This is a genomic window from Mesorhizobium sp. M0815, assembly GCF_040319995.1.
Classification (GTDB): Bacteria; Pseudomonadota; Alphaproteobacteria; order Rhizobiales; family Rhizobiaceae; genus Mesorhizobium.
On the sequence record NZ_JAMYOU010000025.1, the window covers coordinates 1 to 57066 of the forward strand.

Sequence of the window (57066 nt, forward strand, 5' to 3'; positions counted from 1 at the left end):
GTCCAGAAGTTCCTTCTCAATAGCCATGCGATGATTCTCTCCTTTCCATCATCATGGCCTCGCGCACAGAATTCCCGACAGTCCCAAGTGGGCTCCTTATAGTTCGGCTCTATCTTTTGCCGGATACGGCTCACATGCACATCAATGCTGCGCTCGACAGGTCCGGCAGCGCCAGCGTGGGTACGCGCAAGTATGTCGTGCCGGTTCATCACCTGGCGTGGATTCTCGCAGAACACAAGCAGCACATCGAATTCCGCCGTCGTAAGCGGCACATGCACACCGTCAACGTCAGTTAATTCGCGTGTGACAGGGTCGATGCGCCAGCCCGCGAACGTCATCGGGTCTTGGCTTGGCCTGACTTGGCTTGAATAAGACGAACGGCGCAACAGCGCCTTTATTCTCGCCAACAGCTCCCTGGAGCTGAACGGTTTTGTAACATAGTCGTCGGCACCCATTTCAAGCCCAACGACCCTGTCCACCTCTTTCGTCAGAGCGGTGAGCATAAGGATGGGCGTCGTATCGGATGCCCTGATCCTTCTGCAAATGCTAAAACCATCCTCTCCCGGCAGCATTCCGTCCAGCACAATAAGGTTGAACTCTCTCTTTTTTAAGACGCGGTCCATCTCCATCGCCGATCCGACCGTCTCGGCAGCATAACCAGCATCCTTCATCAACTCGATCAGCATGGTGGCTATATCCCGGTCATCCTCGACGACGAGGATTCGGGCTGAAGCTTGAGTTAGGACATTGTATCCGAGGCTATCCATAGGTTTGGCCATTTTCGTTGCCCTTTCCCTTCCGGAATAACACGCTGTACATGATGGCTGTCAGCAACAATTGTGTTTAGTTTTGTTGCTGCGCCCCCCACAGGCCGCCTCCGGGCCCGACAGCCGCTGCATCTACGGCCCATGAATGACGCGCACCGGTGCTTCCGGCGGGCCGCTCAGCCGCTGCGCCTTAGCAACTCTTAACAATACAAAACCCACGGCAATGACAAAACCGGACTAATGCCCCAGGCGCGATTGCGAAGAACATTCGCGAAATGTGCGGTGCTGCCGGTGGAGACTTAGATGTTTCCGCCGGGTGGCGGCCCCGGAACAAGGCGGTAGACATGCATCGACTAGTGGCCATCATCATGATGGCCTTTCTTGCTGGCTGTTTCGCGCCGGGCCGTAATGCCTGCCAATCGAAGGCCGCGATGAAGGCGGCCTATCGCAGGATTGTCGGTATGGGCGGTCTTGGAGCGTGCCTGATCGTGTCAGGCTGCACGACTGTGGCCAGCGTTCAGGAACCTGATTTGAAGATCGCGAATGCCTGGCACGCGACCTTTCCGCATGGCGGCCGGGCCGGCGATCTCGTGTCCTGGTGGTCCACGTTTTCCGATCCATCGCTGACGGCCCTCATTGCATCTGCGCAGGCGGAAAGCCCCAGTCTCGAGTCGGCCGCTGCAGAGATCGAGAGGGGGCGCGCCACGCTGACATCTACGCAGGCGAGCCTTTTTCCGGGGCTTGGCGGCTCGGGATCGCTCGCCCGCTCCGGCACCGGCGGCAACAAAGCCAACCAAGTTGCTGCCGCTACGACGGTGAGCGGCAGCCTCGACGCTTCTTGGGAAATCGATCTGTTCGGCAAGACTCGGCAGAGGAGCGAGGCTGCGCGGCTGCGGGTACACGAGCGCACCGCCGATTGGCACGATGCGCGCGTCTCACTCGCGGCGGAGGTGGCGGACTACTATATGCAGTACCGTGCCTGCCGGCAGCTGGAGCAAGTTTATACCACCGAACTCGCCTCGCAGCGCGAGACGATCCGGGCAATGGAAATGGCCGCAACCTCCGGCCTTACGTCGAGCGCCGACCTCGCGCTAGGGCGGGCGAGTGCTGCTACCTCGGCCTCGACACGGACCGCCCAGCGTGCCGAGTGCGAGGTGCTCGTCAAATCTCTCGCCCGCCTTATCGGCGGTGACGAGCCTCACGTCCGCGATATTCTGGCGATGGGCAAGCACGGGTTACCCACGCCGAGGACCCTCAAGCTATCCGCCGTGCCTGCCGACGCCTTGCGGCAGCGCCCCGACATCGACGCCCTTGAGCTCGAGGTCGCTGCATCGCTCGCCGAGATCGGCGCGGCAAAAGCCGATCTCTATCCGAGTCTCAGCCTCAGCGGCTCGGTCACGATCGACAGTTCATCGCTGATCGGAACCTCTCTGCCCTGGTCCTTCGGCCCGGCCATCTCGATCCCGCTCTTTGACGGTGGTTCGCGCCGGGCGGCAGTGGGCAGCGCGGCAGCCGCATATAAGGTGGCGGTGGCCGCCTACAAATCAGGTGTGCTGGACGCGGTCGCCGAAGTCGAGACCGCACTCGTGCGGATCGACAGTACGCGACGGCAGATCGGCGACGCCAGTGTCGCGGCGCGCAACTATCGCGCCTACTTCAAAGCCGTGGATTCGAACTGGAAGGCCGGTGGCGCAAGCCTGCTCGACCGCGAGGAAGCCCGGCGTTCGGCGCAGTCGGCGGAGGTCTCGCTCATCGAAATCCGTCGTGACTCCGTGCGCTATTGGATCGCCCTCTACAAGGCGCTGGGCGGCGGCTGGGATGCGAGCGCCTCCTCATCCAAGGACCTGCCGCAAACATCGAAAGAAAACCTGCTCTGATGCGATCTTCACCTCTTCTCCTCGCCGCTACCCTGAGCGGGATCCTCGTTTTCGCCGTAGAGCCCGCGCTCGCGCAACAGAACGAGGCGGCAGCGCTTACCGTCGCAGTGGCAAAGCCCGCGGAACGCCAGTGGCCTGAAACGATACCCGCCAGCGGCTGGCTGAAGCCCTGGCACGAGGCGGTCATCGCCGCGGAAATCGGCGGCCTGCGTGTGACCGATGTCCTTGCCGATGTCGGGTCGGTTGTCTCAAAGGATCAGCCCCTGGTTCGGCTGGCCGACGAAACGGTGCGGGCGGAACTGCGCAAGGAAGAGGCTGTCCTGGCAAGTGCCAAGGCGGACCTCGCAAAAGCCAGGGCTAGTGCGGACCGAGCACGCAAGGTGCAGGGAAGCGGTGCGCTTTCTGAGGAGAAGATCACTGAATACCTGATCGCCGAGCAGACTGCGATCGCGAGTGTCGAATCCGCCGAAGCCTCGCTGGAAAGCCAGAGGATCAAGCTTGCTCAGACGACCATTATGGCCCCGGACGACGGGCTGATCACCGCCCGTTCGGTCCAACTCGGCGCTGTCGTCTCCTCCGGCACGGAGCTATTCCGTCTCGTGCGCCAGCAGCGCGTCGAGTGGCAGGCGGAAGTGTCTGCACGTTATTTGCCTCGCATCAAAGAAGGCCTGACCGCCACGATCATCAGCCCGGAGCGGCGGCGCGTCAAAGGGACCGTGCGGCTCGTGGGGCCGACGGTCAGCACCGATACCGGAAGGGTGCTCGCCTATGTGGCGCTGCCGGCGGACGCGCACCCACCCATCGGCCTCTACGTCACCGGCCAGATTGAGCTTGCGACCACGCAGGCCCTCACCGTGCCCGAGACGGGCCTCGTGATGCGTGATGGCATCGCTTACGTCTTCACCGTGGGTACAGACGGGCGTGCGTCACGCGTCCGAGTTGAAACCGGCCGCCGCAATGGCAGCGAAGTGGAGATCCTCTCGGGCCTTGATCCCTGGGCCGACGTGGTGACGGCGGGCGGCGCCTTCCTTTCGGACAGGGCTCTTGTCCGGGTAGAGGAGGACGCACGATGAACTTTTCCGCCTGGTCGATCCGCAATCCGGTTCCCGCAATCCTGCTATTCATCCTGCTCACCGTTAGCGGCCTGCTCGCCTTCGATCGCTTAGCGGTACAGAATTTCCCCGACATGGTGCTGCCGACTGTCCAGATCAACGCCGCGTTCGAAGGTGCCGCACCGGCCCAACTCGAAACCGAAGTCGCGCGCAAGATCGAGGACAAGCTCGCCTCTCTGAGCCTCCTAGAGCATGTCACTACCACGATTACGGACGGCGCGGTCAGCATCAATGTCTCATTTCAGCTGGAGAAGGACGGCGAGGCAGCGCTGAACGAGGTGCGCAATGCCGTCGACAGTATGAGCGGCGACCTGCCTGCCCAGATGCAGACACCAAGCGTGACGAAAACGACGGTGCAAGGCTCACCGATCCTTACTTATGCCGTGCGCTCCGTCCGCCTCAATGAGACGGAACTCTCCTGGTTCGTCGACAACGACATGACAAAGGCCTTACTTGCCGTGCCCGGCGTCGGCCAGGTCAGCCGCATTGGCGGCATCAATCGTGAGGTGCAGATCGATCTCAATCCCCAACTCATGAGTTCGCTCGGCCTCAGCGCCGCAACCGTTTCCGCGCGGCTCAAATCCATGCAGTCGGACGCTTCTGGCGGCCGGGCGGAAATCGGCGGCAGCAAGCAGGTGATCCGCACGCTCGGCGCGGTTTCTTCGATTGAGGCATTAAGGGCGCTCGCAATCCCGCTCCCAAGTGGCGCCCTGGTGCGTCTCGACGAGATCAGCACCGTTACGGACAGCTTCGCTGACCGGGGGTCCATCGCCTATCTCGATGGCGAGCCGGTGATCGCAGTGCAGGTCAAACGCTCGAACGGCTTTTCGGATACGGGCGTCGCGGCAGCCATCCGGACTGGCATGCAGAACTTCGCCGCCGCCAAGCCCGATGTTGAGATCGTCGAGGCCTACAGCACGACCGGGCCGATCATTGAGAACTATGACGGCTCCATGCACATGCTCTACGAGGGCGCCATCCTCGCGATCGTCGTGGTCTGGCTCTTCCTGCGCGACTGGAGGGCGACTGTCCTTTCGGCGGTTGCGCTGCCACTATCGGTCATTCCGACCTTTCTTGTGATGTATCTGGCGGATTTCAGCCTCAACACGGTGACGCTGCTCGCGCTCTCTCTCGTGGTCGGCATCCTGATCGATGATGCGATTGTCGAAATCGAGAACATCGCGCGCCATCTGCAAATGGGCAAACACCCGAAGGAGGCCGCGCTTGAGGCCGCCGACGAGATTGGCCTTGCCGTCATCGCCACGACCTTCACGCTCGTCGCCGTCTTCCTGCCGACTGCCTTCATGAGCGGTATTCCCGGCCTGATCTTCCGTCAGTTCGGGGTGACGGCAGCCGTGGCGGTCCTCGCCTCACTGGTCGTCGCGCGCCTGCTGACGCCGATGATGGCCGCCTACATGATGAAAGCGCATCCCGTCGAGGCAAAGGACGGCTGGATCATGCGCGCCTACATGGCCGTCGTCAGAATCTGCCTGCAGCGCCGCAAACTAACGGTCCTTGGCGTCATGCTGTTTCTCGGCCTTTCCATGTCGACGATCCCGTTCCTCAGTTCCGGCTTTCTGCCCGCTTCGGATGATGCGCAGACGCAAGTCACCTTGACGCTGCAACCTGGCAGCACCATTGGGCAGACGGAGGCGATCACGCGGCGAGCCGCCGAGATCGTTTCCCGACTGCCGGACGTGACGCATGTGTTCTCCTCCGTGGGAAGCGTCTCTTCGAATGACTTGATCGATTCCTCGACGACCGCCGATACGGGGGCCGCTTCCCTCGTGGTCGATCTCAAGAAGATCGGCGATCGCACCCGCACGCAGACCGAGATCGAGAATGATATCCGGCAGGCACTTTCCGTCCTTCCCGGCACCAGGATCGCTGTGGGGACGGGCGGCAACGGCACGACATTGGAGATCACGTTGGCGAGCGACGATTCCGATGCGCTCGGCCAGGCAGCCGGCGCGCTCGAAGAGCAACTGCGCACCCTCAGGAGAGTCGGCGCGGTCACCTCCAGTGCCTCCCTGCAGGCGCCGGAAATCCAGATCGTCACGAACCTCGACAGCGCGGCCGCTCTCGGCGTGACGGCGGAAGCGATTTCCGAGGCGGTTCGCGTGGCAACAAACGGCGACTATTCCTCTTCGCTCGCGAAGCTCAACCTGCCACAGCGCCAGCTTCCTATCCGTGTCCGATTTGACCCCAGCAACCGGACGACGTTTGATGACATTGCCAATCTTCGCGTTGCCGGCGCCAGGGGCAGCGTCGATGTTGGCTCGGTCGCCGAGATCAGCATCGGCGGCAGCCCGTCGGAAATCAGCCGCATCGACCGCTCGCGAAATGTCACGCTATCGCTCGAGTTGAACGGGCGCATCCTCGGCGACGTCTATCGCGAGGCACAGGCATTGCCTGCCCTTCGCAACCTCCCGGAAGGCGTCCGGCTCGTCGAGCAAGGAGAATTAGAGCGCAGCTCCGAGCTCTTTGGCAGTTTCGCCATCGCTATGGGGATCGGAATATTCTGCATCTATGCCGTGCTGGTCCTCCTCTTCCACGACTTCCTTCAACCGGTGACGATCCTTATGGCGCTGCCACTTTCTCTCGGCGGCGCCCTGCTGCCGTTGGTGCTGACCGGCACGAGCTTTTCCATGCCAGTGGTGATCGGGTTGCTCATGCTGATGGGTGTGGTGACGAAGAATTCGATCCTTCTGGTCGAATACGCGATCATCTCACGCCGCGCCGGCCTCTCGCGCTTCGACGCTCTTGTCGACGCCTGCCATAAGCGCGCTCGCCCGATCGTGATGACGACGATCGCGATGGGCGGCGGCATGCTTCCGGTAGCCCTCAGTCTCAGCGGCGGCGACTCCAGTTTCCGTCAACCCATGGCAATTGTTGTCATCGGCGGCCTGATGACTTCCACCGTCTTTAGCCTCGTCGCGATCCCCGTCATCTTCACCTTCGTCGATGACTTTCTCAGGCTTCTCAAACGGCTTGCCGCCCTAGGAGAGCATGAGACCTCGCCGGCTTCCACACCTGAAGACGCAGTGCAGTTCGAGGCACCGCTTCGGCGGGAGCGGTCCTGGGACGCACCTCGACTACGATCCGGCCTTCGTGAAACAGGCGCGGGATCGAACTGGCCTGCCACGCCAGCGGACGGACTTTCTCATCCTCCTGCCGAACGACCCGCGCGTCGGAATTGAGGCCGATGAGCGCTAGCACTTTGGCCGCATTGGCTAGCCGCGCTGTCCGTCTATTCGGCCATGGCGGGTGCAGATCGCGAGCGCCTGCCACGACTGGCCAGCTGTCCGTCAAGTCCATTCTCATCATTCAGACAAAGTATATTGGCGACGTTGTTTTGACGTCAGCTTTGGTGCGCAATCTACGTCTCGCCTACCCGGATGCCACCGTGACCATGCTTTGCGCCCCCGGTCTTCGGCGGTTCATAGTCAGCCAAAACATCGCGGACGAAGCAATCGGGTTCGACCGCCGCGGCAAGGGAAAGAGCCTCTTCCAGCGGCTAAGAGCGTATCTAAGCTTGGTCTCTGATCTCCGCCAACGAAGGTACGATCTCACTATTGATCTGAGTGATTCCAAGACATCCAGGATTCTGCACCGATTGCTCGACGCGCCGCTGCGGGTTGGCTTCGATCCTCCCGAGAGGCCACTGAGATTCTGGGAGGTTCAACCGGCAAACGTTTACGCCGCCACCTGTGGTCACGGCGGCATCCACTATCTGTACCGATATCTTTCTCCTCTAAAGGCTCTCAACATTGACCTCGCTGACTCCACACCAAGGCTTGTGCCCACATGCGCCGCTCAAAGTGAAAGCGCACAAATCCTGGCGCAAAGGAGTTTGGTCAAAAACGCCTATATCGTCGTCCATGCAGGGGCACGATTTGAGGGGCGATGCTGGCAACCGGAGCGGTTTGCAGCGGCAATCGATGAAGTCTATGCCGCCACCGGCCTTCGGTCTTTGCTGATTGGTGGCCGGGACGAGACAACAGCCGAGCAGACAATACTCGCATTGGCTGTGTCACCTGTGGCGAGCGTGGTTGGGAAGGTCTCGCTTGAAACACTGACGGCATTGCTTGGCGACGCCGTTATCTTTCTAGGAAATGAGAGTGGTCCCATGCATCTGGCGGCATCAGTAGGGACTCCTGTCGTCGGCCTTTACGGCTTGACACCGCCGGACATATGGGGGCCGCTCGGAGTTCCGCATCGGATCGTGGCGCCTCGGCTGCCCTGCCAATGCGCTGCTCCCAACTTGTGCAAGCCGAACAATCCCGGTGGCGTCTACTGTGTGCATCGCGTGCGAGTAGAGGAGGTCACCACAGCTACCCTCGACCTGATCGAGTTCGAAACGCTCAAATCAATACCGAATCGTTAAGCTCAGCTCAGCTAGTTCGTTGAAGCGGCGGACCTAACAACTGGCCGGATCGACGGCGAGCGGCCTAGGTCCATCAGATCAAAGCCGGGCCTCGATCCAGAACCGAGATATCGTAAACTACACTCTGCGTCTCATGAACGGCCAAGTCAGCAAAATACCCCTATTCACCCCCGCCGTCGGTTACTGCTCATCGCCTTGAGATAGCCTCTTGCGAGTCGACAATCGCCTCCCGCGCTATGACAATGTCTTTCCGGGTGAGAGCATTGCATTCCCTCGCAAGCGCGATTCGAACCGTTATTGCGCGTTCATTTTCCGCAAGACGGCAGCGCGTTCCCGGATAACGAACATTCGATCCCAGCTAACGGCAATCGCATCCCACATAACGACAACGGATTTCCCTGTTAATTCACCGGCGGCCGCGAATATTCACGCAAATCTGGTCGATATTCCCTGACGCCTCGCGCAGGAAATCTCCCACTAAGTAGCTGACATCGCGACAAGATATTGATGTTCTGCCCGCCCAAAGCGCGCATTTCGCACAAATACCCTGCTTTTTGCCTGTTAGCAGGAAATATCAAACGGAGACTGGTTCGCCACAGACCGGTCGGTTCACCATGCTTTCAATAGGTTACCCGAGGGATGCATCGGTCATCAGCCGTGGACGCGTGCAAGGAAGTCGCGCACCAACGCAAGCGCCTCATCGAAATGGGTTTCCAGTAGCCAGTGGCCGGCGCCATCGAGGAGGTGGAACTCAGCTTGCGGCAAGTCGCGTTTGTAGGCGCGGGCCGATGCGGCCGGCATATAGCCGTCCTCGGGACCCCAGACGATCAGTGTCGGCGGTTGCCGTTTGCGCAGATAAGCTTGGTATTTCGGGAACCAGTTGAGGTTCCCCTCCAGCTTCTCCATCAGGCCGACCGCAAGCCGCCGACGGGCTGGCGTGTCCATCAGAGGCCAATGGAGTTTCCACAGATCCGGTGGCACGCGCTCGGCCACGGCCTCGCCAACTTCACCGATGAACTCGTGCCGGAAGCCCTCCTCGCTGACCGCATCTTCCAGCGGGCGATGCTTCTCGGACGTCTTGTCGTTCCAATACATCTTGATGGCTGCGTATTTCGGGCCGAGCACGTCTTCGTAGATGTCGCCGTTCTGGATGATAAGCGCGGCAACGCGCTCCGGATAGGCGATGGCGTGGCGCAATCCGATCTGCGAGCCATAGTCGTGCAGCCACAGCGCATAGCGGATAGGCCGAGCGCGTCAGCGAAAGCCGCCAGAAACCCGGCATAGGCATCGAAATCGTAGCCGAATGCAGCCATGTCGGGCGTGGCGCTGTAACCGAAGCCAGGAAAATCCGGCGCGAACGTGTGCCAGCGATCTGCCAGTCCAGGCATCAGCCTTCGAAACTGATAGGACGAGCAGGGATAGCCGTGCGGCAGCAGAAGCACCGGAGCGTCGGCCGGGCCGTCCTCGCGAAAGAAAATAGCGTCTCCGTTAACTTTGACTTGGCGGTGTCGCAATTTTGCCTCCTCGATCGAAAGGCTGCAACCTCCCGCATCCCGTTGTTTACGATGCTCTCGCTGGAAGGTTCCGTGGAAAAATAGACGCGGCAACTGACTTCCAAAACACAAATACGGTGACAGTGCACTTTGTCTTGTTCGCGCGATTGTCGCTTTCTGTACTGCTCCGCTCGGCCAGTCCGGGCATGAGTTCGGGCCACGTGGTCCCCGCACCGTCCAAGGCCAATTCGCAAACTTATGACCAGGCGGAGGGTTCCCGGTCGCGCCGTTGAAAGCGCCAAGGAACCTGCCGCCGATCAGATCGTTTCGCGGTATCTGGCCAGATCGACCGCAACGGAGGAGAGACATGCTCGAAATTCTGCATGCTCACAATCGCGCGACACCGAACATCGGCCGGCTCGGCCAGTTCGGGCTTTGGCACGATGCTGCGTGACGTCGACTACGTCCTGCGAAAACTCGACTGGATGCGCGCCGAAGGCATCTGGCCCAACGGCTTGCGATATCTGTGGACCGATGCATTCGGGGTCGTGCTCTACGTCTCGCTTTACACAGAAACTGGCGAACAGCGCTGGCTGGACGCGGCCGAGCGGCTGGTCGCCAATGTCGAGCGTGTGCTCGGCCGCCGGCGCGGACTGAGGATCGGCGAAGCGGCCGATCGCGACGGCCAGTACTTCCACTATCTCGCGATGTGGCTGTTCGCCTTGGCGCGCCTCGGCGATCTGAAGCCGGAATACCGCAAGCGCGGCATTGCGCTGGCGCGTGACATTCACCCGGCATTTGTGGTCCCCGGCCGCGGTGTGATCTGGAAGATGCAGGAGGATCTAAGCAGCCCATATCCTGGCTACGGTCTCGGCAGCATGGATGCCTATGACGGCTACGTCTCTTACCGGACGCTCGATGAGGACGCACTGGCGCCCGAGATCGCGCAAATGCGTGATCTGATGCAGCGCGATTGGCGCACCCTCGACATCGAGCAGGACCTCGGCCTCAGCATGATGCTGTGGCTCGCCCATTTCTTTCCCGACGAGCCGTGGGCCGAGGCCCAGACGAGGCGTTCCCTGCGAAGCCTGGAAACGATGTGGGTCGACCCGCCCGGCTATTTCAGCCGTGCCCCATGGCTGGGCGACACCAAGTTCGCCTTCACCAATTACGGCGTTTCGCTCGGCCTGCAGGCCGCCGGTATCTGGCCGGGGCGTGTCGATAGGCTGAACGCCTTCTTCGAGGACTGGCGCTCCGGCGACGAATACGACCGCGAGGCGATCACGTGGGTGATGGCCTGCACCTCGCATCTTCCTGGTGCTTTTCTGACCCGGGGTGGCGAGACAATGATTGAAAGCGACCAAGCTCGGGAACGTTCCTCTGCCGGCGCGGTTGTCGATGGAAGTGCACCGAGACGCAAGGAACGCGGTTGAAATGGCCATTCTCTTGGGAAAACCGGGAAGCTGTTGGGTGGCGGCAGCCAGATCCACGAACTATCCCCAGCTCGAAGGTTCGATCCATGCGGACGCCGTTGTCGTGGGGGCTGGAATTGTCGGGCTGACGACGGCGCTTCGGCTTTGCGAGGCGGGCCGATCGGTGGTCGTCCTCGAAGGCCTGCGCACGGGCGGCCAGGTGACCGGCCGCTCGACGGCCAAGATCACCACGCAGCATACGCTGATCTATCGTCATCTCATCGACACTGTCGGCCGGGAGTTGGCCCAGGTCTACGCCGATGCGAATTCCGCCGGCGCCCGACAAATCCGCGATTGGGTTAACAACTACGCCATCGCCTGCGATCTCGAGAGCAAGGAAGCCTATACCTACACCTGCGACGATCGCCGGCGCGCGGAGGTCGCGGCCGAGGCGGAGGCCGCGCGCCAGGTCGGGCTAGAGGCCGAGGTTCTCGAACGCGCACCGCTGCCTTTCGAAACGGCCGCGGCATTACGGTTCCCCGACCAGGCGCAGTTCAATCCGGCGATGTATCTGGTTGGTCTGGCGGAAGCGGTGACGGCCCGTGGCGGTCGGATCTTTGAAAACAGCCGCGCCACCTCGATCGACGAGGCAAGCCGCTGGCGCGTCGTCACAGATGGCGGCGCCGTTGATGCCGGGCACGTCGTCGTCTCCACCAACATGACGGTGAAGAGCCCCGTCGGCATGGCGAACCGGACGCAACCGCGCTGCCACACCGTGATGGCCTTTCGGATCGATGATCCCCTCCCTGTCGACGGCATGTTCATCGGCATCGACGAGCCGACGCATTCCATTCGCACAGGCCGTGATGCCGAAGGTCCGCTGCTGGTCACGCTTGGCCCCAAATTCAACACCGGCTGGGATGGCGACTTGGCGAAGCGGTTTGTCGAACTGGAAAAATGGACAAGAAAGAACCTTCCGGTCGGCGACGTCGCGTGGCGCTGGTGCAACGAGGACTATGATACGGCCGACAGGATCCCATACGCCGGCGAACCCGATCCCACCAAGGCCGCCGGCTTCCGCATTGCCACGGGCTTCAACGCCTGGGGCATCACCAACGGGACGGCCGTGGGAACGATGATCGCCGACCTGATTTGCGCCCGCCCGAGCCCATGGCAAAAACTCTACGATCCGGCGCGGCCCTATCCCGAGGACTTCCACAAGAATGGCCGCAGTCAATCGATCGTCTCGAGCACCCACGACATTGCGCCCGGCATGGGTGGCGTGATCGTCAGGGGAGACGAAAAGATTGCGGCCTGGAGAGACACCGAAGGCGCACTCCAGGCGGTTTCGGCGACCTGCACCCACAAAGGCTGCACCGTAACCTGGAACAATGTGGACCACACCTGGGATTGTCCCTGCCACGGCTCGATCTTCGCCGCCGACGGTTCGGTCATCCACGGCCCTGCCCGAAAACCGCTTGCCCAGATTACATTGTGAAGGCGGCCACTGTGAAGGCGGCGATCGGCGCGGCCCGCGTCACGCCGGCCGTTCGTAGGTTCCGACCAACTCCGTCTCCTCCAATGCGTGTTTCTGGGCTTGCTTCCAGACCTGATGCACGCCCGCCTGTCCTGGTACGCTGAGGCTCGGCACATCGAGCGCGGCCAGTAGGAAGTGGTAATGGTGGACGCCGTGCCCTGCAGGCGGCTGCGGACCATCGTAATAGGCATTGCCGAAATCGTTGGTGCCTTGCCTGAGGGCCGATGGGCCGGGCTTGCCGTCTTCGGCCTCGGCGAGTCCGCCGGCATCCGGCGGGATGTTGAAGACCGCCCAGTGCCCGAAAATCCCGCTTGGCGCATCGGGATCCCGCACGACAAGAACAAGGCTCTTGGTACCATCCGGAACACCGGACCACTTCAGCGGCGGCGAGACGTTCTGGCCGTCACGCGCATATTTTTCGGGAATTCTTCCGCCTGCCCGGAACGCCGGGCTGATAAGGGTGAGTGGCATTGCTATTTCCCCAAGGAGGTTGCGACCGAGAAACCCGCGCCGGCGCCGTTCACGCCGCTTGTTGAGCTTCGGCGATGCGTCTGATCTCTCCTGGCAGGGATTCCCAGACCTTGTGCATCTGTCCTTCTCCGACGTTATGGGCGAGCACCTTGGACACGACCCTGAAGGCATCCTTGGAATCGACCGGACGGGTGAATTCCAGCTCCGCCTTGATCTTGGCCAGAAACTCGTCGAGCGACCGCACCTTCTCGGGAGCTTTGGAAGGCTGATATTGGTCATAGAAGGCGCCGCGCACCAGAATCGGCAGCTGCGAGCCGAGGTGAGCTGCAAGGTCCGGTTGCATACGGTCGCGCAGGGCGTGCAGCACCGCTCCGAGAACGTGCCATGCGACCTGCCGATCCGGCCCGATCTCGTCCATGATCTCGTCGAGCCAGATGTTCGTGGTCTGCAGGGTCTTGTCGAATACGTCGAGTCCGGTGGCGTTCATCGAAATCCTCCGATCAAATCCGATTACGGCTGATGTGACCAAACAGCCGTACCGGCCCGTTGTTCCCCGATGGGCATGTCCTGACGCGCATTCATTGTCGGAGGTTCCGTCATGAGGGAATTTGGGCCGGCTTTTTGCCGCTGTTTTTTCGACCGCCTTTCTTGGCCGGCGCTCGGAACATCCTCATGGGCGGACGAGTTTTATTTTGCCGTCGCCGATCACATGGCGACGAATGATGCAGACACGAAAAACAGGAGAAGAACCATGGCACATCACGATTTGGCGCCCAGGACGCCATCGCGCAGCCTCTACCCATCCGCGCGAGACCCGCTCACGTCATTTCACCGGCAGATTGATCGCCTGTTCGACGACTTCTTTGCGCCAATGGCCGAAGCGACTACGGCCGGCGGTCTTTGGCCGAGCGTCGACGTATATTAAACAGACCAAGCCTATAAGGTCACCGCCGAATTGCCGGGGCTCGAGCAGAAGGATGTTGAGCTCGAGCTGCGCGACAACACCCTCTCCATTACGGGCGAGAAGCGTTCGGAGCAGAAGGAAGGCGACGGCGGCCGCACTTACAGCGAACGCAGTTATGGCCGGTTTCAGCGGACCATCCCCCTGGAAACGGAGATCGATGCCGACAAGGTGCAGGCCACTTTCAGGAACGGCGTTTTGGCTGTCGAGCTTCCGAAGAATCCCGCTGCAAAGGACAAAACACGCCGCATAGAAGTGAAAGCGCGATAGTTGCCAAACTGAAGGCTGCCTGAGCAGGCGGCGTTCAGCCCCTGTGGAAGGAGAGCGGCGAGCACGGCGGCAACCGCTCAGGGCGTCTAGCGCCGGGGATCGTCCGTCGCCTCGGAAACGCCTTCGAGAGCGATTTTGGCGGCTTCCTCACCGGTCCGCCCGAGGTCGGCCAAGGCAATGACGCCGACGAGGCGCTTGTCGTGGTTGATCACCGGAAGACGACGCACCTGATGCTTGGCCATGATCTTCGCCGCATCGGTGATATCGGCATCGTCGAAGCACCAATAGACATGCTCGGACATGACCTCGCGAACGGTCGTGTTGCCGGCTGAGCGCTCCTCGGCGACGCCGCGCATCACGATGTCGCGGTCCGTCACCATGCCGACCAGCCTGTCATTCTCGCCGATCGGAAGGGCACCGAGATTGTCGGCCCGCATTTTCCGGGCGGCATCCCTGATTGTCGTGTTCGGGCCGACCAGTTCGGTCCGACGGCTCATGATCTCCTGAACTTGCATGGCATATTTCCTCTCTCTGATTGCTGAGGCAACAAGTCGCCAAACGCGCTGTTGCCGCGCATCGCGAGATTGCCAGCTGGCCGGACGAGGCTTGTGCGACCGCTATCCTCTCGATCCCGCGCCAATGCACGTGCCGGCACCTCGCGATCGAAACTATTCTTGGAACGTCCAGGCAGCGAGCGAGTTCCAAAACGGTACCCGGCGTCGCAGCCATCCCACGGGATGTCGCCGCAGGCTGGTGAAAAACATCCACCGGAAAAACAGATGCACGCGGATTGAAGATCATGGCTATCATCTTTTCAGATCGCCGCGAGGCCGGGCGGCGACTCGCCGGAGAGCTCGTTCGCTTTGCCGGGCGCGACGACGTGACCGTGTTGGCGCTGCCCAGAGGCGGCGTGCCGGTCGGCTACGAGGTCGCGCAGGCGCTCAAGGCACCGCTCGACGTCTTCGTCGTGCGCAAGCTCGGCGTCCCCGGTCACGAGGAGCTGGCCATGGGAGCGATCGCGCCCTTCGGCGTACGCGTCCTCAACGACGAAATCGTCAGCAGTCTCGCGATCCCGCCACATGTCATCGACGCAGTCGCCGCAACGGAGGAAAAAGAGCTTCTGCGCCGCGAGCACCTCTATAGGGACGGGCGGCCCCCACCGCAGTTGAACGGACGAACCATTATCCTCGTGGATGACGGGCTTGCGACCGGATCGACCATGCGGGCCGGGATCAAGGCGCTGCGAAAAAACCACGCCGCCCATATCGTCGCGGCCGTTCCCGTCGGTAGCCCCGACACTTGCGACGCGATGCGGGCGGACGCAGACGAGGTCGTTTGCGCGACGACACCAGAGCCGCTGCTCGGTGTCGGGCGGTGGTACGTGGATTTCTCACAGACGAGCGATGAAGAGGTCCGCGCGCTCCTCGCCAGGTCCGTGCCCAAGCCTGCCGCTTCCGACAAGCCTGCCGCTTCCGAAGAGGAATTGGCTGGGCATGCGAGTGCGGGTCCGGCGCCTGGCATCAGATCGACATAGCGGAGGTGGATATGGACCGGGATAGCGAGCACGTCGTGCATGTTCCCTATCACGCTCGAGGGCAATCTTTCGTTGCCCCGGATGCCCGCGGCCTTGTGCTCTTCGCCCATGGCAGCGCTGGACGAAGTCGCGGATCTCGCGAGCCGATGGTTCTTGCGCCATCTGATTTCGGACAGATCGGCGTCCACGTCCTGACAGCTGGAGGTTGGATCACCAGTCCCGGGATCATTTGCGTCCTCAACGCGTTAAGGTCCTCGTAAAACAGCGCGCAGCTGCAACCCAAATGGCTGTCGCAACCCCTAGTTGGGAGAAAGACAATGCCGGACAAGAAAACCATCGAGAAGGCCCGAAAGGACAAGCGCGAGGGCAAATCGCCGAGCACGCAGGCCGGCGAGTTCGTGCACGAGGAGATCGATAAAATCCGCCGCGGCGAGCACGGCGCGCGCTCGACCCAGCAGGCTATCGCCATCGGGCTTTCCGAGGCGAGACGCGCAGGCGTAGACCTGCCCCCGCCCAAAAAGGGCAAGGTGAAGGAGAGCACGCGCAAAAGCGCCGAATACGCCTATGAGGCCGGCCAGGGCGAACGCACGCCGAAACGCCGCCCGCGGGTCTCGAAAGCCGTCTCCAAGGTGCTCGAGCACGAGCCGAAGAGCACAGCGTCGCACGAGGCGCTGGCGCAGCAGGCAAAGCGTGCGGCCTCGCGCCGGACGGCTGAGGAGCGTTCCGCAGCCGCAAAGAAAGCCGCCGAGACGAAAGGCGCCAGCGGAAGGAAGGCGGCGGCGCAAAAGGCCGCCAGAACGCGGGCACACCACGCATAGTTCAAAGATGGCAGTTCGGCTCTAGGAAACCCGATATGGCCCAAACGACCGGTATCGAGCTCCGCTCCTGCAGCGTGGGACGGTGCCGCTGCCCAAGGCGAATCAGTGACTGCATCTGCGGGACAACATCGACGTCTTCGCTCGAAATGTTCCCTTACGCGTAACACCGACCCAGAGGTACTCGGCGGCAAGGCCCCGGAGGTACTCGGCGGCAAAGCCGACGGGAGACCGGGAGGAAAGCGCAGCCTGTTTCTTGAGCAGATGCCTATTGCCCACAACGCGGAGAACTCTGATCATGTCCTCAGTAGCCAGCACGACAATGCCACGAACCACCCCTCAGGCGAGACATATCGCTTTGCTCGGCGCGCCCTCTAATCTTGGGCTGATGCCGCAGGAGGGTGAGCCGGAGCCCGGCGCATGGAAGGCGCCGGAGGTACTTCAATCGCTTGGTCTCGCCAACCGTTTGGGCGCCGGTCCGTTGCGCACGGTTCGGGCTCCGCCCTATCGGCCTGAGGTGGACCCTGCGACGGGCGTGCGCAATGCCCAGGCGCTGCGCCAGTATTCCGAGACGCTTGCCGAAGCCGTCGGCGAGGAGCTGAACTCGGGAGGGTTCCTGCTCATACTCGGCGGCGATTGCAGCGTGTTGCTTGGCCCCGCGCTAGCGCTACGGCGTCGTGGCCGCTACGGCCTTATCTTCTTCGATGGGCACACGGATTTCAAATTGCCGGATACCTCGCCCTCAAAGGGAGCCGCGGGCATGGATTTGGCCTTCGTGACCGGCCATGGACCGAAGCTCCTGACCGATTTCGGCGAGCACACTCCTTTGGTCCGTGAGGCCGATGTAGTCGCGTTTGGCTATCGCGATGTGCAGGACCCCGCGACTTACACGTCCAAGGCCGTCTTCGACACCGATGTTCACCGGATGGATTTGGCTGAAGTGCGGCGGCGCGGCGTCGCCGATGCTGCACGCGTAGCGCTTGACGCGGTCGCAGGGCAGGACGTCGAGGGTGTATTCGTTCACTTCGATGTCGACGTGCTGGACAGCGAGATCATGTCGGCTGTCGATACGCCGGAAGCCGGCGGTGTCTTGCCCGACGAAGCCGTCGAAGCTCTTCGCACATGGTGCAATGATTCACGCGTGATTGGGATGGAGGTGACGATCTATGATCCCGACCGCGATCCAGATCGTCGCTGCGGCAAGCTGCTGATCGACATTCTGACTGCTGCACTTCGCGACCGGTAGGCCAATGGGCAGTCGTCCTGCACTTGTGCACGAATGCAATCCGCCGGAGCGAATGGCAGTCGGTCTGACGGATCGCCGCGCGCATCCATTCCGTGATGCCACCTCATCGGGAACCGTTCTCAACGAACATGGTTCCGAGTGTGCGACTGAAAGCATTTGGCCCCTTTCATCTCGCTACCGCCAAGGAGATTCGCCATGACCGGCAAAACCCGTCCCACCGTCCTGATCACAGGCAGCAGCGGGTTTCTGGGCCAGGCCATCGCTCGCGGCCTGACGGAGCGCCACGACATCATCGGCCTTGATGTTGCCAGGCGGTCCTTGCCCGGCGTCGAGACGATCGAGATCGACCTTACCTCGGATACGAGCGCGGCGAAGGCGCTGGCCGAGGTGCGCGAACGGAGTGGCGGCCGCATTGCCTCGGTGATCCATCTCGCGGCCTATTACGACACGACCGGCGAGGATAATCCGAAATACGGCGCGGTGACCGTCGAGGGAACGCGCCGGCTGCTGAACGCGCTGAGGGGGCTCGAGACGGAGCAGTTCGTGTTTTCGAGCACGTTGCTGGTGCATGCGCCGAGCCCGGCGAAGGGCGCCAAGATCAACGAGCGATCGCCGATCGATCCGGCCTGGGCCTATCCGAGATCGAAGGCCGAGACCGAGACACTGATCCTGAAGGAGCACGGCGACATCAAGGTTGCGATCCTGCGACTGGCGGGTGTCTATGACGAGGATTGCCACGCCGCCTTCATCGCCCAGCAGATCGCCCGCATTTTCGAGCGCATGCCGACCGCCTATCTTTTCACCGGCGACATCACCACCGGACAGCCTTACCTGCACCTGGACGACCTCGTCGACGCCGTAGTGCGCACCGTCGACCGGCGCAGCGAGCTTCCCGACGAGACCGTACTGCTGATCGGCGAAGAGCAGACGCCGTCCTACGACGAGATGCAGAAGCAGATTGGGCGGCTCCTGCATGGCGAGATCTGGCGGACCTGTCCCTGCCCAAGGAGGTGACGAAGCTCGGCGCCTGGATGCAGGAGAAGGTTTTCGACCAGGAGACCGACATCAAGCCATGGATGATCGAGAACGCCGACGATCACTACGAGATCGACATCTCCCGCGCCAGGCGGCTGCTTGGCTGGAAGCCGCGGCACAGCCTGACCGCTACCTTGCCGGAAATGATCCGGCGGCTGAAGGCGGATCCCACCGACTGGTACAAGAAGAACAAGCTTGAACCGTCGGCGGTCGCCGCTTCCGCGCCCGAGCTCGACCAGGCCGCCGCAAGGCTGCGGCGTCCGCTCGAGCGCTCGGACGACGAGGTCGAGGTGGAAACCGAACGCCACCGGGCCGCAACGCTCTGGGCGCCACTGACCAATGTTGCCATCGGACTGTGGCTCGTGGCGGCGCCCTTCACGCTCGGCCTGTTCGATCCCGCTTCAGCACCGATTCCGCCGGCGCTCGGACATGAGATCGCCTCGCCGGAGACGCGCGACGGAAGGCTCGGCATGAGTGAGATCGTATCCGGCCTCGCCATCCTGTCGCTGGCGCTTGTAGGCACGCGCCGGCGCTGGCACGGACTGCAATGGATCACCGCCTCGATCGGGGTTTGGGTGATGTTCGCGCCGCTCCTGTTCTGGACCACCAGCGCCGGAGCCTACGCGACCGACACGCTGGCCGGCATGCTGATCGTCGCGTTCGCGGTGATGGTCCCGCCAACGCCGGGTATCAGCCGGCGTGCCCTTGCCGCCGATGACGACCGGCCGCTCGGCTGGAGCTATTCGCCCTCGCTCTTCACCCAGCGCATTCCCATAATCGGACTCGCCTTTGTCGGCCTGTTCGTCTCGCGTTATCTCGCTGCCTATCAGCTTGGCCATATCGATGGCCTTTGGGAACCGTTCTTCGGCCCGGGCGAAACGCCGGCCGGCAATGGCAGCGAGGCGGTAGTCACCTCCTGGGTCTCCAAGGGCTTTCCGATCGCCGATGCCGGGCTGGGCGCCTTTGCCTATGCGCTGGACATCCTCGCCGGCGCGATCGGCGACCGCCGCCGCTGGCGCACGATACCGTGGATGGTGCTTTTGTTCGGCTTGCTGGTCGTCCCGCTCGGCGTGGTCAGCGTCAGCTTCATCATCATCCAGCCGCCGCTCATCGGAGCGCTGTGCACGCTCTGCATCGTCCAGGCTGCCGTCACCGTCGTGCTCATCCCCTATTCGGTCGACGAGGTGCTGGCGAGCTGCCAGTATCTTTGGCGTGCGAAACAGGCGGGAGAGCCGTTCTGGCGCACATTCTGGTGCGGAGGCCCGGCACTTTCGGAGGACCAGACGCCGGCGCCGGATCTCGACCGGCCGCTGTCGGAAGTGGCGCGGGACTTCGTTACCGGCGGTGTGAACTTCCCATGGACCCTAGTCGCCAGCACCCTCGCCGGCGCCCAGCTGATGATCACGCCGCTCGCCTTCGGCACAAGCCCGCCGCTCTACTTCAGCGACCATGTCACCGGCTGCCTGGTCATAATGGTCGCCGTTACTGCGATGGCCGAAGTGGCGCGCGCCGTCCGCTTTCTGAACATCGCGCTTGGAGCCTGGATCGCCCTCTCTCCCTTTATCCTCGCCGGCGGTGCGGCGGCGAGCCTAGCCAATCTGGCGATCGGAGCGCTGCTGGTCGGGCTCAGCCTGCCGCGCGGCACGCGCAGCGCCGCGCATTATGGCGGTTGGGACCGGGCCATCGTATAAGGATGTTCAGCAGCGCTGGACGATCCGCCAGGTGACTGCAAAGATTGATCCGCATCAGTCTGTCGAACATGTTGAGCGGGAAGTCGGCGAAAGACGCAAAGGCCGCCGCACCCTTCCAACTTGAATTTTCCGCGTATCTGGGTTTCATAAGTCGGCAAATAACTTAGGGAGGAATTTCAACATGATAAAAAGGGCAATTCTTGGCGCCGGCATCCTCGCCGCCGCGTCGGCATCGGCGTCCGCCGAAAGCCTGACCATGTATTGCGGCGTCGATGAGGTCTGGTGCCAGCAGACGGCACGGGCGTTCGAGGAGAAGACCGGCATCACCGTCAATATGACCCGCAAGAGCGCTGGCGAAATCTATGCGCAATTGCGCGCTGAGGCCGCCAACCCAAAGGGAGACATCTGGTGGGGCGGCACCGGCGACCCGCATCTGCAGGCAGCCGAGGAGGGCCTGACCGAGGAATATGAATCGCCGCTGCTCGACCAGTTGCAGCCATGGGCGATCAAGCAGGCGGAAACATCCGGCCACCGCACTGTCGGCATCTATTCGGGTGCGCTGGGCTTCGGCTACAACAAGGATCTGCTGGCCAAGAGCAATCTTCCCGAACCGAAATGCTGGGCCGATCTGATCAAGCCCGAATACAAGGGGCACATCCAGGTCGCCAACCCCAATTCCTCGGGGACCGCATACAATATGCTGGCGACCATCGTTCAGCTGTTTGGCGAGGACAAGGGTTTCGAATACATGAAAGCCCTGCACAAGAACGTTAACCAGTACACCAAGTCGGGCTCGGCGCCCATCAAGGCCGCCGGTCTCGGCGAGACCACCATCGGCATCGTCTTCATCCACGACGCCGTGTCGCAGGTCGTCGCAGGTTTCCCGATCGTTCCGGTCACTCCCTGCGAGGGAACCGGCTACGAGATCGGCTCGGAATCGATCATCAAGGGGGCGCGGAACCTGGAGGCTGCGAAAAAATTCTATGACTGGGCGCTCGAGGCCGACGTCCAGTCCATGGCGCAAAAGGCGGGGTCGTTCCAGGTTCCGTCGAACAAGGCGGCAAAAACCTCCGACAAGGCGCCCGACCTCTCCACCATCAAGCTGATCGACTATGACTTCAAGAAGTATGGCTCGAGCGAAGAGCGCAAGCGGCTGCTGAAAAAATGGGACGAGGAGGTCGCATCGCTGCCGCAATAGCAGATGCGCTTCCGCGAAACCCGCTGGCCCATTGAACCGGTCGCCCTCCTTTGGATGGCGGTCGGATGGCTGGGGTTTGCCGTGCTGCCTTGGTACGGCATCGAGGACGGGTTCTTCGGCTTTTCCTGGCTGTTCGACGGTTACCCGTCCGACAGCGAGTTCGCGCCGGCCCTGATTCTGGCCCTCAAGGGCGAGAAACTGTGGCTGGCGCCGCTCGGCTTGCTGCTGGCGGTGCCGCTGCTTCTGTGGGGGCGCACCAAATCCGATCCGTTTTTCAGCCGACTGCTGATCATTGTCGGCGCCGCCGGATTTGGCTGGCTGTTGTTCCAGGGCTTCGCCATCGGGCTGCGCGGCTGGCAGTTCGGCTGGCTCACCAGCCTGTTCGGCGAACTTGGCGACCGCCAATTCGGCATGGGCTACGCCGCCTTGCTGGTCAGCGGTGCCTTTCTGTTCCTTTTCACCCTGGGTGTTGCCGCGCGCGGCGCCATCTCTGGTGACGTCTTCGTCGTCGGCTCGATCGGCTTTGTCGTCGCCATGGTTGCCATTTTCATCTTCATGCCGATCCTGATGATGCTGGCCAATGCCATGCAGACCGACGATGGCGGCTACTCGCCTGTCGCGTTCCTGGCCAAACTGTTCAGTTCGCGGCTGTGGAGCCTGGCTTGTCTTGCCGACGGCAGCCGCTGCGGCGTGGCCTGGAATTCGCTGCTGCTGGCCGTGCTCGTCGGCCTGCTGACCATGTTTCTGGGGCTGGTGTTCGCGCTGGTCGTGACCCGTACCGGTTTCCGCTTTAGCAAGCTGCTGCGCGCGCTGACCGTGTTGCCGATCATCACGCCGGCTTTTGTCATCGGTCTCGCCATCATCCTGTTGTTCGGACTGTCGGGCGCGGTGACGCAGAGCGTCGCCGGCGTCTTCGGCATTCAGCCGACACGGTGGGTATATGGACTTCCCGGCCTGCTCATCGCCCAGGTCCTCGCCTTCACGCCGATTGCTTTCCTGGTGCTGATCGGCGTCGTCGAAGGCGTCAGCCCGTCCATGGAAGAGGCCTCGCAGACGCTCCGAGCCAGCCGCTGGCAGACCTTTTGGACCGTATCCCTGCCGCTGATGCGGCCGGGCCTGGCCAACGCCTTTCTGCTCGGCTTCATCGAGAGCATGGCCGATTTCGGCAATCCGCTGGTGCTGAGCGGCAATTACGACGTGCTGTCGACGGAAATCTTCTTCGCCATCGTCGGCGCGCAGAACGATGCGGCACTTGCCGCGATCCTGGCGCTGGTGCTGCTGGCCTTCACGCTCGGCGCGTTTTATGCCCAGCGCTTCTGGATCGGCAGGCGCCCTTACACCACCGTCACTGGCAAGGGCGACGCCGGCGTCCATCCGCGCCTGCCGGGCGGGCTGACATACGCGCTCTATGTCATCGCCGGACTGTGGACGGCCTTCACGGTGCTGGTCTACGCGGTGATCTTCTACGGCAGCTTCGTCAAGCTCTGGGGGGTCGACCAGAGCCTCACATTGGAGCACTACAGGAAGGCGTTTTCCGTCGGCTGGAATGAGTTCGGCATCCACTGGTCGGGCTCGGCATGGAGCTCCTTCTGGACGACCATGGAGATCGCGCTGATATCGGCGCCGCTGACGGCCGGAATAGGGCTTCTGACCGCCTACCTTCTGGTCCGCCAGAATTTCCGCGGCAAGAATGCCTTCGAATTCGCGACCATGCTCTCGTTCGCGATTCCGGGAACCGTAATCGGCGTCAGCTACATCATTGCCTTCAACGTGCCGCCGATCGAACTGACCGGGACCGGCATCATCCTCGTATTGTCGTTCATCTTCCGCAACATGCCGGTGGGCGTGCGCGCCGGCGTCGCCTCGATGTCGCAGATCGACCGCAGCCTGGATGAATCCTCGCTGACGCTTGGCGCCAACTCGTGGCAGACCTTCAGACGCGTCATCCTGCCTTTGCTGAGATCGGCAATGCTGGCGGCGCTCGTCTATTCCTTCGTGCGCGCCATGACCGCGATCAGCGCCGTCATTTTCCTGGTCAGCGCGCGCTACGATCTTTCGACCAGCTACATCGTGGGACGTGTCGAGAACAATGAATACGGCATCGCCATCGCCTATTCGACGGTGCTTATCGTCGTCATGTTGATGGTGATCGGCCTGATGCAGCTGGTTGTCGGCAGCCGCAATATCGGCCGGCGCGGCATCCAGCCGGGCGACGGCTGGAGCGTGCGCACCAATGTCAGCCTGCCCGGAACGGCAGGCGGCCCGACGACGATAGCAGGAGCTGGGTGATGGCCGAAATTCGCGGCAACGCCGCCTCGGTGACCTTCGACCATGTCACCAAGACATATCCGGGCGCCAGCACGGCGGCGGTCGACGACATCTCGCTTGCGATCGAAGCCGGCAAGCTGGTGACGCTTCTCGGGCCGTCCGGCTGCGGCAAGACGACGACGTTGCGCATGATCGCCGGACTCGAAATGCCTTCCAGCGGCCGCATTCTGATCGGCGGCAAAGACGTCACGCGCCTGCCCGCTACCGACCGCGACGTGTCCATGGTTTTCCAATCCTATGCGCTGTTCCCGCATATGACGGTGATGGAGAACGTCTCCTATGGCTTGCGCTTCTCCGGCCATGACAAGAAGGAGGCTGCGTCGCGTGCCCGTGCCGGGCTGGAAATGGTCGGCCTGACCGGTTTCGAGGCGCGCCTGCCCAGCGAATTGTCTGGCGGCCAGCAGCAGCGCGTGGCGGTGGCGCGGGCGCTGGTGCTCGAACCGCAAGTGCTGCTGTTCGACGAGCCGCTCTCAAATCTCGACGCCAAGCTACGTCGACACGTGCGCGAGGAAATCAGGGAAATCCAGACCAAGCTCGGGCTGACGGTGGTCTATGTCACGCATGACCAGGAAGAGGCGCTGGCGGTTTCGGACCGTATCATCGTCATGAACAAAGCCGTGATCGCACAGGACGGTACGCCGCGCGAACTCTATGACGCGCCGGCCAACGCTTTCGTCGCCGATTTCATCGGCGAAGCCAATATCCTGGATTGCGAGGTGGTTTCGGTAGAAGGCGATGAAGCCACCGTCCGGCTGGGTTCGCTGGCCTTGAAACTGCCGGCGCGTGGCCACCGGGCCGGCCCGGCGAAGCTGGCGGTCCGGCCGAGCCGGATCGGGATCGGGGCTGCCGGCACGCCGCGGACGATCGCCGGCAGTCTCGAAAAGGTCACCTATGTCGGTAGCCATCTCGAACTGATCATCGGCACACCGCACGGCCAGGTGTTTGCAATATCGCCCAATATCGATGCGCCATTTCAGGCAGGCGACAGCGTCGGGATCGGCTTTCCGGAGCGCGGACCGGTTCTGATCAAAGCTTGAAGGATTGCACGCAGAGTTGGCGGATCTGGGCGAACACGCCGCTGCCGCCGCAAATCACCAGCGCGCCTCCTTCCAGCACCGTCTTTGGGTCGGGCTTGACGATCGTGCCGCCGGCTTCTTCCACCAGGAGCATGCCTGCCAGGCAGTCCCACGCGTTCATATGCTCTTCGACATAGCCGAGCAGCCTGCCAGCGGCCACATAGGCGAGCATCAGCGCACCGGATGCGTTACGGAAAAACACGCCGCCTTTGGAAAACAGCAAGCCGATGAGCGTGGCGACGTTTTGCATATCGGCGCGGTTGGAAAACCCGGTGCCCAACGAACCGTCGGTCAGGCTGGTGGCCGCGCTTGCCCTGATCGGCTTGCCGTCGAGAAAGGCGCCGCCGCCCTTACGGCAATGAAAAGTCTCGCCCGTGGAGGGTTCGTGGATGACGCCCACGACAGTGTCGCCGTCCTTGGCGCAAGCGATGACCACACACCAGGCCGGAATGCCCCGCACGAAGTTCGCGGTGCCGTCGATCGGATCTATCACCCAGACATGCCCGCTCGATCCGGTGACCGAGGCATGCTCCTCGCCGACAATTCCATCGGTCGGGTAGGCGGCTTTCATTGCCGCGCGGATGAACAGCTCGACCTCGCGGTCGGCCTGCGAAACCATATCCTGATGACCTTTGCTCTCGATGGCGAGGCTGTCGAGATCGCGAAAATATTTCAGGCCGAGCGCGCCAGCGCGCCGCGCGAGATCGATGGCGAACTGTTCGCGCGCTGCTGTGTCGGGTGTCATGGGGTCCTTGGGATGGCGAATGTGATCTGAGGAAAATACCCCAGCCGGAGAAGCTTAGCGGTCAAGGTAAGAGTGTGCAAATGACGGCTCTGCCTTTTGCAGGGCGGCTCGAGGTCGACCGATCTCCCACGCACTGACAGCGATAACCGCGCTCACACCGAGCCGGTCATGCCGCCGTCGACATAGATGATCTGGCCCGTCATGAAGCTCGATGCGTCGGAAGCCAGGAAGATCGCGGCGCCGCCCAGTTCGTCGACTTCGCCCCACCTTGCCAGCGGTGTGCGCCCGACCAGCCAGCGCGAGAATTCGGCGTCTTGCACCAGCGCCTCGTTCAGTTCTGTCCGGAAGTAGCCTGGGCCGATACCATTGACTCTGATGCCGTGTGGGCCAAGCTCGGTGGCAAGCCCCTTGGTCAGCATTTTCATCGCACCCTTCGATGCCGTGTATGGCACGATCGAGGAACGCCCCAGTTCGCTTTGCACCGAACATATGTTGATTATGGACCCGGTCTTGCGGGCCATCATCGAGCGGACCACCGGCCGGGTGACATAGAATGCACTGTAAAGGTTTGTCCGCATCAATCTGTCGAACATGTCGAGCGGGAAATCGGCGAATGGCGCGCGGTGCTGCATGCCGGCATTGTTGACGAGAATATCGATCGGGCCGCGCTCTGCTTCCAGCCTGCCGATTTCACGCTCGACGTCTTCAGCCACGGTCACGTCGAAGGTGGAGCCGATCGCCTGGATACCGGATTCGGCCAACGATCCGAGTGCCTTTTGAACGTGGTCTTCGTCCCGCCCATTGATGATCACCGTCGCGCCGGCGCTCGCCAGCGCCTTCGCCATGGCAAAGCCGATTCCGCGGCTCGATCCGGAGATGAAAGCGGTTTTGCCGGCGAGGCCGAACAGGTCCGATAGGTCGGTCAATGTTTGTTTCCCAGAGATGCGGCCAGATGCAGGCGATCGAGGCCCTGCCGTACATCGTAAGCGCGAACGACCGCTGTCAGCAATGGCGAGATTGCCGGCGATAAACGCTTATCCCCGCCAGACGCCTTCCCGGCGCAGATCGTCCATCGTGCGCGAAATGCCTTCGCGCAGGATCGACACCATGTCGTCGATCTGCTCGCGCGTGATGATCAATGGCGGCGACATCACGCACATGTTAATCAGCGGCCGGACCAACAGGCCGAGCTCGTGGCAATGCGCGTCGATGCGTTTGCCGACATCCTTGTCGAGCTGCAGTGGATCCTTGCTGTCGCGGTCGGCGACGCATTCGACGCAGCCCATCAGCCCCATGCCGCGCACCTCACCGACCACCGGCAATTCCTCCAGCGTCTTCAGTTGCGCCTGGAAGTAGGGCGCGACCTCGCGCGTATGGGCCAGCACGCTTTCGTCCAGAATATCGAGGTTCTTCAGCGCCACCGCGCAGCCGACCGGATGGCTGGTGTAGGTCAGGCCATGGCCGAACATGGCGTCCGGATGGTTCGAGCGGCGCAGCTCCTCCAGCAGCCGTTCCGAAAGGATGACGCCGCCGAGCGGGAAATAGCCTGAGGTCACCCCTTTCGCAAAGGTGATCATGTCGGGCTCGATGCCGAACACCTCGCCGGAGGCAAAGACATGGCCAAGCCGGCCGAAGGCGGTCACCACCTCGTCGGAAATATAGAGGATGTCGTTGTCGCGGCAGATCGTCCGGATGCGCTGGAGATAGCCCTCCGGCGGCACGATGACGCCGCCCGACGCCTGCACCGGCTCGCCGACGAAAGCACCGATCCTGTCGGCGCCGACACGGGCGACCATATCGCGGAATTCAGCGACCAGCGCATCGGTGAAAGCGGCAACGCTCATGCCCTTCGGACGGCGGAACGGATCGGGTGAGGACAATTTGACGACCAGCTCGTCTGCGCCATCCATCCAGTCACGGTCGCGCGGACGCCCGTTAAGCGAGGCCGACAGATAGGTCGAGCCGTGATACGCGCCGCCCCGGCTCAGGATCAGCTTCTTTTCCGGGCGGCCGCGCACATTGTTGTAAAATTGCATAAAGCGCAGCGCCGTCTCGACCGCCGAGGAGCCGCCCGTGGTGAAGAAAACATGGCTGAGATCGCCCGGCGCGTGGCCGGCGATTCGCATGGCCAGTTCCGCCGACGGCGCATTCATCGTGTACCACGGCGTGTTGTAGGACAGCGCCATCGCCTGGTCGTACATTACCTTGGCGAGCTCTTCGCGACGGTGGCCGACATTGATGCACCACATGCCCGCCGGTCCGTCGATCAGCCGCTTGCCGGTGGCATCGGTGATGTAGATGCCCTCGCCCGCGCCGATCAGGGCGCGTGCCTCCGCGCCGACCGAGCCGGCGAACGGCCAGGGCTGGACAAGATGGCGCTTGGCCAGTTCGACGGCATCCTGAGCGCCGGCTCCAGCCATTTCGGTCGAAGTGATGTCTCTTGCCGCCGCCATCTTCGCCTCGCATTGTATGCCGCAATTTCACCGGACACGAAGCTGGTTCACGCTCCAGGAAAGCTCGGCTTTCTTCGTTCATTTTGAATGGCCGTTCAATCAATATTGCAGAAATAGCGCTTGATTTCAATCCGCCGATGCGCGCATGATGAAAGAAAGCCGGCAAGCTCGGAGCACGATTGCGCCCTGGGCATAAAGTGGGAACAGATAGCCGGTTTCAGCAATGGGATGCCGCATGGCAGGACAGTCCGCGCCAGCAACCGAAATCACGCCGGAGACCCTGCCCGAGGGCCTGCAATGATGGTGGCCGCGGAAGGGTCGCCCGCTTTCGGCATGACGCGGGCGAGGCGAAACGCCCTTCTGCAATCAGAACCCGTTCAGGGTCTTGCCCTGATCAGCCCGACCTTCGTCTATGCGCTGATACTTCTGGTGCTGCCGATCCTGGCGGTCATCGCGCACTCCTTCTGGACGCAGAATTACCTCACTGTCGACCATACCTTCACGCTTGAAAACTACCGCCTTGCGCTGACCGAGCCGATCTATCGCGACCTGCTGTGGCGCTCGCTCTACATCTCGCTGACGGTGAGCTTCTTCACGGTCGTGCTCGCCTATCCGATCGCCTATTTCATCTCGTTCCACGGCGGCCGCCACAAGGGCCTGTGGCTGTTCCTGATCACCATCCCGTTCTGGACCAGCTATCTGCTGCGGGTAATGTCGTGGAAGGTCATCCTCGGCTATAATGGCGTGCTCAATTCCGGCCTGATGGGCCTTGGCATCATCGACGAGCCGTCGACCGCGCTGCTTTACAATTCGACTGCCGTCATCATCACGCTGACCCACGCCTGGGCAGCCTTCGCCATCCTGCCGATCTTCGTCTTGCTGGAAAAAATCGACCGCACGCTGGTCGAGGCGGCCACGGACCTCGGCGATGGCCCTGTCCGTTCCTTCCTGCGCGTGACGCTGCCGCTTTCGGCGCCCGGTATCATTTCGGCAGCGCTGATCGTCATGATCCCGACGGTCGGCGATTACGTCACGCCGAAGCTTGTCGGCGGCAAGGACGGCGTCATGATCGCCAATGCCATCCAGGCGCAATTCGGCAAGGCCTCCAATTGGCCGCTGGGTGCTGCACTCTCCGTCACCACGATGCTGGTTGTGACGCTGATCGCAGGCGCCACGGTTCTGATCATCCGTGCCGCCCAGCGGCTGGCACGATGAGGCTGGCGCGATGAGGCCGGCGCGATGACGGCGATGCGCCGCTTGCTGCCGGGCCGATTGCTGCCGGCCTATGCGTTCCTCTACGTCGTGTTTCTCTATCTGCCGGTTATCTTCCTGCCGATCTTCTCCATCAACACCGCCGCGACGCCGAAATTCCCGCTCTCCGGCTTCACCTTGAAATGGTACCACGACCTGCCGCGCACGCCGGCGCTGCTCGACGCCACCTGGAACAGCCTGGTCGTCGGGGTATCGGCCTCCATCCTGTCGACCGTTCTTGGCATCCTCGCCGCGCGCTCGATCACCCGCTACCGCTATCCCGGCCGCCGCGCCATCAACGGCCTGATCATGGCGCCGCTGGTACTGCCCGAAATCATCGTTGCCATCTCCTTGCTACTGGTGATCCTGCAACTCGGTTTGAGCCTGTCGCTGTTCACCGTCGTGCTTGGCCACGTCCTGGTCTGCGTTCCCTATTCGATGACGGTGCTGACCGCCGGCTTCGAGGGCTTCGACCGCAGCCTGGAGGAAGCCTCCGCCGATCTCGGCGAGAGCGCCTTCGGCACGTTTCGGCGGGTGACGCTGCCGATGGTGGCGCCGGCGATCATTTCAAGCCTGCTCGTCTGCTTCACCATTTCGCTCGATGAGTTCCTCATCGCCTTCTTCCTGACCGGCACCGAGGCTACACTGCCGATCTATATCTGGGGCCAGTTGCGTTTCGCCGCGAAACTGCCCGGCGTGCTGGCGCTGGGCACGCTGTTGCTGGTTGCCTCGTTTCTTTTGATGACCATCGCCGAAATCCTGCGCCGCCGCGCGGCCAGACGCACCCAGAACGAGGGAGGCCTCCATGCCTGAGCGGCCCCAAATCGAGCGCTCTATGATCGAGATCCGCAACGTCACGCGCAGCTATGGTTCGTTCAAGGCGCTGGACGACGCCTCGCTGACCATCAGGGAGGGCGAATTCTTTTCGCTGCTTGGCCCGTCCGGCTGCGGCAAGACCACGCTGTTGCGTATGATTGCCGGTTTCGACAACCCGACCAGCGGCTCGATCTCCGTCGATGGCCAACCGATGGAAGGCATCCCCGCCAACGGCCGGCCGACCAACATGGTGTTCCAGAACTACGCCATCTTCCCGCACCTCAATGTCGAGCAGAACGTCGCCTATGGCTTGAAGCGGCTGAAGCTGGCCGGCACGGAGGAAAGGCGCCGCGTCGAGGAAGCCCTCGCCCAGGTGTCGCTGACCGGCCTCGGCAAGCGGCTCGCCACCGAGCTTTCCGGCGGCCAGCGCCAGCGCGTGGCGCTGGCTCGCGCGCTGGTGATGCGCCCAAAAGTGCTTTTGCTCGACGAGCCGCTGTCGGCGCTGGACAAGAAGCTGCGCGAGCAGATGCAGGTCGAACTGCGCCGCCTGCAGCAGGCGGTCGGCATCACCTTTGTCCTGGTAACCCACGACCAATATGAGGCACTGGCGATGTCGGATCGCATCGCAGTGATGTTCGGCGGCATGATTGCGCAGGTCGCATCGCCGAAGGAGATCTACCAGCGGCCGGTCAATCGCCAGGTGGCCGACTTCCTCGGCGGCATGAATTTCGTCAAAGCGGAGATCGTCGAGGAGAACGGCGCCTCGCTGGTGCTCGACACGCTGGGCTTCGGCCGCGTCAAGACCGACAAGCCGAAAGCTTTTGTGCGCAATGGCACCGCCGCGACGCTTGGCATCCGGCCCGAGCGCCTGCGCGTTCTGTGGGACGATGCGACGGCAAAATTCGAGGTCGCCGGCAAGGTGGTCGAGCGCCATTATTTTGGCGAGATCACCCATTTGATCGTCGAGATACCAGGGCTGGAAAAGCCGTTGTCGGTGACCGAGACCAACGACTTCGGCGCCGACGACATTCCGGTCGGCACCACGATCCGCCTCGCCTACGACCCAGAGGCCTTGGTGGCGATGGCAGATTGACGCTATCTCACCTCCAATTCGGCGGACAGATAGTCACTTAATCGATTGTCGCCTGCCTTCTTTGAATCCTCCAGCAGCATTTTAAGATCATCAATGTCGACCAATCCATGGTTCTGCAAATAGACGACTGTAAGCTCCGGGTCGAACCCGCACTTGAGATTACCCAATTGGCTAAGCACGTGATAATGCGCACGGTCGCCGGACTTCCAAACAGCAAATGAGTTGATCGGCCAGCCGCCCTGAAGGTCAGCTTTAAGTGAGCTTGCCGAGTATTCGCAGACCTTCTTTAAAGGTATTGTCGAGTTCACCAATCTCGATTGGGTGGGGCGCCGAATAATAGCCAGCCGCAAATCCTGTAACTGCCATGACCGCACCGGTGAGTACGATCTTCGAGACCGTTTTCATACCGCTCAGATCTCCTCGATCAACCGCCGCGCCATTTTTCGCCCGGCGACGATTGCACCCTCGACATAGCCTGGGAATGACGGCGACAGCTCCGACGAGGCGAAATGGACCGGCGGCGCGCCGGCGCGGATGATGCGTTCGGCATTGGTTGCCGTCGCATCGACGATAAGGTCGCTGTAGCCGCCACCGCTCCAGCGATCGTCCGTCCAGTCACGGTAGCTGAGATCGGAGAAGCCGGCCGCCTCGGCGCCGAGCGCTTGCTCCAGTTTTGACGTCACCTTAGCGCGCAGTTCCGCCTCGCCCAGTTCGCGCCAGCGCCGGGCCAGCGGCCCGCCGATGAAGACGACAAGTGCTGGATGACCGTCGTCATTGCCGGCGTCGCAGGCAAAAAGCCCGTGCGGATCGCGCCACATCACCATGCCGCTCAAGCCCCTGTCGCGCCAGAAGGCCGTGGGATAACGCGCCAGCATCTTGATTACCGCGCCGCTTTGCCAGACGCCGAGCGCTGCTTCCAGCGCAGCCGGCAGCAGCGGTACGAAATCCAGTCTCGACGCCATCATCGGCGGGACTGCGACCAGCACCGCTCGCGCCTCGATTGAGCCTGCGGCCGAGACGACGCGAACCCCTTCCGCTCGACGCTCGATGGTCTTGACCGGCGTGTTCAGCCGCAGGCGACCACCGAGGTCGCGGGCCAGGTCGTCTGCCAGCGAATGCATGGTTTCGCGCACGAAATACTGCAGTTCCGACACCTCGTTGGTGATGCGGCGGTCGTTGTCGATCAGGTACCACAGCGGCAGCCTTTCCATTGCCAGGCACCAAAGGCCCTCGATCAGCGAATGAAAGACCGCCTTGGCTTCATCGGGATCATTCTGGCGATCGAGCCATGCCGCGACGGTCAAACCGGCAATGGCCGGATCGTCCGGTGCAATCGCGTTCATCCGCTCGCGTATTCGCATGGCGGTGCCATAAGTGCGCTCGGCTTGCGCCTCGCTCATCCGCGGCTGGGTGATGAATTCGCCGGCGAAATGCGTCCCGACCAGCGTCTTGCCGCGTGCCCGCACCAGCGCCATCAGTTCGGGCATGTCCTCGCACAGGAACTGGCCGCCGCTGTCGATGCGCTCGCCGAGCCCGTTCGGCATGGCTTCGACGCGTCCGCCGACGCGGTCGCGGGCTTCGAGCAGCACGAAATCGACGCCAGCGTTGTTCAGCTCATGCGCCGCCGACAGGCCGGTGAAGCCGGCGCCGACGACGACCACCTCGGCTCGTTCGATCTCGGACGTCAATAGCCGGCCTTGATCTTCTCGAATTCGGCGATCATCCGCTGCTTGAGCTCCGGCGCCACCGGCTGCTGGAACAGCGTCTTGTCGAGGAACTTGTCGAGATCGTCGAAGCCGCGCTCGGCCAGGATCTTGGGATCGATCGCCGCCATGGCAGCGGCGTTGCCATGGCCATAGCCGAACGTCTTGACCAGATAGTCGGATACAGCAGGCGCATTGACAGCGTTCAGGAAATCATAGGCCTGGTCGAGATCACCCGGTGCGTCCTTCATCAGCACATAGCCGCACACCCATGTCGACAGGCCTTCCTTGGTATCGCGGTTCATGGCGATCGGCACGCCTTGGCCCTTGAGGGTGACGAAAGTCTCGTTCCAGCCCCAGGCGAGATCGACCTCGTTGCCGGAGAAGGCCTGATTGATATCGGTGTCGTCGGTCCAGTAGAAGCGGATGTTCTTGTGCACGTCACGCAGAAATGCCGAGGCGTCCTTGAACTGCGCGTCGGTCATCTTGTTCCAGTCCTTGAGGCCGATGACCAGGCTGGCCAGCGCGTAGGCGTCGTCGACATTGTCGCCAATGGTAACGCGCCCCTTGAACTTCGGATCGGCAAAGATCCTGAGCGACTGCGCCTGATCCGGCGTCACATTGTCGGTGCGGTAAAGCAGGGCCGTATTGCCCCAGTCGAAAGGCATGAACCAGGCCTTGCCGTCAGCGGTGGTGGCGAGATCCTTCATCGCCATGATGCCGGGATTGAGATCCTTCCAGCCGGCGATACGGCTGGTGTCGAGCGGCTGCAGCATGCCGGCCTCGCGCCATTTCACCACGCTTTGCGAGCAGGGATGCGCAATGTCCGCCTTGAAGCCGGCCCGCATTTTCTGAAAGGCCTCTTCCTCGTCGCCGAAGAAGGCGAAGGTCGGCTCGGCGCCTTGTTCGGCGGTGTAGGCCGGATGCAGCAGCGGGTCCTCATAGCCCGACCAGTCGAACACGACGAGGTCGCCGCCGCCTGCCGCAAGTGCCGCGACTGTGCCTGCGCCGATTGCGCAGGCCGCGGCGATGGCCAGGCGGCGAAGCACGGAATTCATGGCGCAAAGCTCCTCATCGCGGGAAACACCGCGGCGACGTTAGGAGAATTCGGGAGCTTTGGCGAGCCCGTCCGCCCGCTATGTCCGTGGGCAGACGGGCCAAGCGAGGAGAGCTCAATAGCCGGCTTTGATCTTCTCGAACTCGGCGATCATCTTGAGCTTGAGATCGGATGGAACCGGCGACTGGAACAGCGTCTTGTCGACGAACTTCTGCACGTCGTCATAGCCTTTCTCCTTTAGCACCACCTGGTCGACGCCGGCCATGCCATTGGCATTGGCCTGGCCGTAGCCCCAGTCCTTGACCAGGACCTTGGCGACTTCCGGATCGTTGACGGCGTTGAGATAATCATAGGCCTTGTCGGCATTGCCGGGCGCATCCTTGAACAGCACATAGCCGCAGACCCAGGTCGAAATGCCCTCGTCGGTGTCCTTCTTGGCCTTGATCGGCACGCCGGCGGCGACAGACTGCACCGTCGCGTCGTTCCAGGCCCATGCGAGATCGACCTCGCCGCCGCTCAACAGCTGCACGATATCGGTTGAGTCGGTCCAGTAGGAGCGGACGTTTTTGTGCACCTGGCGCAGGAAGCCTGATGCCTGTTTGAACTGGTCATCCGTCATCTTGGTCCAGTCCTTCAGGCCGATGGCGAGACTGGCCAGCGCGTAGGCGTCGTCGACATTGTCACCGACGGAAACCCGGCCCTTGAACTTCGGATCGGCGAAGGCCTTCAACGACTGCACGTCCTTCGCATCGATCTTGTCGGAATTGTAGGTCAGCTGCGTGTTGCCCCAGTCCCAAGGCATGAACCAGGCCTTGCCGTCGGCGGTGGTGGCGAGATCCTTCATCGCCATTATGCCGGGATTGAGGTCTTTCCAGCCTGATATCTTCGAGGTGTCGAGCGGCTGCAGCAGGCCGGCCTCGCGCCATTTCACCACGCTTTGCGAGCAGGGATGGCCAAGATCGGCCTTGAAACCGGAGCGGACCTTTTCGAACGCCTCGTCCTCGTCGCCGAAGAAGGTGAAAGTCGGCGAATCGCCGTTCTTTTCGACATATTTCGGATGGAAGCCGGGCTCCTCGTAGCCAGACCAGTCGAACACGACGAGATCCCTGTCCGCAGCCAGCGCCGCCGCCGAAGCGGCGAGCGCTCCGGCCAATGCCAATGTCAGCGTCAATGTCAGCGTCGGGCGTCGCGTCATTGTCTTCATTGCTGTTCCATCCTCTTTTGATTGTTTCACGCCGGCTTGGCACCGCCGGCTGTCGGCCACGGATAATGCTTGGGAAATGCCGCGGACAGGAACGCGTTCGCGGCCTGCAGCGCAGTCTCGCGCGTGGTGTCTTCGGTGCCCATCATCAGCCGCAGCCACAGTCCCTCCAGCATGGCGCTGAGCGCCAGCGCTATCACCTGCGGCTCATAAGAATAGCCGCCGCTCTGCTTGAGCGTCGCGCAAAGGTCGATAAAGATGTTCTGATAGACGGCGTCGCGTGCGCTGCTCAGCGCCTGATAGGTCGGCCGCGATTTGGCTTCGCCCCAGAACGCACACCAGGCCGCCAGCTTGCGCTTGTTGCAGATCGAGCGATCGAAATCGGCCGCGACCAATGCCTGCAACTGGCGGGCGGGATCATCGCCGGCCTTCTGCAAGGCGCTGCGCCAATGCGCCGAATACTCGTCATACATGTATTGCAAAGTCGCGACGAGCAGCTTCTCCTTGCTTTCGAAATGGAAATTGACGATGCCGCGCGACAGGCCGGCACCGTCGGCAACGTCGGCCATCGTCGTATCCGAATAGCCGCGCTTGGCCAGTGAATCGATCGTCGCTTCGATCAGTTGAAGCTGCCTGGTCTCTTTCGACGCCTTGCGGCCACGCTTTTCGGTGTCGCTCTTTCGCGTCGCCTCGAGGAGGGCTTCGCGCGCCTCTGTTGTCTTCATGGGATTGATGGTCTCCAGCATCGCCGGCTAGCCAACCGGCTTTCGGCCGCGAAGATGAGTGGGACGGTGCTCGCCTGTGTCAAGCACCTTCTGCATGGCTTCCCAGGTTCGTATATTCTTGTCGACATAGGCCGCGCCGACGGCAGCCGCGACCACCGGGTAGAGCGGCCCCTTCAAGCGGTTCAGCTCCTCCCCCGCGATCTCGCGATACCAGGGATTGCGGTCGCGCACGGTGATGTCGGCAAAGCCGGCCTGGCGCATCGCCTGCACATAGCGGGCCGGCGATGCCATGGCGAAGGACAGGCCTTCAGCGGCGACATAGGCCTTCATCTCGGGCGACGGCTCGCCATCATGCGAGATCATCCAGTTCGACGCGGCAAAGACGCCGCCAGGCTTCAGGACGCGGAATATCTCGGCGAACAATGCATCCTTGTTCGCCACGTGCAGCAGCGCGTCCTTGGAAAATACGACGTCGAAGGCACCGTCGGCAAAAGGCAGCGGTCCTGGCGCCGCCTGGAAATCGGCGCGACGCGCGAGCCCGCGCGCAGCGGCCCGCTTCCTGGCCGTCTCGATCACGGGCCGTTCGACGTCGAAGCCTGTGAGGTGGGCCGCGCGGTGACGCTCGATGAGATGCAGCGTGATGCCGCCGGAACCGCAGCCCATGTCCAGGACTGTCTTGCCCGCAAGCGACAGCCCTTCGACGACCCGGTCGACCTCTTCTGGCCCACCCGGCGACAAATAGCCGTCGCCCCACAGCGCCTCGAGGAAGCGGATGGCGGTGTCGTCATACTCCGGTTCGGCCTCTGCCGTTTCGATCATCAAACCCTGGTCCCAAGGCTATCCTCGAATGAGCCAAAGCCTAGCGCATAAACACGAAAACGCAACATCATTTGTTGAACATTCATTCAATATGGCTGGACAGGATGACCGTCTTCGTGCGAAATTCGGCTTATTGGGGGCGCATCACACGAAAAGAAGGTCGGGCACGATGAAGGCTGGGCCAAAGTGAAGAGCTGGGACGCGATCGTCATCGGCGGCGGGCATAACGGGCTGGTCAATGCCTGCTACCTGCAGCGTGCCGGGCTCGACGTGCTGGTCGTCGAGAAGAACGACTGGGTCGGTGGTGCCGCCACCAGCCGCGAGCTGACGCCCGGCTTCCTCTATTCCAACTGCTCCTATGTCTGCTCGCTGTTCCGCCCGGAGATCATGCGCGACCTCGAGCTGCCGCGCTTCGGCCTGCAGGTGATCTCCTATGAGGGCGGCGCGGTGTTCACCCGCGATGGCGACTATCTCGCCAACTACCGCGACCACGATGCCCACCGGCGCGAATTCGCGCGGTTCTCCAAACGCGATGCCGAGGCCTATGATCGTTATGCCCGCGACGTGACGCGGCAGTGCCGCTTCATCCAGCCGCTGCTGATGCGCACGGCGCCCGACCCGACCAGCCTGCGGCCGCGCGACCTTGGCGAACTGCTCTATCTCGGCAAGAAGTTCACGGGGCTCACTGCGGAGGAAATGGCGCTGACGCTGCGCTTCTGGACCATGTCGATCTCCGACTTTCTCGACGAATATTTCGAGACCGACGTGATCAAGGCGAATTTCGCTTTGTCCGGCATCATCGGCACCGCGCTCGGGCCGATGTCGCCCGGCACCGCCTATGTCCTGCTGCATCATTATATGGGCGAGGTCGACGGCTCGGTCGGCGCCTGGGGCTATGCGCGCGGCGGCATGGGCGCGGTCACCGAGGCGCTCGCCGCATCCTTCCAGGCACCATCCGTACCGGCGCCGAGGTCGACCATGTGCTGATCCGGCGCGGCAAGGCCAATGGCGTGGTGCTGGCCGGCGGCGAGGAAATATACGGCAAGCTCGTGGTTTCCAACGCCGACGTGAAGCGCACCTTCCTCAAGCTGGTCGAGGAAAAGGAATTGCCCGAGATTTTCCTGCGCCGGGTCAGGAATTTCAAGATCCGCGGCTCGTCAGGCAAGGTCAACATCGCGCTCGATTCACTGCCGGAATTCCCGGCGCTGCCGAAGGATTCGCCCGTCTATTGTGGCGACATGCATTTCACCGATTCGATCGAGCGCATGGAGCGTGCCTATGACGACTGGAAGGCCGGGCGCTGGTCGGCCGATCCTTTCCTCGACATGGTGATCCCGACGACGCTCGACCCGACCATGGCTCCACCCGGCAAGCATTTCATGAGCTGCTTCGTGCAATATGCGCCACCGAAGGTGGACGGCCGCGGCTGGACCGACGCCGACCGCGACGGCTTTGCCGAAAGCGTGATCGCGCAGATATCGGACTATTCGCCGGGCTTCCGCGACCGCATCGTCCACATGGAAGTGCGCACGCCGCGCGAGATCGAGGCCGAGGTCGGCCTCACCGAAGGCAATATCTTCCAGGGTGAATTGACCTTCGACCAGTTGTTGTTCAACCGCCCCGTGCCGGGCTACGCACAATACCGCTCGCCGGTCGATGGACTCTACATTTGCGGCTCCTCGACCCATCCCGGTGGCGGCGTCATGGGCGCGCCGGGCCGCAATGCCGCCGCCGAGATCCTGCGTGATCTCGCCAAGCCAAATCAGCATATGAGCCCGGCCCATGACGTCATCTGACAAATGGGATGTTGTCGTCATCGGCGGCGGCCATAATGGCCTCGTCGCCGCCGCCGTTCTGGCGAAGAGCGGCCGCAAGGTGCTGGTGCTGGAAGCCGCCGGCGAGGTCGGCGGCGCCGCGCGCACGGAGGAATTCGCGCCCGGATTTCGTGTTTCGTCGATCGCCCATCTGCTGAACCGGCTGCACCCCGATGTGGTGAAGGTATTGGAGCTGGAGAAGCACGGGCTGCAGGTCGCACGCGGCGACTTCGCGCCGTCGGTGGTGCTGGCGAAAAGCGGTCCGCCGCTTTTCCTGCATGGCGCCTATGGCGAGGTGCTGACCGGCACCAGTCCTGCCGAGCAGTCCGCCTGGAAGGAGTTGCGGGCACAGCTGCTGCGCTACGCCGGCATCCTGAAGCTGTTCTTGTCACGCCGGCCGCCCGATCTCGGCGCCATGTCGCTCGCCAACACGGCAGCGCTCGGCCAAACCGGACTGGCGCTGAAGAAGCTTGGCAAGGAGGACATGCGCGATTTCCTGCGCGTGCTGTTGATGAACGTTGCCGACCTGCTCGACGAGCAGCTTGCCGACGACCGGCTGAAGGGCCTGCTTGCCTTCGACGCTACGCTCGGCAGCCATCTTGGCCCGCGCTCGCCGACCTCGCTGCTCGGTCTCTATTACCGCCTGGCCGGCGAGACCGGCGGTTCCGCCGGCGCGCAGATGCTGCCGAAGGGCGGCATGGGCGCCGTCATAGCCGCCATTCGCGCATCGGCGCAACAGGCCGGCGTGACCATCCGCACCGCGACGCCGGTGGCAAAGATTATCGTCGAGAAGGGCCGCGCCGTCGGCGTGCTGCTCGACAGCGGCGAGGAAATCCGCGCGACAACGGTCGTGTCCGCCATCAACCCGGCGACGACCATGGTCGACCTTGTCGGCCCGCGTGAAGTCGACACCGGCTTCGTTCGCAAGGTCGGCAATATCCGCATGAAGGGCGATGCTGCGAAGCTCAATCTGGCGCTCGACCAGCCACCGCAATTCGTCGGCGTCGATGCCGCCGGCCACCGTGGCCGTCTCGTCATCGCGCCCTCGACCGATCATGTCGATCGCGCCTTCAACCCGTCGAAATATGGCGAGTTCTCACCCGAACCGGTGATGGAGATCACGCTGCCCTCGCTGTCGGACGCCTCGCTCGCGCCCGAGGGGGCCTGCGTGCTGTCCGCGGTGGTGCAATACGCCCCCTATGCCTTGAAAGAGGGCTGGAGCGTCGGCAAGCCGAAATTCCTCAAAGTCTTGATGGCTGAACTCGAGGCTTATGCGCCGGGAATCGGCGGCAGCGTGCTCCATGCCGACCTGCTGACGCCGGCCGACATCGAGGCGCGCTACCGGATGCCGGGTGGGCACTGGCACCACGGCGAACTGCAGGCCGACCAGATGCTGATGTCACGGCCGATCTCCGGCTGGTCCGGCTACGACACGCCGGTGGACGGGCTGTTCCTTGCAGGCGCCGGCTCGCATCCGGGCGGCGGGGTCTCCGGCGTGCCGGGCCTGAATGCCGCAAGGCGCATCATTACGGTGAGGGGGTAGCTGTCATGGTGCAACGAGCCAAGACCGTGCTCCACGGCGAAAGAACGCCGTGATGAACCATCAGCCCATTGGCCCATCCGATGCCCGCATCGCGGCACAATCCCATTTCCGCAGTTTGCGCCTCGACACGCCGTTCCAGGCGCGCATTGATGCGCTGGCGAAGACGAACGACTGGTACAATTGGGCCGGCTATCGCGCCCCACATTCCCTATGGGACGAGGATCTCGAATATTTCGCCATCCGCAGCCAGGCCGCTCTGTTCGACATCTCGCCGATGACGAAGTACCGCATCGAGGGACCGGATGCCGAGACCTTCCTCGACCGCCTGACATTGCGCGACGTGACTAGGCTGAAGCCCGGCCGCGTCAACTACACCGCCTGGTGCGACGATCAGGGCTTTGTCCTCGACGACGGCACGTTGTTTCGGCTATCGCCGACACGGTTCCGGCTGTGCTCGCAGGAGCGGCATCTGCCGTGGCTTCTGGACAGCGCCATTGGCTTCGACGTGGCGGTTGAAGAAGAGACCGAAACCGTCGCCGGCCTCGCCTTGCAAGGCCCGACCTCCTTTGCCGTGCTGCGCGATGCAGGTTTTGCAGGTATAGAAAAACTGAAAATATTCGACCTCGCCGAGTTTCCGCATGACGGCGTCACCATCACCATCTCGCGCACCGGCTTCACCGGCGATCTCGGCTACGAGTTGTTCGTGCAAACGGATAAGGCGCTCAGCCTCTGGGATCGGCTGATGACGGCCGGCGAGCTGCGCGGCATCCGCGCCATCGGCTACGCCGCATTGAACCGCGCCCGGCTCGAAGCCGGGCTGATCGTCGCCAATGCAGATTTCGTCACCGCCGAGCATGCCATCCGCGCCGATCGCCTGCGCATGCCGGACGAGATCGGCCTCGGCTTCATGGTCTCCTTGGAAAAGGGTCATTTCAACGGCCGCCGCGCAATACTTCACGCACGGGCGAAGAAGCGTCTTCGCCATGTCCTGGTCGGGTTGCAGATCGAGGGCAATATCCCGGCCGAGCACGCGATCGTCTACCACAGGAAAAGCCAGGAGGTCGGGCTGGTCAGCGCCGCCATGTGGTCGCCAATGGCCAAGCGCAACATCGCCATCGCCTCGCTGACGCGGCCGTTCGGCGAGACCATCGTCGACGACCTCTGGGTCGAGATCTACGCCATGCGCGAGCTGCAGTACCAGAAGCTGATGAAGCGGGCCAAAATCGTGGCGCGGCCGTTCGTCAGGCTCGACCGCCGCACCGCCAATCCGCCCGCGGATTTCTGAGCATGTCCGACGAAGCCGAACGTCATGAGGATGACGCCGAAGCCGCCGAACAGTGGCAGCTGGTCAACACGCCGCTCGGCGAAAAATGGTCGGGCCGCACCCGCTATGCCGCGGCCATGTTCTTCTACAAACGCGGCGAGATGAGCGCTGAAACGCTGGAGGTCTACCGCATTTGTGCGAGGCTGGACTCGACCGATCCGCTGCCGATCATCCGCGATCGCGGCATTGGCCAGGACTGGCTTAAACGCATAGGTTTTGAATAACTCGCCCTGGGGCGTGTTGAGATTCAGGTCAGGCCGAGTCGAAAATTGTGGGTTCCGAGAACCGGAGCGGAGCGTACTTTTGGGTGCCCTAGCCGATGGTCTTTTCCAGCATACTGAGCCAATTGCGATAGGCGATCTTCTCGATCAACGCGCGCCCGAAGCCGCGTGCTGCGAGCGCGTCGAGCAGCTTCGGCAGGCCGGCAACGTCGCCGATCACGGCAGGAATCATGGCGCCGTCGAAATCCGAGCCGAGGCCAACGCCGTCTTCGCCCAGCGCCTGCAGCAGCGAATCGACATGGCGCACCATGATGTCGAGGCTGGTGTCGGCGTTCATCCTGCCGTCCTCACGCAGGAACCCGGTGGCGAAGTTCAGCCCGACCATGCCGCCCGAGTCGCGGATTGCGCCGAGCTGCCATTCGGTGAGGTTGCGCGAATGGCCGCAAATCGCGTGCACGTTGGAGTGGGTCGCGACCAGCGGTGCATCGCTGATTTCGACGACGTCGCGAAAACCTTTTTCGTTGAGATGCGAAAGATCGATCATGATCTTCAGCTGGTTGCAGGCTTTCACCAGCGCCTTGCCGGCATCGGTCAGCCCTGGCCCTGTATCGGGCGACGACGGAAAACGGAACGGCACGCCGTGGCCGAAGGCATTGGGACGGCTCCAGACGATACCGAGCGAACGCAGGCCGGCTGCGTGGAGGACGTCAAGCAGGGTGAGCTCAGGATCGATCGCCTCGACCCCTTCGATATGGAACACCGCCGCGATCGAGCCTTGCGCCATCGCCTTCCTCACGTCGCCGGCGCTGCGGCAAACGGTGAGCGCCGAAGCCCGCTCCAGCCTGAACAGGATCGAGGCCATCGCCATGGTGGAGTTGAGCGCATCGGCGCGCGGAACCTCGGGCGGCAAGGGCTCGCTGTCACTCGGCGCCAGCGGCACCGAGCCGCGTTTGGATTTCTCGACAGGCGGCGGGAAGATCGCGAACATGCCGCCGGCAAATCCGCCTTTCTTCGCGCGCGGCAGGTCGATATGGCCACCCGGCGTCCCCTCGACGAACAGCTTTTCGACGTCCGCATCCTTCGACTGGTAGAGCCTGAGCAGCGTATCGTTGTGGCCGTCGAAGACGGGAACGAGATCGGATTCGGTCATGGAGGGCCATTCGGTTGAAGTGGTCGGGCCGCAGACGGCGAGCCGGTTTGTTGGCAATACTTAGGCAAGACGGGCGCTCTTCGCAAATCCCGCATGTTGCCGCTGTGTTTGTACGCCTCCAATGGCCGAAGAGGCCCGCGGTAAAGCCGCGCACCCTTTCTCCTGTCATTCATCGATGGCTGTCTCTTACCGCTTCAGCACGTCCGCCCATTCCGGATGGCGACGGAACTGGGCATTGGCGAACGGGCAAAGCGGGATGATCGTTTTGCCCGCCGCACGCGCATCCTCGACGGCACGGGTGACCAGGCGAAGCCCCGCGCCCTGGCCGCGAAATGCATCCGGCACTTCGGTATGGTCGATGATGATCTGGTGCTCGCCGATCTTGGTGAAAGTCATCTCCGCCTCGGCGCCGCCCGGCCCACGCAGGAGATAGCGGCCCTTCGAGCCGCGGTCCTCCAGTTCGATCTCCGGCAATAGGTCAGACATGGCTTGCGGTCCTTTCGTCCGGCGCCACGGCGAACAACCGCCGCGCCGCCTCGATCTCGCTCGGCCGCACCTCATGGCCGCCGTCATGCCACTCGACTGTGACATCGGCGCCATCGGCGCGCAAATAGGCTTCGAGCCGCACCGTCAAATTAGGCGGACAGATCGGGTCCCGCCTGCCGGCGGTGACCAGGATGTGACTGCCGCCAAGGCTGCCCTTGACCTCCGGCTCGAACGGGATCAGCGGATGCATCAGCACCGTTGCGTCGAACAGCGACGGCTCGGCAAACAGCACCGAGGCCAGGATGTTGGCGCCGTTGGAGTAACCGAGGCCGAGCACCGAAGATGGCTTTGCCGCCTCGACATGTGCCTTGACGAAGCCGGCCATCTTCTCTGTCGCTCGCGTGAGGTCGCCCATGTCGTAGACGCCCTCGCCGGCGCGGCGAAAGAAGCGTGCAGCGTCTTGTTCCGAAACATCGCCGCGCGGAGCGACGATCGTCGCTTGCGGCACAAGATCGCGTCCAAGCGACAGAAGCTGGGCCTCGTCGCCGCCGGTGCCATGGAAGACGAAGAGCAGCGGTCCATCAGGCGAACCGGGCAGCACCTTGTGAATATACGAATCCTTACTCACGACGTTGCCCTCAGTCTTCCAGTTTCTGCAGATGCTGCTCGAGATAGGGCCGCAAATGCTGGTGTTGTGACGGCAGCTTCAGCGCCTCACCAAGATGGGCGGTGTCCTCGTCGCGGTCGAAGCCGGGCTCGTTGGTAGCGACTTCGAACAGCACGCCGCCCGGTGTGCGGAAGTAGATCGCCCAGAAATAGTCGCGGTCGATTACCGGCGTCACCTGATAACCGGTATCGAGCAGCGCCTTGCGCACTTCGAGCTGCTTGGCGCGGTTCTCGACGGCGAAGGCGACATGGTGGACCGAGCCGGCGCCGAGATTGGCGAAGCCGGCCCCTGGCAGCGATTCGATATCGACGACATCGGCGCCGTTGCCGTTCTTCACCGTTAGCCGCCTGACATTGCCGGACTTGTCGACCTCCTCATAACCCATGAATTTCAGCAGCTCTTCGGTGGCGCCACTATCTTTCAGCCTGAGCGACACTGAGTGAAAGCCGCGGATCGCCTCGTCAGTGGGAATGCCACCCTTGGCCCAGGGCGCTCGGCTGTCCGCTCTGTCCTCGACCAGCGCAAAACCGTCGCCGTCGGGACCGGCGAAGGCAAGACGCTTCTCGCCGAACGTCTCCTCGCGAGAAAGCCCTGTGACACCTTGCTCGGCAAACCGTTTCTCCCAATAGCCGAGCGTGCCCTCGGGCACCGAGTAAGTGGTTGTGCCGACTTCGCCGACTCCATGGCGGCCCTTGCCGATGTTGGGGAAGGGGAAATAGGTCATCACCGAGCCGGGCATGCCGACCTCGTCGCCGTAATAGAGGTGGTAGACGTCGGGCGCGTCGAAATTGACGGTTTTCTTGACCCGCCGCAGGCCGAGCGTCCCGGTGAAGAATTCATTGTTCTGGCGCGCGTCGCTGGCCATCGAGGTGACATGATGCAGGCCCTCGACCTGGTCGAGCATGTTTCTGCTCCTTCCCTTGTACTGGTGCGGCCCTTGCCGCTGTCCACGCAAATATGAGGATCCGGCTCCTGGCTGCAAAGATGGCAAACACAGAATGGACTGTGCTGTTAAAGTGAACGATCAAACAGGTTTTGTTCACCATTCGGCAAACTGGACCGGCTTGCATATTCGCCGAAATTGCGCTCCATGAGCGACGTAGCCGGCATGAGGATATAGCGGTTGATTGGAAAACGCCCCAACATTCTCCTGATCACCTGCGACCAGTGGCGCGGCGACTGCCTATCGGCTGCTGGCCACAAGGTGGTAAGAACGCCGAATGCCGACGCGTTGGCTGCAGAGGGCATTCTTTTCAAGAAGCACTATGGCGGCGCCGCGCCTTGCTCGCCGGCTCGCGCCTGCCTCTACACCGGCCTCTACCAGATGAACAATCGTGTCTGCCGCAATGGCACACCGCTCGACGCCCGCCACGGCAACATAGCGCTCCGGGCGCGTGCCCTCGGCTATGAACCGACGCTGTTCGGCTATACTGATATGGCACGCGATCCGCGTACGCTGGCGCCTGGCGACCCGCAGCTGAAGAGCTATGAAGGCGTGCTGCCCGGCTTCACCGTACGTCAGCTTCTGCCCGAGCACCAGAAGCCTTGGCTGTCATGGCTCAAGGCGCGCGGCGTCGATGCCGGCGCCGGCTCCCCCGACATCCACCGCCCGACGGGCGAAATCCGGGAAAACGACGGCGGGGTCAGCAACGCCCCGCCAATCTATTCGAAAGACGAGACGCCGTCGGCCTTCCTGGCCGGCGAATTTATCCGCTGGCTCGGCGAACAGGAGCGCGATGCGCCGTGGTTCGCGCACCTTTCCTTCATCAGTCCTCACCCACCCTTCATCGTGCCGGCGCCTTACAACGCCATGTACGATCTGGCCATCGGTCCAGCTTTTGACCGCGCCGAAAGCTGGCAGGCCGAAGCAGCAAGCCACCCTTATCTCGCCTATGAACTTGACCGGCAGGAACGGTCGAAATTCCGGCCCGGCTCGGAGGGCAAGGTGCGCGACTGGGGCGACGATAATTTTCGCCGCATCCGGGCGCTTTATTACGGCATGATCTCGGAGAGCGATGCGCAGCTTGGCCGGGTCTGGCAAGCAGTCAAGGCGGCCGATGCATGGGACGACACCGTCATCGTGCTGACCTCCGACCACGCCGAGATGATGGGCGACCATTTCATGCTGGGCAAGGGCGGCTTCTTCGACGGCAGCTTCCATATTCCGCTGATCATTCGCGATCCGCGCCGCCGCAAGGCTGTCGGCAGCAGCGTCGACCGCTTCACCGAGGCGGTGGATTTGGCGCCGACCTTGCTCGAGCTCACTGGCGGCGAAGTGCTGCCGCATCTCGACGGCCGCTCGCTGGCGCCTTTCCTGGACGCGACGGAGCCGGACGCCTGGCGCGACGCGGCCCATTGGGAGTTCGATTTCCGCTCGATCGCGGATGGTGATGCCGAACGGTATTTTGGCATCGGTCAACGCCAGTGCAATCTCGCCGTCATCCGTACGGAAAAGTACAAATATGTGCATTTCGGCGGTGGCCTGCCGCCCTTGCTCTTCGACCTCGAGAAAGACGCCGGCGAGGTGACCAGCGTCGCGGACGACCCAGCCTATCTGCCGGCGCGGCTGGAACTTGCCGAAAAGCTCCTTGCCTGGCGGGCCGAGCATCTCGACCAGTCGCTGGCGCTCGCCGAATTGACGCATGACGGCGTTACCGGCCATGTCGCGGGCCTGCCTTTTGCGTCGACATGAGAAAGCCCGCGCCGTTGCCGGCGCGGGCTTACCTGTCGACTGAGATGCAGCTTACCGCATGATCATGCGCTGTTTGTCGCGGTTTTGCGCATAGCTGCCCTTGTCATAGGCGGCCTGCGCCTCGAGCTGCTCCTTGGTGAAGTTCGTGTAGAGATAGCGCTTGCCGTTCTTGTCGGTCATGAATTTCAGGTTGTCCATACCGACTGCCACCTCCTTCTCGCCGACGCCGAGGAAGCCGCCGACGTCGATGATGACTGCGTCGACCTTCTTGTCGCCGCTCAGCACGACGTCGCCGATCTCGCCGACATTGGCATCATTGGCGCCGTAAACGGTTGTTCCAACCAGATCCTCGGCCCGGATTTCGCCTATCGGCATTTCAGTCAGCGTCGACTTGTCGATCGAGCCGGTCTTGGTCTGGTCGGCCGCGGAATTAGCCGTGGGCGCCGGCGCCGGGGCATTTTGAGCCGTTTTACTGGCTTGGTCAGTGTTGCTGGTCGTCGCGGTGTTGCTGGCCGTCACGGTAGGCGTGACGGTGGCAGGCGCAGTAGCCGCGGCATCGTTCGACGCAGTGGTTGCCGGGGCCGGATCATAGGCCTTGCGGTTGAAGTCCGGCTGTGCCTGCAGCTCTTCCTTGGTCGTTTGCGCGACCAGCCAGCGATCGCCGTTCCTCTCGGCCCACTGCGCCTTGTCGAAATCATAGGCGACGTTCTTTTCGCCGATGCCGAGGAAGCCGCCGACACCGATGATCAGCGATTGCGCCTTGGCTTCCTTGTTGATGACGATGTCGTTCACGTCACCGATGTTTTGGGCGTCGTCGCCGGTGCCGTTATAGACGGTCTCGCCGATGATATTGGTGGCGAGATTGCCCTCGGCGCGCTTCACTGGCTCAGCCGGCGCGGCAGGCGCCGGGGTTGTATTTTGCGCGCTGGTGGAAGGGGCGGCAGGCGCCGCATTATCCGCCGAAGCTGGTGGCGGAGGCGGATCGTAAGGCCTCCGGTCGAAATCCGGCTGAGCCGTCAACTCATCCTTCGTCGTTTGCGCTATCAGCCAACGGTCGCCATTTCTTTCGGCCCATTGCATCTTTTTGTAGTCGAAAGCGACGTTCTTGGTTCCTATGCCAAGAAAACCGCCGACGCCGATGACGACGGATTTTACCTCGCCGCGCTCGTCGAAGACGACGTCGCTGATGTTGCCGATATTCTGGGCATCGTCGCCGGTGCCATTATAGACGGATTCGCCGATGATGTTGGTGGCAAGGCTGCCCTCGGCACGTATCGCCGGAGCGGTATCCTGGGCGGCGGGTGGTTGCGCCGGCGCCGGGGTCGTCGCCGATTGCGCAAATGCACCCGTCGCAATCAATGTTGCGACTGCTGTCGTGGTTAAAAGGGTGCGGATCATCTTAGTGTCTCCTCGTCGGTGATTTCGTGCACGCCCTGCCCGCCTGGCGTCACTGCGGGCGCAGCGTCTTCTGCATGTTCACAACGTTGTGACCACACTGTTGTTCCGAAAAAAGCCGCGGTGCACCCTGTGCGATGTCAATGGTTCTCGGATTCGCCGCGCTGGTCGAACGGAACATTTTCTCGGCCGCCCCGTTCCACTCCCGGCTGGGGCCCCGCCCCGGCCCGATAGGTGCTGGAAAATGGAACGGCCATGCGGTTTGCAGCGGTGCTGAACAAGGACGGGGGCACCCTGCGCACCATCGATCTTGAGGCCTTCGCCAGCCGGATGCGCGGCACGCTTGAGACTGCCGGCCACTCGATCGATATCGAAATCGTCGCCGGCAAGGATATCGTCGCCACGCTGGACGGCGTAGCTTCCAGGCGCGGCATCGACGTCGTGCTGGCGGGCGGCGGCGACGGCACCATTTCGGCCGCGGCAGCCCGTTTGATGAACGGGGAGAAGGCGCTGGCAATTCTGCCGGCTGGCACAATGAACCTTTTTGCGCGCGGCCTCGGTATTCCGCAGACCCTCGATGCGGCACTGAAATCGTTTGCGGACGGCGAGGTGATGGCGATTGACATTGCAACAGCCAACGGCCGGCCTTTCGTGCATCAATTCTCGATCGGCATGCACGCCAGGATGGTGCAACTGCGCCAGAAGATGGAATTCGGCTCGCGGCTGGGGAAGATGCGTGCCTCGGTGCGAGCCGCTTGGGCAACGATCAACAATCCACCGGCGATGAACGTAACGCTGACGGTCGGTGAGGCCGAGATTAGAACCCGGATCACCGGTATCGGCATCACCAACAATCTGTTCGGCGAGGGCCACCTGCCCTATGCCGACGATCCGGCAGGCGGCGTGCTGGGCATCTATGTCACCGTGGCACGGCGGCGCGGCGAATTGATCAGGTTCCTCTTTGACGTCGCCCGTGGGAAATGGCGCGGCAACGAGCATGTCGAAATCCATCAGGCAAACCGCGCCGTTTTGAAAATCCATTCGACGAACAGGAAAGTTCAGGCCGTCATGGACGGCGAACTGGTAAAGCTCGATCGCGAGACGACCGTCGAAATCCATCCGCGCGCGTTGAATGTTCTCGTCCCGGCGCGCGCCGCCGAGGCAAAGGTTGCCTGACGTGAGGTAGCGTGATGTGGGGTTGCGTGATGCGGGTTGGCACGAGAGATGGAGAGAGTCTAGCCGCTGGGTGTGTTGCCCTGCTCGGTCTTAGGCGTCTCGATCATCCAGCCGTAGATTTCGGCGACGCCCCAGGCGATAAAAGCCAGCAACAGCGCGGCGATCAGGATACGAAGGACATGCTGACCCCGCCGCCCTTGACGGGCTTTGTTTTCAGGAACGATTTTTGGCATGGTCTGGCTCCATATTTGGCGCCGGCAGGCGTAGCTAGCAGGGCATTGGCTGGTAACGGCTCCCCGCTGCGAAAGTTCCGGCTCGACAAGGCGGCAAACGGGCCGGTTGGCCTGATCAATCAGCGGGGCCGGCCACTGGGGGCGTAGTGGACGACAATAGCCAGACAAAGCCGGGCCTGCCGGTCGATATTCGCCGTGTGGTGGGCGCCGCGGACCGCCTTGCCGTGCTGCACGGCCTCGACGCGCTGGATACGGCTGCCGACCCTGATTTCGACCGTATCAGCGGTCTTGCCGCTTCGGCGATGCAAATGCCTGTCGCACTGATCACGCTGATCGATGCCGAGCGGCAGTGGTTCAAGTCCTGTATCGGCCTCAACGAGACCGAAACCGCAACCGAGACATCGTTCTGCGCCTATACCATCGCAGCCGGCGACGTGCCGATGGTGGTGGCCGACGCGGCGACGGATCCGCGGTTCAAAGCCAATCCGCTAGTCACCGGCGAACATCATATCCGCTTTTACGCCGGCGTGCCGATCGTAGTCGACGGCGCACTGATCGGCACGCTCTGCGTGCTCGACCGGAAGCCGCACGCACGTCCCTCTTCTGTCCAGCTCGACCAACTGTCGGCGCTAGCTGGCCTCGCCGCGAGCCTGTTCACGCTGAAGGATGCAACCCGCAGCGCAGCGATTGCCGAGGCCGCACTGGCTCGAGAGGAAAAGCGGCGCGCTATTGCGCTCGATGCAGCTTCGCTCGCCAGTTGGGCATGGGATATCCGCAGCGACATGATCGACTGCGATGTCCTGCTGTCCGAATTGTTCAACTTGCCCAAGTCGAACAGGCTGAGGGCGCGCGACATCCTGACCGGCATCGACCCGCGCGACGTTCATCAGACCGAAACACGCTTTCGCGACGCGCTGACCGGCAGCGACGATTATTTTGGCGAATACCGGGTCAAAGGCCTCGATCCGCCGCGATGGATCGCAACGCGCGGCCGCGTCATAGAGCGCGACGGCGAGGGCAAGCCGACGCTGATCTTCGGCGTCAACTACGACATCACCGAACGCAAGCTTGGCGACGAACGTCAACGGCTGTTGCTGCGCGAGCTCAATCACCGCGTCAAGAACACTTTGGCAACCGTACAGGCGCTGGCGACGCAGACCGTTCGCCATGCCCGTCAGCCAAGCGAATTCCTTGAAGCTTTCAGCGCCAGGCTGCAGGCGCTGGGCGTTGCGCACAGCCTGCTGTCGGACCGCGAGTGGCGCGGCATCGGCATCCGGGAGCTGGTGGAGATCGAAGTAAAGCCGTTTCAAACCGCTGGACAATCGCGCATGGCGATCTCCGGCACCGATGTCCTGCTCTCACCCGACCAGGCAGTCGGACTCGGCCTGATCCTGCATGAACTGGCAAGTAACGCACTACAACATGGGGCGCTCTCGGTTTCTTCCGGAAAGGTCGATCTCGATTGGAAGGTGCAAGGCAGGAAGGGTGCACGACGTCTGTTGCTGGCTTGGCGTGAAAGCGGCGGCCCGCGGGTTGCGCCGCCCGAACGCCATGGCTTCGGCTCGATCCTGATTCGCCGCAGCCTGGCCAAGGTCATTTCCAGCGAGGTGACCCATGAATTCCGGCCCGACGGCGTAATCGCCGAAATATCGATGCCGCTCGACGATTTTTGACGCGAGGATTTTACGACCGGGCGCCAGAATCGTTTGCGCCGAACTATCCGCTTCCGAACTACTTCCCTTTGCCGGTATCCGGATCGTCGGAGTCGGGCTTCACGTTCTCGCGGTAGATGGCGTAGGCTGCGAGTGCTATCGCCGGGCCGAGAATGGCGCCCAATCCGCCCTTCGCCACGCCACCTTTGCCCTTGAGCAGCGCCGGCAGCACGGCGAGTGCAGCGGCGATGCCGACCGCCTTCATGTCAGCGTTGCGTCGCTTCGCCCGGCGTCTGGCGCGCGAGCCGGCCGACATCCGGTAGACGAGCAGGATGAGACCGGCGATTGCCAGAAAGCCGATCCCGAAGCTCAGCGACGCTGCCACCGGCCCATAGCGGGCCGCCGTCCAGATATAGGCCGCCCCGACCAGGAAGCCGAGGCCGCACAGCGCCGCGAGTGCTGCGACCGAATAGACCATCGCAGCGACGCGCGCGCGTTGTATCGCCGCAATGGTTTCGCCCGAGGCGAGGCCCGAGATCAGCGATGCAAGCATTCCCATGCGTGCAGAACTAGCGGCGCGCGAGGAGCGCGAAGAGGAACCCGACGCCTGCGGCGATCGCCAGCGAAGTCACAGGCTTTTCGCGCATATGGGCTATCAGCTGCGCCTCGATGTCCTTGGCGTTGCTGCGCAGGCTGTCGAAGGCTGCTTCGCCCTGGGTTCGCAACTGCTCGACGCCCTCGGCGGCGGCGCGGCGCGCAGCCCCGTAGCCATGTTCGCCAGTTTTGGCCAACAGCTTGGTAAGTTGGTCGATGTCGGCCTTCAGTTGTGCGATGTCGGCCTCAATATCGGAATTCGTGCGGGCTTCGTTCGCGGCCTTTCCTGCGGCAGTCGCCATTGCTTCACTCTCCTTGCTTTTGCTCGGTCGAAAACGCCCAACAGACCCCAAGGTTCCGGCACGAACCTCTTCTAACCCTATCTCCGGCAGCGCTCGTTGCAAATGCCTTGCAAGGGCCGAGGCCGACGCATCCGCCGGCATGTCTTTTTTAAATGACAGCATGCCAAATAGCGATCATGACTTCCCCGGTTTCAAGATAGAGACGCATTTAAGGAGATATTGCTGCGTGGGCCCATCGCTTGACGGTTTGCGGATTCTTATCCTGGAAGATGAGTTCCTGATTGCCATGGATATCGAGCAGCTTTGTCGCGACTACGGCGCGCTCGATGTGGTCATCGCCCGTGATCTGACTGAGATCGAACAGCAAGACGTTGCCGCGCAGTTCGACGTGGCCATCGTCGACCTCATGCTGAGCGGCGTTTCGACGCTTCAATTTGCTTCACGGCTGCGTGAAGCTGGCATCCCGTTCGTCTTCGCCTCGGGCCAGTCGGATATGGACGAGATCAAGAAATCCTTTCCCGGCGTCAGACTGGTCACCAAGCCCTATTCGGGAGACGATCTCGTCGAGGCAGTGGCAGCGGCCTGCAGGCGCTGAGGCGCGGAGCGGCTCGAACACGCCCACGCTTCACGCTGCCGTCGACCCCGTTACCTGAGCCGAAATTGCGTCCGGGCCATACTCGTCTTCACCGGAGATCTTCAAGATTTCCTGCAGCCGCGTGCGGGCGCGGCTGACGCGGCTCTTGATCGTTCCGACGGCGCAGCCGCAGATCTCGGCCGCTTCCTCGTAGGAAAAGCCCGATGCGCCGATGAGGATAATGGCTTCGCGCTGGTCTTCGGGCAGCAACTCGAGCGCGCCGCGAAAGTCTTCGAGGTCAAGCTGGCCGTGCTGGGCCGGATGAACGGCAAGTCTGGCCGTCATGACGCCATCGCTGTCCTGCACCTCGCGGCCGCGCTTGCGCATCTGCGAATAGAATTCGTTGCGCAAGATCGTGAACAGCCATGCCTTCAGATTGGTGCCGGGCTGGAAGCTTTCATGCTTGTCCCAGGCCTTGACTAATGTTTCCTGCACCAGGTCGTCGGCCTTGTCGGCATTTTGCGTCAGCGACACGGCAAAAGCCCGCAGGCTCGGGATCGAGCCGAGCAAGTCGGTCTTGAAGCCCTGGGAGACGGCCGCCATGCCTCAGTCCTTCTTCTGTACAGGTTCGGCCTTTTCCAACTGGCTGAGCAGTTGTGCGAAGCGATCCGGCACATTGTCGGAGACCAGCTCGTCGTAATATTGTTTGAGTTTGCGGCCGATTTCCGAGTTCGGCCCAAGCGGGTCGCGGGAAGCAGCCCGGCGCCCGTTGCCAACGCCAGCCGTGGTAGCTTTCGTCATGTTCTTCATTTCGCCCTTTGTCCCAGCCTTAAGCCGCCCTTCAACACATAACGCAAGGCAAGCGGCAGCCTCGTCTGGTTGCCCAACCCCGCCCTAAACGCCAGCCCGCATACTTAGTTCCGCATGACCGGAACTTTTTCGCACAACCCGCGTTTTTAACTTTGGGCTTGCGAACCGTTTTTAGCTGTAACATGTAATCACGTCATATGAGGGAGACGTCCGATATGAGCCTATCAGCAACCATCGCTCCGCACCTGCCGTTCCTGCGCCGCTTCTCGCGCGCGGTATCCGGATCGCAGGAGAGCGGCGACGCGTTGGTCGCCGCAATGCTCGAGGCCATCATTGCCGATGTCGATATCTTTCCGGACGCATCGAACGACCGCATCGCACTCTACAAGGTCTTTGCCAAGCTCTTCACCTCGGTGGCCATTCGCGTTCCGCAGGAGCATGCCCAATCGGCATGGGAGCAGCGCGCCGCGGCCAATCTGAATGCAATCGCGCCTCGTCCCCGCCAGGCCTTTCTGCTGGTCGCCGTCGAAGGCTTCAGCGAAGACGAGGCGGCGGAGATTCTCGACGTCGACGAACAGGAATTCTCAGAACTTCTCGCTCAGGCGAGCAACGAGATCTCCCGTCAGGTGGCAACCGACGTGCTGATCATCGAGGATGAGCCGCTGATCGCCATGGATATCGAGGAAATGGTCGAAAGCCTCGGCCACCGCGTCGTCGGAACAGCGCGCACCCACGCGGAGGCGGTGGCGATGTTCGGCAAGGCGCGGCCAAAGATGGTGCTTGCCGATATTCAGCTCGCCGACGGCAGTTCGGGCATCGCGGCCGTCAATGAAATCCTGTCGTCCACCTCGGTGCCGGTGATCTTCATCACCGCCTTTCCCGAGCGGTTGCTCACCGGCGAGCGGCCGGAACCGGCTTTCCTCGTCACCAAGCCATTCAACCCGGATATGGTCAAGGCTCTTATCAGCCAGGCCCTGTTCTTTGACCGGCACGCGAAGGCCGCGGCATAAAACAGCTGGCGACCGAGTTGCGGCCGCCAGGGTGTGGGATAGCCACTCCCCTTGGACCGGATGGGGGCGTGACGCCGACTTAACACACGACAGCCAACTGCTGCCGAACCTGACGAGAACCTTTTCGCACACACCGCAGCAATTCGGGCCGTAACGATTTTCAGCATCGTCTTTTTCGGGAAATGGTGGAACAAACGGAGGCGAATCACGTTTTCACCGCAGCATTGGAAGGAGATGGATCATGCTTTACTGGGCGCTCGTATTTCTCGTCGTGGCGATCATCGCCGGTGCGCTTGGTTTCGGCGGCATCGCTGGCACTTCGGCCGGCATAGCGCAGATATTGTTCTTCATCTTTCTCGCCTTCCTGATCATATCGCTTATTGCCGGCCTGATCAGACGGGCGTGAATGCCAAGCGGCCATTCAAGCGAACACTGGAAGCCGCACCCCTCAAACGGTTTCCAGCCACCGCCGGGCAGTGTCCTCCAACGGGATGCCGCTCGGCGGACCGCTTTTTAGGGCTCGATCCGAAGCTCCTCCTTTTGGAACCCATTTTTCCGTGAGCCGTTCAGCCCGACGTGGGTTGAGCAAATTACCGATGCGTTCCAGAGTCGGAAAAATGAAAGACCGCGGCCAGAGGGATGAGATCATCGCTCTGCATCCCGCCGAAAGCGGAATGCAGCTTGGCCGAGCCCTTCTCCACGCCTTGCACAATGCCGGGATTTCCGTTCTATACCAGGATCGCGAGATGAAGACGGTGTGGGCGCGCAACATGCGCGCACCATGGACCTCTGATGCCTCCGACAACAACGGCATCTTGCCGCCGGCGCAGGCAGAGCGTATCGGCGCCGCCAAGCACGACGTCATCGTCTCCGGCAATCCTCAACATCTCGAACTCAGCGTGCCGGCCGATGATGGCGCCCGCTGGTTTCAGGTATGGATCGACGCCGACCGCAGCGAGACCGGCGCGGTGCAGGGCGTCGTGACCACCATGGTCGAAACAACCGAGCAGAAACGCCGGGAGCAGACGCTGAAGGCGCTGCTGCGCGAGGTCAGTCACCGCTCCAAGAACCTTTTGGCCATCATCCAGAGCATCGCCACCCAGACGGGGCGTTATTCCGGCAGCATTGACGATTTCCTGACGCGTTTCCGGGGCCGATTGCAGTCGCTGGCCTCCTCGCAGGACCTAGTTACGTCATCCAACTGGCGGGGAGCGGCGCTGCGCGAGCTGGTTTCCGGTCAGGTCGGAAGGTACGGCGCGGACCCCATGCACAGCCTGCGTTTCCGCGGCGCAAATCCATATCTCAATCCCAATGCTGCCTTGCACATCGGCTTGGCCATGCATGAGCTCGCCGTCAATTCGGTCAGCTATGGCGCGCTGTCGCGCAGCGATGGTTTCGTCGAGGTGACGGCCGATCTGACGGCCGCTTCCGCTGGCGAGCCTGCGCTGTCGCTGACATGGGCCGAAGTGATCGGAGCCAACGACAATCAACGCAGCGAGAAGCGTTTTGGCAGCGTCGCACTTGAACGCGTCGTGCCCACTTCGTTGAATGGAACGGCGACACTTGAGATCACCGGGAACCGCCTCGAATACCGTCTTGTCGTTCCTCACGGCAATTTCGAGACGGATTGAACGAACGGCGGCCGCAGGAAGAAGGCTGGCTGCATCACCCCGCCTTAACCGACTGTTCACCATAAAGTCCGATCCTGTCCGAACGTGCCGATTCAGCGGACATTGATTGAGTTTGGCACAATATGAAAGGAATGGGCCTTGACGGCTGCCGACTTGAACAGACTGGAACAGGCCGCTCGCGTCTCGATGAGCGGTTTTCAGGATCCCGACGTGTCCGCAGCGCCCGCGCCTCGTGCTTTGCCCCTTCGCTTCGCCGCCTTTGCGCTTATGGCCGCGATCGTCCTGACCGCCGCGTCCCAGTTGATCTGATCGAGCTCGCCTCTGCTTGATTCCTTTGAAACCGCGGCCGAGTGCACGGCGGCGCGCCCCCGTTCGCGGTCATCGACCGGCAGGGCCAAGCCCAACATGTCGGCGCCAAATGTCTTGCCGTCGATCCTGCGCTCGAGGACGGCTATGACAGGATTGTCTGGAATGTGCATCCCGACGCCACGCTCGATGCGTCCTTGGAGATTTCCGAGTTCGTGGTAGCATCGAACGGCGCACGTCCGAAAAGACTATCTTAATCAACAATGAAATCGTGCGCGCAGAGGCCGCACTTTCATGCTAGATGGCGGCTGGAGCTTGTTAAAGTGAGGACAAAGTGAGGATGACTCCATGCGGAAGATGATTATTGCCATGGTTGCCGTGGTTGCGGTCAGCGGCTGCACCACCACGGAAGA

The 57066-nt window shown here is 62.3% G+C and carries 51 protein-coding genes and 4 pseudogenes (1 of these 55 only partly in view); 31 read left to right on the forward strand and 24 right to left on the reverse strand.

Annotated features, from left to right (window positions below; genetic code table 11):
- The coding region (locus tag NKI01_RS23470) for a response regulator (protein WP_352964794.1) at positions 1 to 779 on the reverse strand (779 nt) is incomplete at its 3' end.
- 344 nt (positions 780 to 1123) lie between these two features.
- On the opposite strand from NKI01_RS23470, the gene NKI01_RS23475 reads away from it, so the two are divergent.
- The 4 genes from NKI01_RS23475 to NKI01_RS23490 are packed head-to-tail and all read left to right on the forward strand — an operon-like array spanning position 1124 to position 8143.
- A complete protein-coding gene (locus tag NKI01_RS23475; protein WP_352855488.1) occupies positions 1124 to 2644 on the forward strand; it encodes an efflux transporter outer membrane subunit in 1521 nt (506 codons plus the stop codon).
- Positions 2644 to 3717, forward strand: coding sequence for an efflux RND transporter periplasmic adaptor subunit (locus NKI01_RS23480; protein ID WP_352494210.1), 1074 nt, complete (start codon positions 2644 to 2646; stop codon positions 3715 to 3717). Before NKI01_RS23475 ends, NKI01_RS23480 begins: the two co-directional genes overlap by 1 nt.
- The gene (locus NKI01_RS23485; RefSeq protein WP_352964798.1) at positions 3714 to 6956 is read left to right on the forward strand and encodes an efflux RND transporter permease subunit; all 3243 of its coding nucleotides are present in this window, start codon (positions 3714 to 3716) and stop codon (positions 6954 to 6956) included. The genes NKI01_RS23480 and NKI01_RS23485 overlap by 4 nt, the downstream gene beginning before the upstream one ends.
- A gap of 5 nt (positions 6957 to 6961) precedes the next feature.
- Positions 6962 to 8143, forward strand: a complete 1182-nt coding sequence (locus NKI01_RS23490) for a glycosyltransferase family 9 protein (RefSeq protein ID WP_352964801.1) — start codon at positions 6962 to 6964, stop codon at positions 8141 to 8143.
- Between the two features lie 651 nt (positions 8144 to 8794).
- Here the strand turns inward: NKI01_RS23490 and NKI01_RS23495 are convergent.
- Positions 8795 to 9672 (reverse strand): annotated as a pseudogene (locus tag NKI01_RS23495) (alpha/beta fold hydrolase).
- Between the two features lie 347 nt (positions 9673 to 10019).
- Between NKI01_RS23495 and NKI01_RS23500 the strand changes: the two are divergent.
- Complete coding sequence (locus NKI01_RS23500) at positions 10020 to 11069, forward strand: hypothetical protein (protein ID WP_352964803.1); 1050 nt, start codon at positions 10020 to 10022, stop codon at positions 11067 to 11069.
- Position 11070: 1 nt separating this feature from the next.
- Positions 11071 to 12546 (forward strand): FAD-dependent oxidoreductase, encoded by a 1476-nt coding sequence (locus NKI01_RS23505; protein ID WP_352494207.1) that lies wholly within the window; start codon positions 11071 to 11073, stop codon positions 12544 to 12546.
- 39 nt (positions 12547 to 12585) lie between these two features.
- Here NKI01_RS23505 and NKI01_RS23510 read toward each other — a convergent pair whose 3' ends face one another.
- Together NKI01_RS23510 and NKI01_RS23515 are read right to left on the reverse strand one after the other, a co-directional pair.
- The gene (locus NKI01_RS23510; RefSeq protein WP_352471470.1) at positions 12586 to 13056 is read right to left on the reverse strand and encodes a YbhB/YbcL family Raf kinase inhibitor-like protein; all 471 of its coding nucleotides are present in this window, start codon (positions 13054 to 13056) and stop codon (positions 12586 to 12588) included.
- A 49-nt stretch (positions 13057 to 13105) separates the two neighbouring features.
- Positions 13106 to 13543, reverse strand: a complete 438-nt coding sequence (locus tag NKI01_RS23515) for a DUF2267 domain-containing protein (RefSeq protein ID WP_352964806.1) — start codon at positions 13541 to 13543, stop codon at positions 13106 to 13108.
- Positions 13544 to 13654: 111 nt separating this feature from the next.
- Between NKI01_RS23515 and NKI01_RS23520 the strand changes: the two genes are divergently transcribed.
- Positions 13655 to 13981 carry a hypothetical protein gene (locus NKI01_RS23520; protein WP_352964809.1) on the forward strand — a complete coding sequence of 109 codons (327 nt, stop codon included), beginning with the start codon at positions 13655 to 13657 and terminating at the stop codon, positions 13979 to 13981.
- A gap of 15 nt (positions 13982 to 13996) precedes the next feature.
- Positions 13997 to 14287, forward strand: a pseudogene (locus tag NKI01_RS23525) (Hsp20/alpha crystallin family protein); the annotation flags it as partial.
- Positions 14288 to 14373: 86 nt separating this feature from the next.
- Here the strand turns inward: NKI01_RS23525 and NKI01_RS23530 are convergent.
- The gene (locus NKI01_RS23530) at positions 14374 to 14802 is read right to left on the reverse strand and encodes a CBS domain-containing protein (protein ID WP_352964812.1); all 429 of its coding nucleotides are present in this window, start codon (positions 14800 to 14802) and stop codon (positions 14374 to 14376) included.
- Between the two features lie 284 nt (positions 14803 to 15086).
- On the opposite strand from NKI01_RS23530, the gene NKI01_RS23535 reads away from it, so the two are divergent.
- The 7 genes and pseudogenes from NKI01_RS23535 (at position 15087) to NKI01_RS23565 (ending at position 25171) form a co-directional block, all read left to right on the forward strand.
- Positions 15087 to 15821 (forward strand): phosphoribosyltransferase, encoded by a 735-nt coding sequence (locus tag NKI01_RS23535; protein ID WP_352855474.1) that lies wholly within the window; start codon positions 15087 to 15089, stop codon positions 15819 to 15821.
- Positions 15822 to 16138: 317 nt separating this feature from the next.
- Positions 16139 to 16639, forward strand: a complete 501-nt coding sequence (locus NKI01_RS23540) for a DUF6496 domain-containing protein (protein ID WP_023678569.1) — start codon at positions 16139 to 16141, stop codon at positions 16637 to 16639.
- Positions 16640 to 16934: 295 nt separating this feature from the next.
- Positions 16935 to 17882: an arginase family protein gene (locus tag NKI01_RS23545; RefSeq protein WP_352964815.1), complete on the forward strand. Its 948-nt coding sequence runs from the start codon at positions 16935 to 16937 to the stop codon at positions 17880 to 17882.
- A 195-nt stretch (positions 17883 to 18077) separates the two neighbouring features.
- A pseudogene (locus NKI01_RS23550) lies at positions 18078 to 20608 on the forward strand (NAD-dependent epimerase/dehydratase family protein).
- A gap of 181 nt (positions 20609 to 20789) precedes the next feature.
- Positions 20790 to 21806 carry an ABC transporter substrate-binding protein gene (locus NKI01_RS23555; RefSeq protein ID WP_352588384.1) on the forward strand — a complete coding sequence of 339 codons (1017 nt, stop codon included), beginning with the start codon at positions 20790 to 20792 and terminating at the stop codon, positions 21804 to 21806.
- Between the two features lie 3 nt (positions 21807 to 21809).
- Positions 21810 to 24095, forward strand: coding sequence for an ABC transporter permease (locus NKI01_RS23560; RefSeq protein ID WP_352588381.1), 2286 nt, complete (start codon positions 21810 to 21812; stop codon positions 24093 to 24095).
- Positions 24095 to 25171, forward strand: coding sequence for an ABC transporter ATP-binding protein (locus NKI01_RS23565; protein WP_352480834.1), 1077 nt, complete (start codon positions 24095 to 24097; stop codon positions 25169 to 25171). Before NKI01_RS23560 ends, NKI01_RS23565 begins: the two co-directional genes overlap by 1 nt.
- Here the strand turns inward: NKI01_RS23565 and NKI01_RS23570 are convergent.
- The 3 genes from NKI01_RS23570 to NKI01_RS23580 all read right to left on the reverse strand — a co-directional run bounded on the left by NKI01_RS23570 (position 25161) and on the right by NKI01_RS23580 (position 28408).
- On the reverse strand, positions 25161 to 25955 hold the full coding sequence (locus NKI01_RS23570) for an inositol monophosphatase family protein (protein WP_352480835.1): 795 nt from the start codon (positions 25953 to 25955) through the stop codon (positions 25161 to 25163). The genes NKI01_RS23565 and NKI01_RS23570 overlap by 11 nt on opposite strands.
- A gap of 152 nt (positions 25956 to 26107) precedes the next feature.
- Complete coding sequence (locus tag NKI01_RS23575) at positions 26108 to 26881, reverse strand: glucose 1-dehydrogenase (RefSeq protein ID WP_031194526.1); 774 nt, start codon at positions 26879 to 26881, stop codon at positions 26108 to 26110.
- Positions 26882 to 26989: 108 nt separating this feature from the next.
- On the reverse strand, positions 26990 to 28408 hold the full coding sequence (locus tag NKI01_RS23580; protein ID WP_352480837.1) for an aminotransferase: 1419 nt from the start codon (positions 28406 to 28408) through the stop codon (positions 26990 to 26992).
- A 297-nt stretch (positions 28409 to 28705) separates the two neighbouring features.
- Here NKI01_RS23580 and NKI01_RS23585 point away from each other — a divergent pair, with 297 nt between their 5' ends.
- From NKI01_RS23585 to NKI01_RS23595, 3 genes are read left to right on the forward strand one after another with little or no spacing between them, the layout of a single operon-like run.
- Complete coding sequence (locus NKI01_RS23585; RefSeq protein WP_352964820.1) at positions 28706 to 29623, forward strand: ABC transporter permease; 918 nt, start codon at positions 28706 to 28708, stop codon at positions 29621 to 29623.
- A 24-nt stretch (positions 29624 to 29647) separates the two neighbouring features.
- On the forward strand, positions 29648 to 30472 hold the full coding sequence (locus NKI01_RS23590; protein WP_023720898.1) for an ABC transporter permease: 825 nt from the start codon (positions 29648 to 29650) through the stop codon (positions 30470 to 30472).
- 22 nt (positions 30473 to 30494) lie between these two features.
- A complete protein-coding gene (locus tag NKI01_RS23595) occupies positions 30495 to 31568 on the forward strand; it encodes an ABC transporter ATP-binding protein (protein ID WP_352481109.1) in 1074 nt (357 codons plus the stop codon).
- A gap of 2 nt (positions 31569 to 31570) precedes the next feature.
- On the opposite strand, the gene NKI01_RS23600 is transcribed toward NKI01_RS23595, so the two are convergent.
- The 6 genes from NKI01_RS23600 to NKI01_RS23625 all read right to left on the reverse strand — a co-directional run bounded on the left by NKI01_RS23600 (position 31571) and on the right by NKI01_RS23625 (position 37073).
- A complete protein-coding gene (locus NKI01_RS23600; protein ID WP_352964823.1) occupies positions 31571 to 31876 on the reverse strand; it encodes a hypothetical protein in 306 nt (101 codons plus the stop codon).
- A gap of 102 nt (positions 31877 to 31978) precedes the next feature.
- Entirely contained in the window at positions 31979 to 33256 is a 1278-nt protein-coding gene (locus NKI01_RS23605; protein WP_352480840.1) for a flavin monoamine oxidase family protein, read from the reverse strand.
- Positions 33253 to 34329 (reverse strand): extracellular solute-binding protein, encoded by a 1077-nt coding sequence (locus NKI01_RS23610; protein ID WP_352480841.1) that lies wholly within the window; start codon positions 34327 to 34329, stop codon positions 33253 to 33255. Before NKI01_RS23610 ends, NKI01_RS23605 begins: the two co-directional genes overlap by 4 nt.
- 114 nt (positions 34330 to 34443) lie before the next feature.
- A complete protein-coding gene (locus tag NKI01_RS23615; protein WP_352480842.1) occupies positions 34444 to 35532 on the reverse strand; it encodes an ABC transporter substrate-binding protein in 1089 nt (362 codons plus the stop codon).
- Between the two features lie 26 nt (positions 35533 to 35558).
- Complete coding sequence (gene betI / locus NKI01_RS23620) at positions 35559 to 36275, reverse strand: transcriptional regulator BetI (RefSeq protein WP_502896875.1); 717 nt, start codon at positions 36273 to 36275, stop codon at positions 35559 to 35561.
- A 6-nt stretch (positions 36276 to 36281) separates the two neighbouring features.
- Complete coding sequence (locus NKI01_RS23625; protein ID WP_352964825.1) at positions 36282 to 37073, reverse strand: methyltransferase domain-containing protein; 792 nt, start codon at positions 37071 to 37073, stop codon at positions 36282 to 36284.
- 186 nt (positions 37074 to 37259) lie between these two features.
- Between NKI01_RS23625 and NKI01_RS23630 the strand changes: the two are divergent.
- The 4 genes and pseudogenes from NKI01_RS23630 to NKI01_RS23645 all read left to right on the forward strand — a co-directional run bounded on the left by NKI01_RS23630 (position 37260) and on the right by NKI01_RS23645 (position 41978).
- Positions 37260 to 38869: pseudogene (locus tag NKI01_RS23630) on the forward strand (phytoene desaturase family protein).
- Entirely contained in the window at positions 38856 to 40430 is a 1575-nt protein-coding gene (locus NKI01_RS23635; RefSeq protein WP_352964828.1) for a phytoene desaturase family protein, read from the forward strand. The pseudogene NKI01_RS23630 and the gene NKI01_RS23635 overlap by 14 nt, the downstream one beginning before the upstream one ends.
- A 52-nt stretch (positions 40431 to 40482) precedes the next feature.
- The gene (locus tag NKI01_RS23640) at positions 40483 to 41715 is read left to right on the forward strand and encodes an aminomethyl transferase family protein (RefSeq protein WP_352917706.1); all 1233 of its coding nucleotides are present in this window, start codon (positions 40483 to 40485) and stop codon (positions 41713 to 41715) included.
- A 2-nt stretch (positions 41716 to 41717) separates the two neighbouring features.
- Entirely contained in the window at positions 41718 to 41978 is a 261-nt protein-coding gene (locus NKI01_RS23645; protein WP_023720906.1) for a hypothetical protein, read from the forward strand.
- A gap of 88 nt (positions 41979 to 42066) precedes the next feature.
- Here NKI01_RS23645 and NKI01_RS23650 read toward each other — a convergent pair whose 3' ends face one another.
- The 4 genes from NKI01_RS23650 to NKI01_RS23665 form a co-directional block, all read right to left on the reverse strand.
- Entirely contained in the window at positions 42067 to 43125 is a 1059-nt protein-coding gene (locus tag NKI01_RS23650; RefSeq protein WP_352964831.1) for a dipeptidase, read from the reverse strand.
- Positions 43126 to 43311: 186 nt separating this feature from the next.
- On the reverse strand, positions 43312 to 43611 hold the full coding sequence (locus NKI01_RS23655) for a GNAT family N-acetyltransferase (protein WP_352476216.1): 300 nt from the start codon (positions 43609 to 43611) through the stop codon (positions 43312 to 43314).
- Positions 43604 to 44239: an alpha/beta hydrolase gene (locus NKI01_RS23660; RefSeq protein WP_023720909.1), complete on the reverse strand. Its 636-nt coding sequence runs from the start codon at positions 44237 to 44239 to the stop codon at positions 43604 to 43606. The genes NKI01_RS23655 and NKI01_RS23660 overlap by 8 nt, the downstream gene beginning before the upstream one ends.
- A gap of 10 nt (positions 44240 to 44249) precedes the next feature.
- Positions 44250 to 45182 carry a VOC family protein gene (locus NKI01_RS23665; RefSeq protein ID WP_352964834.1) on the reverse strand — a complete coding sequence of 311 codons (933 nt, stop codon included), beginning with the start codon at positions 45180 to 45182 and terminating at the stop codon, positions 44250 to 44252.
- A 219-nt stretch (positions 45183 to 45401) separates the two neighbouring features.
- Here NKI01_RS23665 and NKI01_RS23670 point away from each other — a divergent pair, with 219 nt between their 5' ends.
- Positions 45402 to 46970 (forward strand): alkaline phosphatase family protein, encoded by a 1569-nt coding sequence (locus NKI01_RS23670; RefSeq protein WP_352964837.1) that lies wholly within the window; start codon positions 45402 to 45404, stop codon positions 46968 to 46970.
- Between the two features lie 51 nt (positions 46971 to 47021).
- Here NKI01_RS23670 and NKI01_RS23675 read toward each other — a convergent pair whose 3' ends face one another.
- A complete protein-coding gene (locus NKI01_RS23675; RefSeq protein WP_352480849.1) occupies positions 47022 to 48368 on the reverse strand; it encodes a PRC-barrel domain-containing protein in 1347 nt (448 codons plus the stop codon).
- Positions 48369 to 48620: 252 nt separating this feature from the next.
- On the opposite strand from NKI01_RS23675, the gene NKI01_RS23680 reads away from it, so the two are divergent.
- On the forward strand, positions 48621 to 49541 hold the full coding sequence (locus NKI01_RS23680; protein ID WP_352480850.1) for a diacylglycerol/lipid kinase family protein: 921 nt from the start codon (positions 48621 to 48623) through the stop codon (positions 49539 to 49541).
- Between the two features lie 59 nt (positions 49542 to 49600).
- Here the strand turns inward: NKI01_RS23680 and NKI01_RS23685 are convergent, their stop codons facing one another.
- Positions 49601 to 49774 (reverse strand): hypothetical protein, encoded by a 174-nt coding sequence (locus NKI01_RS23685; RefSeq protein ID WP_023720914.1) that lies wholly within the window; start codon positions 49772 to 49774, stop codon positions 49601 to 49603.
- A 146-nt stretch (positions 49775 to 49920) separates the two neighbouring features.
- Here NKI01_RS23685 and NKI01_RS23690 point away from each other — a divergent pair, with 146 nt between their 5' ends.
- Positions 49921 to 51447 (forward strand): sensor histidine kinase, encoded by a 1527-nt coding sequence (locus NKI01_RS23690; RefSeq protein ID WP_352964840.1) that lies wholly within the window; start codon positions 49921 to 49923, stop codon positions 51445 to 51447.
- Positions 51448 to 51505: 58 nt separating this feature from the next.
- Here the strand turns inward: NKI01_RS23690 and NKI01_RS23695 are convergent, their stop codons facing one another.
- The gene (locus NKI01_RS23695; RefSeq protein ID WP_352480852.1) at positions 51506 to 51985 is read right to left on the reverse strand and encodes a hypothetical protein; all 480 of its coding nucleotides are present in this window, start codon (positions 51983 to 51985) and stop codon (positions 51506 to 51508) included.
- A 10-nt stretch (positions 51986 to 51995) separates the two neighbouring features.
- On the reverse strand, positions 51996 to 52322 hold the full coding sequence (locus tag NKI01_RS23700) for an ElaB/YgaM/YqjD family protein (RefSeq protein ID WP_023720917.1): 327 nt from the start codon (positions 52320 to 52322) through the stop codon (positions 51996 to 51998).
- A 226-nt stretch (positions 52323 to 52548) separates the two neighbouring features.
- Here NKI01_RS23700 and NKI01_RS23705 point away from each other — a divergent pair, with 226 nt between their 5' ends.
- Positions 52549 to 52917: a response regulator gene (locus tag NKI01_RS23705; protein ID WP_352480853.1), complete on the forward strand. Its 369-nt coding sequence runs from the start codon at positions 52549 to 52551 to the stop codon at positions 52915 to 52917.
- 30 nt (positions 52918 to 52947) lie between these two features.
- Here NKI01_RS23705 and NKI01_RS23710 read toward each other — a convergent pair whose 3' ends face one another.
- Together NKI01_RS23710 and NKI01_RS23715 are read right to left on the reverse strand one after the other, a co-directional pair.
- Positions 52948 to 53499, reverse strand: a complete 552-nt coding sequence (locus NKI01_RS23710; RefSeq protein ID WP_023678544.1) for a sigma-70 family RNA polymerase sigma factor — start codon at positions 53497 to 53499, stop codon at positions 52948 to 52950.
- A 3-nt stretch (positions 53500 to 53502) separates the two neighbouring features.
- Positions 53503 to 53706 (reverse strand): NepR family anti-sigma factor, encoded by a 204-nt coding sequence (locus NKI01_RS23715; RefSeq protein ID WP_023720919.1) that lies wholly within the window; start codon positions 53704 to 53706, stop codon positions 53503 to 53505.
- Between the two features lie 215 nt (positions 53707 to 53921).
- On the opposite strand from NKI01_RS23715, the gene NKI01_RS23720 reads away from it, so the two are divergent.
- The 5 genes from NKI01_RS23720 to NKI01_RS23740 form a co-directional block, all read left to right on the forward strand.
- Positions 53922 to 54716 (forward strand): response regulator, encoded by a 795-nt coding sequence (locus tag NKI01_RS23720; RefSeq protein WP_023678542.1) that lies wholly within the window; start codon positions 53922 to 53924, stop codon positions 54714 to 54716.
- Between the two features lie 241 nt (positions 54717 to 54957).
- Positions 54958 to 55122 carry a DUF1328 domain-containing protein gene (locus tag NKI01_RS23725; RefSeq protein WP_023678541.1) on the forward strand — a complete coding sequence of 55 codons (165 nt, stop codon included), beginning with the start codon at positions 54958 to 54960 and terminating at the stop codon, positions 55120 to 55122.
- Between the two features lie 190 nt (positions 55123 to 55312).
- Positions 55313 to 56347: a sensor histidine kinase gene (locus tag NKI01_RS23730; protein ID WP_352515608.1), complete on the forward strand. Its 1035-nt coding sequence runs from the start codon at positions 55313 to 55315 to the stop codon at positions 56345 to 56347.
- Between the two features lie 138 nt (positions 56348 to 56485).
- On the forward strand, positions 56486 to 56656 hold the full coding sequence (locus NKI01_RS23735; RefSeq protein ID WP_352964844.1) for a hypothetical protein: 171 nt from the start codon (positions 56486 to 56488) through the stop codon (positions 56654 to 56656).
- A gap of 345 nt (positions 56657 to 57001) precedes the next feature.
- Positions 57002 to 57066, forward strand: partial view of a YMGG-like glycine zipper-containing protein gene (locus NKI01_RS23740; protein WP_006328050.1) — the 5' end (the start) only. Its footprint extends 181 nt past the window's final position; 65 of the gene's 246 nt are visible here — the first part of the coding sequence; its start codon is at positions 57002 to 57004; its stop codon lies off the right edge, out of view.

Bases quoted from the DNA above. Each gene is read 5' to 3' on its own strand.
- NKI01_RS23480 (WP_352494210.1), top strand. From the start codon at position 2,644: ATGCGATCTTCACCTCTTCTCCTCGCCGCTACCCTGAGCGGGATCCTC.
- NKI01_RS23485 (WP_352964798.1), top strand. From the start codon at position 3,714: ATGAACTTTTCCGCCTGGTCGATCCGCAATCCGGTTCCCGCAATCCTG.
- NKI01_RS23490 (WP_352964801.1), top strand. From the start codon at position 6,962: ATGAGCGCTAGCACTTTGGCCGCATTGGCTAGCCGCGCTGTCCGTCTA.
- NKI01_RS23500 (WP_352964803.1), top strand. From the start codon at position 10,020: ATGCTCACAATCGCGCGACACCGAACATCGGCCGGCTCGGCCAGTTCG.
- NKI01_RS23505 (WP_352494207.1), top strand. From the start codon at position 11,071: ATGGCCATTCTCTTGGGAAAACCGGGAAGCTGTTGGGTGGCGGCAGCC.
- NKI01_RS23510 (WP_352471470.1), bottom strand. From the start codon at position 13,056: ATGCCACTCACCCTTATCAGCCCGGCGTTCCGGGCAGGCGGAAGAATT.
- NKI01_RS23515 (WP_352964806.1), bottom strand. From the start codon at position 13,543: ATGAACGCCACCGGACTCGACGTATTCGACAAGACCCTGCAGACCACG.
- NKI01_RS23520 (WP_352964809.1), top strand. From the start codon at position 13,655: ATGAGGGAATTTGGGCCGGCTTTTTGCCGCTGTTTTTTCGACCGCCTT.
- NKI01_RS23530 (WP_352964812.1), bottom strand. From the start codon at position 14,802: ATGCAAGTTCAGGAGATCATGAGCCGTCGGACCGAACTGGTCGGCCCG.
- NKI01_RS23535 (WP_352855474.1), top strand. From the start codon at position 15,087: ATGGCTATCATCTTTTCAGATCGCCGCGAGGCCGGGCGGCGACTCGCC.
- NKI01_RS23540 (WP_023678569.1), top strand. From the start codon at position 16,139: ATGCCGGACAAGAAAACCATCGAGAAGGCCCGAAAGGACAAGCGCGAG.
- NKI01_RS23545 (WP_352964815.1), top strand. From the start codon at position 16,935: ATGTCCTCAGTAGCCAGCACGACAATGCCACGAACCACCCCTCAGGCG.
- NKI01_RS23555 (WP_352588384.1), top strand. From the start codon at position 20,790: ATGATAAAAAGGGCAATTCTTGGCGCCGGCATCCTCGCCGCCGCGTCG.
- NKI01_RS23560 (WP_352588381.1), top strand. From the start codon at position 21,810: ATGCGCTTCCGCGAAACCCGCTGGCCCATTGAACCGGTCGCCCTCCTT.
- NKI01_RS23565 (WP_352480834.1), top strand. From the start codon at position 24,095: ATGGCCGAAATTCGCGGCAACGCCGCCTCGGTGACCTTCGACCATGTC.
- NKI01_RS23570 (WP_352480835.1), bottom strand. From the start codon at position 25,955: ATGACACCCGACACAGCAGCGCGCGAACAGTTCGCCATCGATCTCGCG.
- NKI01_RS23580 (WP_352480837.1), bottom strand. From the start codon at position 28,408: ATGGCGGCGGCAAGAGACATCACTTCGACCGAAATGGCTGGAGCCGGC.
- NKI01_RS23585 (WP_352964820.1), top strand. From the start codon at position 28,706: ATGATGGTGGCCGCGGAAGGGTCGCCCGCTTTCGGCATGACGCGGGCG.
- NKI01_RS23590 (WP_023720898.1), top strand. From the start codon at position 29,648: ATGACGGCGATGCGCCGCTTGCTGCCGGGCCGATTGCTGCCGGCCTAT.
- NKI01_RS23595 (WP_352481109.1), top strand. From the start codon at position 30,495: ATGATCGAGATCCGCAACGTCACGCGCAGCTATGGTTCGTTCAAGGCG.
- NKI01_RS23610 (WP_352480841.1), bottom strand. From the start codon at position 34,329: ATGAATTCCGTGCTTCGCCGCCTGGCCATCGCCGCGGCCTGCGCAATC.
- NKI01_RS23615 (WP_352480842.1), bottom strand. From the start codon at position 35,532: ATGAAGACAATGACGCGACGCCCGACGCTGACATTGACGCTGACATTG.
- betI (WP_502896875.1), bottom strand. From the start codon at position 36,275: ATGCTGGAGACCATCAATCCCATGAAGACAACAGAGGCGCGCGAAGCC.
- NKI01_RS23625 (WP_352964825.1), bottom strand. From the start codon at position 37,073: ATGATCGAAACGGCAGAGGCCGAACCGGAGTATGACGACACCGCCATC.
- NKI01_RS23635 (WP_352964828.1), top strand. From the start codon at position 38,856: ATGACGTCATCTGACAAATGGGATGTTGTCGTCATCGGCGGCGGCCAT.
- NKI01_RS23640 (WP_352917706.1), top strand. From the start codon at position 40,483: ATGAACCATCAGCCCATTGGCCCATCCGATGCCCGCATCGCGGCACAA.
- NKI01_RS23645 (WP_023720906.1), top strand. From the start codon at position 41,718: ATGTCCGACGAAGCCGAACGTCATGAGGATGACGCCGAAGCCGCCGAA.
- NKI01_RS23650 (WP_352964831.1), bottom strand. From the start codon at position 43,125: ATGACCGAATCCGATCTCGTTCCCGTCTTCGACGGCCACAACGATACG.
- NKI01_RS23655 (WP_352476216.1), bottom strand. From the start codon at position 43,611: ATGTCTGACCTATTGCCGGAGATCGAACTGGAGGACCGCGGCTCGAAG.
- NKI01_RS23665 (WP_352964834.1), bottom strand. From the start codon at position 45,182: ATGCTCGACCAGGTCGAGGGCCTGCATCATGTCACCTCGATGGCCAGC.
- NKI01_RS23675 (WP_352480849.1), bottom strand. From the start codon at position 48,368: ATGATCCGCACCCTTTTAACCACGACAGCAGTCGCAACATTGATTGCG.
- NKI01_RS23680 (WP_352480850.1), top strand. From the start codon at position 48,621: ATGCGGTTTGCAGCGGTGCTGAACAAGGACGGGGGCACCCTGCGCACC.
- NKI01_RS23685 (WP_023720914.1), bottom strand. From the start codon at position 49,774: ATGCCAAAAATCGTTCCTGAAAACAAAGCCCGTCAAGGGCGGCGGGGT.
- NKI01_RS23695 (WP_352480852.1), bottom strand. From the start codon at position 51,985: ATGGGAATGCTTGCATCGCTGATCTCGGGCCTCGCCTCGGGCGAAACC.
- NKI01_RS23700 (WP_023720917.1), bottom strand. From the start codon at position 52,322: ATGGCGACTGCCGCAGGAAAGGCCGCGAACGAAGCCCGCACGAATTCC.
- NKI01_RS23710 (WP_023678544.1), bottom strand. From the start codon at position 53,499: ATGGCGGCCGTCTCCCAGGGCTTCAAGACCGACTTGCTCGGCTCGATC.
- NKI01_RS23715 (WP_023720919.1), bottom strand. From the start codon at position 53,706: ATGAAGAACATGACGAAAGCTACCACGGCTGGCGTTGGCAACGGGCGC.
- NKI01_RS23720 (WP_023678542.1), top strand. From the start codon at position 53,922: ATGAGCCTATCAGCAACCATCGCTCCGCACCTGCCGTTCCTGCGCCGC.
- NKI01_RS23725 (WP_023678541.1), top strand. From the start codon at position 54,958: ATGCTTTACTGGGCGCTCGTATTTCTCGTCGTGGCGATCATCGCCGGT.
- NKI01_RS23730 (WP_352515608.1), top strand. From the start codon at position 55,313: ATGCGTTCCAGAGTCGGAAAAATGAAAGACCGCGGCCAGAGGGATGAG.